We start from the raw sequence: 54,990 nt of genomic DNA on the forward strand, positions 1-54,990 counted from the left end.
CCGAGCAGCAGGTTGCCTGCGCCGTTCTTGATCAGGTTGCCGCTGCCGCCGAGGCTTCCGTTCAGCCCAGGTGTTGCTGCCGGCGAGGGTGAGGTCGCCATTGAGCGTGACCTGGTGTGTGAGAATGACCGAGGCGCTGCTGTCCAGCGTTGCCGGTCGGCGACGGTCAGGGCGCCGAGGCCCAGCGAGGTATTGTTGCCGACCACCAGGGTGCCGGCATTGAGCTGGGTGCCACCCTGGAAGGCATTGGCGCCGCCAGGGTCAGCACGCCGGCGCCATTCTTGGTGAGGCCGCCGCTGCCGGTGACCAGGCCGTTGAGCGCGAGTCGGCGCTGCCGCCGATGCCAAGGTTGCCGGCCAGGTTGACCTGGTTGTCAGGGCCACGGCCGTGCTGGAATCCAGCACGGTATTGGCCGCGGCGTTGAGCAGGCTGGCGCCGAGTGCAGTGTTGCTGCCCACCACCAGCGTGCCGCTGTTGAGGTTGGTCAGCCGGCGTAGTTGTTGCTGCGCTGAGGGTCAGGGTGCTGGCGCCGTTCTTGTTCAAGCCGCCGGTGCCGCTGATGTTGCCGGTCAGGGTCAGCGGGTTGCTGCCACTCAGGTTCAACTGGCCATTGACGCTCAGGGCGTTGCCGAGCGTCATCGGGCCGGCGGTATCCAGGGTGGTACCGGCGGCGGTGCTCAGGGTGCCGCTGCCAGGGCGCTGCCGTTGCCCACCGCCAAGGTACCGGCGGCCAGCACTGTGCCGCCGCCGTAGGTATTGACGCCATTCAGGGTCAGGGTGCCGCTGCCGGTCTTGTTCAGGCTGCCGGTGCCGTCGATGACACCATCGAGGGTCAGCGCGTTGCTGCCGACCGGCAGGTTCAGGACGGAGTTCAGGTGGACATTGTTGGCCAGCGCCAGCGCAGTGGTGCCCACCAGGGTGGACACGCCGCCGACGGTGATATCGCCACTGCCGATGGCGCCGGCGTTGCTCAGGGCCAGGGTACCGCCGAGCAGCGTGGTGCCGTTGTAGGTGTTGGTGCCGGTGAGGGTCAGGTTGGTCGGGCCGACCTTGACCAGGCTGCCGGTGCCATCGATCAGCCCGCTTAGGGTCAGGTCGGCAGTCCCACCGACGTTGACTGCGCCGTTGAGGGTGATGGCCGTACCGAGGTTGAGCGCGGTGTTGGCGTCCAGGGTACTGCCGGCATTGGCCAGCAGCCTGCCCGATCCCAGCGCGCCGGCATTACCGACGACCAGGCGCCCGCGTTGAGCTGGGTATCGCCGCTGTAGGTGTTGACTGCGTTGAGGATCAGGTCGGCCGTGCCGTTCTTGATCAGGCCGGCGCCAGCGACACCGTCGATCACACCATTCAGGCCCAGGGCCGAGGTACCGCCGATGGTCAGGTTGCCGGCGAGATCCACGCGGTTGAGGATGGAAACGGCCGTGCTGGCATCCAGGGTGGTGTTGGCCGCGGCGGTCAGCCGGCTATTGGGTTGCCCAGCGCAGTACTGGAGCCGAGATCAGGGTACCGGCGTTGAGCCGGGTACCGCCGACGTAGGTGCTGGCGCCGCCGAGGGTCAGGGCCGCCGAGCCGTTCTTGGTCAGCCCGCCATTACCGGAGATGCTGCCGTTGATGGCCAGGTCGTTGCTGCCGGCGAGGTTCAGGTTGCCCAGCAACTGCACGGCGTTGTTGATGATGCGCGAGGCATCGCTGTCCAGCGTGGTGTTGGCCGAAGTCCGCAGGCTGCCGATACCGATGGCGGCGTCGTTGGCGATCACCAGCCTGCCGTTGGTCAGTTGCACGACACCGTTGTAGCTGGCGTTGGCACCTGCCAGCGTGAGGTCGCCAGCGCCGCTCTTGATCAGCGAACCGGTGCCGCTGAGCACGCCGCCAAGGGTGGTGGCGGTGCTGTTGGTCAGGGTCAGGTTGCGGGTCGCCAGGTTGATGTTATTGGCGAGCGAGAGCCCGCTGGCATCCAGGCTGGAGTTGGCGCTCAGGGTCAGTTGGCCGGTGCCCAGGCCAGTGGCGTTCTGCAGGATGAGAGTGCCGCCACCCAGCGTCGAGTTGCCGGTGAAATCGTTGGCACCGCTCAGGGTCAGGGTATTGGTCCCGGCCTTGTTCAGCCCGCCGGTACCGGAAATCTTGCCCGCCAGGGTCAGGTCGTTGCTGCCGGTCAGGGTCAGGTTGCCGTTGAGCTGGATCAGGTTGGTCAGGGTCTGGGCGGTACTGGTGTCCAGCGCCCCGTACCGCCGACGCCGGCAGTGATGGTACCGCCGCCGGTGGCCCCGGCGGTGCCGAGGATCAGCTTGCCGGCATTGATGTTGAGGCCGCCACCGAAGTTGTTGGCGCCGCTCAGGGTCAGGTCGGCGGTGCCGGTCTTGGTCAGCGAACCGGTGCCGTTGATCGCCCCGCCCAGGGTCAGGGCAGCGCCACTGTTCACCGTCAGGTTGGCGCCGTTGAGCAAGATGGCATTGTTCACGGACAACGCGCTCGAGTTCGCCAGGGTGCTGGCGCCGGTCACGTTCAGGCCCTGGGTTCCAAGCGCCGCGGCATTGCCGAGGGTCAGGGTGCCGGCGGCCAGGGTGGTGCCGCCGCTGAAGTCGTTGGCGCCGCTGAGGGTCAGGTTGCCGGTGCCGGTCTTGGTCAGGCGCCAGCACCGGTGAGCACGCCGGACAGGACCAGGCCATTGGCGCTGTTGCTGACCAGCAGGCCATTGGTACGAGGGTGATGCCGTTGCTCACCGTCGCACCCGCTACCGCAGCACCGAGACCGCCGCCGTTGGCGGTAATGGTTGCGCCGGTAAGGGCCGCGCTGTCCACATTGAGCAGGCCGCCGTTGAGCGTGACCGCCGGGTTGACGGTGCCGCCCGCGAACAGCTGGTTGGTCAGGGACCAAGTACCGCTGGTGATATTCAGGTTGCTGAAATTGACGAACTTGCTGCCGTCGATGGTGCCAGAGCCCGTCAGCCCGACGCCGCCACCGATGGTGTTATGCAGATTGAGCGTGTTGCCGTTGTTGGCGGTACCGCCGTCGACGATACCCGCCGCCACGTAGGCGAGGCCAAGTCCACCGAGCACGCCCAGATTGACACCGACGCCCGCCCCGCCGCTCATCACGGAACCGGTGATGGCGTTGAAGGTGTTGGCGCCGGCGCCGGCACCCAGGTTGATACTGCCGGTGACCGTACCGGCGTTGGTGAAGGTGTTGCCTGCGGCCGAAGCCTGCATCGCCACGCGGCCGGTGATAAGGCCGGACGCATTGTTGGTCAGCACGTTCCTGGCCCCGCCGCGCAGCGCGATCACGGCCATGTCTTCCGGCAGTACAGCGGCGCTGAGCAGCGCAGTGCCGCTGATCAGGCCGGTGTTATTCACCGTGGTGGTGCCACCCGCGCCGTTCTGCACCACCAGGCCGATCCCGCCGAGGCCCAGCAGGTTCGCCCCGAGCAGGCTGGACGTGCCCATGATCTGGCCGGTGGAGAGGTTGTTTACCAGCACCGTGCTGCCAGCGGCATTGCTGAGGTTAAGACCGGAAGCCAGGGAAACCAGGCCCGGCAGCAGCGAAGGGTCGATACGCCCGGCGTTGTTCACGGTGGTGCCGGTACCAGTGAGCGACACCGCGTTGACTGCGTCGATAACGCCAGGATAGATCTGCGCGCCGTTCTGCACGTTGACCGTCAGGCCGCTGGTCGAAGTGACCAGGCCCACGGTGATGCCAGTACAGGAAATCGTGGAACCGACTGTCGTACACAGGGCCTGTGCCTGTGGACTGAAGAATCCGGAAACCATCCCGGCTGCCGCCATGCTGACGGCCAGCGGCAAGGGTGCAAAACGAGCGGTAAAGGTTTTCTTGGCGAATCTTCTGTCCACGTGCGACTCCTTCGTGGATCAGGCAAATCCGTCTCTGAATGCGTGCTAGAGCTTTGAGGAACTACACACACTGCATGTCGAAAAGCCTGACCTTGGCGAATACAGGTTCCATATGGGGAGAGATTTGTAGCCAAAAAATTGGATCCACGCCGGACAATTCGTACACGCGCTTAGTATTAATTCTTTAGTGATAACCCCTATGAACATGGGTGAAACCGAGGTGTCATGCGGGTTTGAGCCGACGAACGGTCAAGGGTGAATGAAATTTCCTTCAGGCTTGTCGACTTATGAAATTATTTCTAAATGTTTCAAAACTTGCTTTTGATAAGCTTTCGAATGGCAAAACATTCGAACGGATGATCCGATAGCTTCCGCCTCGGCGATCGATCCAGGCTGATTGACGACCCGCTACCCTTCTGAGTATCGTCCCGCCTCCCTCCTTCCCGGCACCACTGTTGTGCACCGCCCAGGCGTTGATTCGCGAAGCGGTCATCCATCTCGCCGGCACTTAATGGCCGCCGCTTAATGGCGAGCCTGGTTTTTCACATCAAGTGCACGAGGATGCTTTCATGCTCATTCGTCAGGCCACCAACGCCGACCACCCACTGCTGCTCGACCTCTGGCTGCGCTCCGTTCGCGCCACCCACCACTTCCTGCAACCGTCCGACATAGAAGCGCTGCTACCGCAGCTGCGTGACACCTACCTGCCTGCTGTCGAGTTATGGGTAGCGGTGGATGACCTGGACCTACCAACAGGCTTTATCGGCCTGAATGAAAGCCATGTGGAAATGCTCTTCATCGAACCGGACCTGCGCGGCCAGGGGATTGGCCGCGCGCTGCTGGACCACGCCCGCCATTCGCGCAGCGGGCTGAGTGTCGATGTCAACGAACAGAACCCCGAGGCGGCGGGCTTTTATCTGCACTACGGATTCGTGCAGACCGGCCGCTCGCCGCTGGATGGCGAGGGGCGGCCGTTTCCGTTGTTGCATATGAGGTTGGAGGGCTGAGGCCGGGGGTTGCTCCCGGGTTGTTATGCCCTTGTAGATCAGGAAGGCCCGCTTGGATGCGGGCCTTTTTAGCGTTTGGTACCTGTTTCATCCTGCCCGAGCAGAAAATTAATCTGTCTCGTTTGCCCCTCGCCCGTCGCGAAGCCCCATGCCCACATCATCGATAAGTGCCTTCACCTGCTCGCCCAGATAATGGGCTGCCCAGACCGGAGCGCCGCCTTCGTCATCCACGCCACCGATTAGGGTCAAGCGGTTGATGCAGTCCATCAGCACGGACGCCTGAGCCAGCGCCTCAGTGCTCGGTACTCCAGGATTCACACGGAACAAGGGCTCACTGACGGCAGTGCAGTTACTGAACGTAGCGATGCCAGCGGTGGTGTTTACCGGGCTGAAATTCATTCGGGAATTCATGACGAGCATCGACCTCTTCCATGGTGAATGCCCGAGCCTACCAAAAACCCGTTTTGGGATAAACCTGTTTCAGGTTTATTAGGTAGGTCGGCTTATCAACCGGCACACCACGATGAAGACGATTCACACCGCTGCTTATCAACGCTTCCTTCTCCTGCTGGTCAAGGCACGGAAGGAGGCCGGACTCACACAACAGGAGCTGTCGGAGCGGCTGGGAAGGCCTCAATCGTACGTTTCCAAGTTCGAGCGGGGAGAACGGAGACTGGATGTGATCGAGTTTCTGGAGATCGCGAGGAGCCTGGGGGTGATCCACACAAGATGCTTGAAGAGATTGGCTCGGTGCTGGATTGAGGCGGTCGGTAAAAATGATCTTTCATAGGCTTGAGTGCAGCCCACCCCGTGGCAATCCGTCTAGCTCTGTCTAGTACAGGTCAAACATTTCCGGCACCACCGGCAATGTGAGACGGCGCCTGGCCCAGCTTTACCGACACGACTTGGCGCATGAACTTAAGCACCCAGACGATACTGGTTCTGTCTCATACCTGTCTGACATTTCGTAAAGTCATGCCCAAGTACTTGGAATTATCAGATTGGGTTTGGCTGCCGTCCGAAGTGCTTTTCTCGGTGACAATTTGGGCACAAAGCAAGGGCGTTCTCTACAGTATCGTGCCCCCATCAGCTAAGCGCCTGATGTGATGAACCTCCAGGTAGAGACTGCCATTCGGACGCTGAAATGGAGCGGGCAAACGACACCTTTCACAAACACCCTTGGCACGAAGCAGTACCTCAGCAACGACATCGGGATTGCGGCGAAACGTTTTTACAATCTGGTGCCTTACCTGAGGCACAGGATTGGCGTGGTCAAGGCGTTTGGCTCGGTCAGAAGCAGAATCAGCAATTGCATCGGCCACCTGTTGGGCAAAAATCTCGTCTTCATCCGTAGTTTTCACCACTGGCGATAGCCTCAGAAGCAACTCGTCATAGAGGCTGCGAAGTGATGATTGCTTGGCTTGCGTATTGGAGGAAACAGAATCAAGGTACTCAATATGGCCACCCAACGACTGCAGGGCGGGAAGTAGAGCTGCGGGACCGACATCATCTGTCAGTCGAGTCACCATGTACCTCAGCGCTTCCACCTGAGGCGTCAACTTTAGGGTTCTCCCCCTCCGCAGCCCATCATATGCCCGAAGGTAGGCATTAACGGTCTTTGTTTTTAAACCGTACTCGTTCTCTAACGTTCTTTGCGCCTCAGTGTATGTGATCCTACGGTCCCAGACATCAGCACCTAGGCGGTAAGCCGCCTGGTACATTTGTTCAGTTACAACCATCCTCACCATATCGGCTCTCCTTGAGAAAAGGGGTCAGATCTTATTCGCAGGCGGTCATGCAGACACCGGGCTGGGGCTAGCCGGTGAGGTGCTTGGTTTTCACGCTCATTCGCGGCGAAATAGTAATCACAGTGCCGTTCGGGACTGCCATTCGGGACAGATTTATTTTTCACCGCTTACAGATACTTGATCCTTTTCGGCATTGCCTTGCGACTCTGCTTCTCCCCCGGCCCCATCAACGGCACCGCATGGGAATACCAGTGCCGGCGAATGCCGTTTTCCGAAATAGGCGCTTCGTCCCACGGCCCGAGCCCGACGCAGAGAAACTCGAACAACACCGTGCTGGGGTGCCCGAAATCACGCCCGAGCTGCTGGCCCAGGCCGCTGTAATAGGCGTGAATCAGCTCATGGGCCAGGCCAATGGCAGGCGGACGGCTGAGATTGAGCGGATTGCTGGCATAGGGATTCCAGCCGATCACGGATTCGGCACCATTGGCGGACGGTGAAACATCGCGCAGCGCTGCGAGGGTCGCGACCAGCGCATGGTTCTGCGCCCGTGGCGACAGGCGTGCCGGCAGTGGATTGCCAGCGATCCAGCCGGCCACTTCATGGAGCGTGATGCCGATGTTGTAGCCCCCGGCGTCAAGCGAGCGGCCCAGGGTCTGGTCATTGAAGTAGCCCTCGTTGGAACTGGTCCAGCGCAGGTAACGACGGTCGGCCAGCAGCCCCCATTGGTTGGCGTACTGGCGGGCCTTTTCAAGCCGGGCGAAGAACCCCGTGCCGGCGCCCGGCACCGCATCCAGCAGAAGCTCGGGAGAGCTGTTGATCATATGGGTCAGCCAGCTCGCCTGGGCATAGTGCGGCACATTGATGCGATTGAGCGCCGCCTGGGTGACGCCGCCGATCATGCTCGCCGGGGTCAGCTCCTCGGCCACCAGGTTCATCGCCCCACCGCCTCGCGTCGCCACCGTGTTCCCTCCCTGCGACGGCAGGATCGACACCACGCTGGCTGCCGACAACGGCAGCAGGATCTGCCGACCGGCCGGGGTCGCATGGATGTAGCGCAGCGCATCACCGACCAGGCCGCGGAACGTCGCGGGAAAGGTCATGAACTGTGCCACGCCAGTCACCGGATGGTTGCCGATGTAGTTGTCATCCCCCGTCACCACCGCAATCCCCGGCGGCCCCTGATGCCAGGACTGATCGGTTTCACGCCAGTATTCGACTGTCTGCACCATGGTTGCATCCTTGCTGGTGGGGGCATGGGGATGGCGAAATAACATCGCATCCGGACCACCGATGGTTGTAGACGGCGCGGGCCCGGCAGTCAATCAGGGAAAGGGCCGGCACACCTTCTAGAGCCGAGGAAGAAGATGTCCGTAACCGGCAGCGCGAGTGAAGTCGCTCAGGCGCCAAAGACTCCCGTTCGCCCCCATGTGCCATCGACGATGTCCACCAATTGAATCGACGTCATCAGCATCCGCTGATCATCCTCTCCTCTGCATCGCTCAATAGCCTGGTGCAGGCCCGATACGTAATCCGCGCGCATCTGCTCGTCCAGAACTCCGGCTGGCACCTTGACCAGGACGATGCAAGGAATGGCCTGAGCGTGCACGTTCAGGCCACCACATAACCAGCTGGCCGCCTGCACCTCCTCGATAAGCACCCAACACAGGCTACGCTGCCGTGGATCGTTGCCTATACGCTCGTGCGCAATGGCCGCCTCGCTGACACGCTTCAACAGGTTTTCACGTTGCGGCGCGCTGAAAGCACCGGTAGGCACCTTGATAAGGATATTGGGCATGGCTGAAACCTTGGCGATGAATTGGACTTTATTTGGCCCGTCATTCGCGTCTGGCAAAAGTGTCCGATCCGTCCTTTTTCGAGCATAATCCGACAATGCATGATTTCACGATTGTGGTCGTACCCGGCGCATTCGCCTCTAGCGTGACCTCCACGCTGGACATCCTCGCCACCGCAGCAACCATCGCTGAACAACGCGGCCTCGCCACACCGCGCTGGCGGATCTGCGGCCCTCAGCCTGGGCACGTGACACTGGGCCATGGCCTGGCGCTGCAGGTGGAACCGATAGAGCAGAGTGCCGAAGACAACTCCTGCTGGGTCATACCGGGCATAGGCATCAGTAATGTCGAGCACCTTGAAGAGCGCCTCGCGGAACCCTGGTCAGCGCCCTTCCTGACTGCGTTGGCCAATCACGTCCGGAACGGCAAGGAAGTTGCCGCATCCTGCTCGGCCGTCTTTCTACTCCACGCAGCAGGGCTACTTGACGGGAGGCGGGTTACAACTTCCTGGTGGCTGGCTCCGCACCTGCAGGCCCTTGCTCCAGGCTGCCGCGTAGACCCGGACTTCATGGTGCTGGCCGATCCCCCGCTAACCACAGCGGGCGCCGCCTTCGCGCAAACCGACCTGATACTGCACCTGCTGCGCCGGCGCCTCACACCTGACATCGCTGACAGGGTAGGCAAGGCACTCCTGCTGGACCGCCGGCAACTGCAGTCGCCTTTCATCATCCCCGCCGTGCTGGTGCAAGGTAATGCCCTGGTATCGCGCCTGACCGCCCAGATCGAAGACTCGCTGCCGGAGCTTACCGGCGTGAGGGCGCTGGCCGAGAGCGTCGGCATGTCGGAACGAACCTTGTCGCGCCACGTGCACAAAGCGACGGGGCACTCGACCCGACAGCTCATCCAGCGGGTGCAGCTCAACAAGGCAAGAGCGCTACTGGAATCCGGCCAATATTCTGTCGAGGAAATTGCGACACGGGTGGGATATAGGGACCCAACGGCGCTTAGGCGTTTGATGCGTCGTCTGTTGGATGTGACTCCGCGGCAATTGCGTCTTGGTTGATTGGCTTGCAGGGGAGCTGGTTTTTCCGACTGATGTTGGTCGGTGGAAAAGGGACTCGGAATAGGGACGGATTTATTTCTCTTTGCTCCATCCAACCACTAGTTTTAACTTTGCCCCCTCCTGACGGAGGAGAGAATAAATCTGCCCCCTTTTCCCTGCCACTGGCGTTCGCGCCACCGAGCTGGCCTTGCTAGAAGCCGCAGAAGCGCTGTATCTAAATGGGGCCACTTCAAAGGAGCTTAAACATGACGAAGTCATTCGAGCAGAGAGTCCAGGACGAGCTAGACAAGAAACCTCTGGGAAAGCGAGAAACCAATGTTCGGTTGACACTCCAAGAGGTCGAAACCCTGCTAGCTCTGTGTGAAGATGTGCCAATCGACGTAAGTCAATATGAGCTCTGGTGGCATATGAACAACCTGGAAGTAAAGCTGATTGATGCCAAAAGCCGAATTCAAGGGACGTCTATGGAGACGCGATTGATAACAAGGCAAAGGAAGAAAGGAAGAACTAGGCAGGCATTTGGCCAGAAAGGGGACGGCCAGAAAGGGCGCAGAAAGGGGACAGATCTATTTTTGCCTAAGCCCCTCCAGCCCCTAAAACCAAAAAAGGCCTGCATTCACTGCAAGCCTTGATTTTTCTGGTGCGGAGACAGGAATCGTATCAACACGAAAGAGGCTGAATTCAATGGGTATCGTTCTTCAGGCTATGACTCATTATCTCTAAAATTATCCTCAGCCTGTTTCTAGGCTCCCGGCCGCCGTGAAAAAACCTGACAGGATGATGAAATGCGCTGAGGCATTCTGCCATCCATTCGCTAAGGTCAGCTTCAGGCTCTTCTAGAGGATTGCAGTTATCGACATTAAGCTGCCTTTACCAAAAGGGAGCAATCGGGCATGAGCGGCCATCAAGACGCGCAGCACTGCGAAATTTCGCTTAACTGTTGTACCTTGGACCAATCCTTGAGCAGGGCTCTGAAGGATTACGAGGACGGGATGGCGGTTAGTCGGAATGACATGCGCCGACTAACCTACACCATGAGAGCTGCACGAGAGTTCTCAACCAGGGTTCGCAGGCAACTCGAATACATGCTCAGCGCCGAACCAGGCTGTGATCTGAGCTAGCGCTGCCGGGCTTAGCAGTTGAGTAAAAAGCAAAGCTAAACGGACTTTGGGACGAGAACACGCGACGTAGAAGAGGTTACGATTGCTTTCGAATTTCTCACGCCTGTTCGCCGGTGGCCCCGGCTGAAACCACTCAAGCATTTCAGCGAAATTATATTGGTTCCAGCCTCGGCCCAGCACAACGATCACGTTTTCGAACTCAGCTCCCTTTACCCCGTGTTTTGTCGCGAACGGCGTATGCCCATCGATGAATTGGTCCAGCGCTATCAGCTCCGAGTAAGGAACTTCCCTTAGCTTTCGAAGCTGAGTAATCCTGCGCGGCTCGTCCTCACCTGGTTCTACACCGGCGTCCTGTAACCCTTGCTCATTTCGTAGCACCGCATTGGGGAGTTGCATCTGCGGTACGGCCATGATGTGGTCAATCACCTCGCCGATGGTACCGGTCAACCTCAGTTCGAGAAGCGCCTCCATTGCCTCAGTCCAAGCGACTTTGTCGCTGTGCCTTTGAATCGTTGGCCGATCGCTTGCCAGGTGCCCAAACATGGCGCCGTATCTACGCTGTTGATATGCGACACATGCTGGCTCAAGCTGATCTGCCAGATACTTGATATGGGGATCTTCCTTCTTCAGCCAGGGATCGTTGAACTGTCCAAAAATCGGAGGGATCGAGGAGTACCCCTGCTCACGAGCAATGCCTCTGTGGTTCAAAATCAGAATCTTGGTCTTCTGGGGAGAGAGGTCCCATCCTTCGACGTTTAGCTGAACTTTCAAGCATTCGAAGTAAGCACGAGCCGCTTCAGGGCTGGTGTCGCCAGTCCAGTGTCCACCCCCGGCTCCCGTGCGCCGTGCTCCAGGCCAGCGATTGGTATGGAACACCCGGGCTTCACCGATCAAGTCCGGATCTCTTACCTCTTGTTGCAAGCCTGGTCGCATCTGATTCAACACATCGACAATCCGCGATGCCGAGCGAAAATTCGCATTTTTTTCGATCGGCTGGAGTGCCTCATGCTCTACCAGGCCGCAGCCCTCATCGTAAATTTTTTGCCAATGGTCACCAAACAGGCCAATCATCGGCCCCTCACCGCGATCTAGAAACCACGATTTCAGTGCACCGACAAAATGCTCATCCGTGTCCTGATACTCGTCGACAAACAGGATCGGATATCGGGACGTCAATACGGCCCTAAACTTCGGAGACGGAAGCGCCTGAACCATCAAGGTCAGAACATCTTCGTGCCGAATCGAGACTTCGTCCTCCGATACGCGTGGAATACCCATTTCGTAATGGATGCGCCTGTTGCCTACGCCTCCCACCGTTTCAAAGCGATCTTGCCAAAAAGCTTCTGCGCCAAGGAATGCTCTCAGTGATGATTGAAAGTCTCTGAGCAATGACCAGCAGAAACCATGCACAGTCTCGGCTTGAATTGCAGGGTGCGCCTGGAAGCGAGAGATGATCTCGTCTTTTGCCACATTGGTGTAAGTGATACACGCGACTTGCTGACGCTCCCGGATCAAAGCTGGACCTCGGTGCTCAATCAATCGACTCAGTGCCTTCTCCAGCGAATAGGTCTTACCAGCTCCAGCACCTGCTTCCAGGCGAAAGCTTTGACCTTCGTCCAAACAAGCGAACATGCGCTCCAGAGCTTCTCGCCCTGCTCTGTCCGCGGGGCTTTCCTGAATGTCAGGCATCGCCTTGCCCTCCTTCAGCGGCCACTGCTTCGCCAACAACCTCAACCACTGCGGCCATGGTCCGAGCAGCCATTTGGGTATCAACGACCGGCGCCCCGACTGCGAGCCAACGCAATCCTTCAGCGATGTATCTAGGCACGTTCCAGTTCGTATCATCGATCGCGTATTTCAACGCAAAAGCTGACTTTTTCTGGTCCGCCGCATGCTCGTAAGCTAGGGATGCCACATCGCCCTGCCCCAGCTGAAATCGATCAAGGTTCGCCAGGATGAACGCGTCCTCAAAGCTTCTGCCTGAAGGCCCGGGTTCGTTCCCCTCCGGAATTTGGTAGGCGATGCGCCTCAATCCTCTGGTCTTCTCTGCTGACGTTTTCGCCAGCAGTTGGGCAGGAGTGACTTCGGCCTCAAACCAGTCTTTGAGGCAGGCATTGCTCGTGTACAGCCCCTCCGCAACAGGACAGGCGTTTCGTTTTCTCTCTGCGTTCGGCTTAACGGAGTCAATGTCAGTCACGATCAGCGTACGCAGTTCCAGGAAATTAAGAAGGTCATGGAACCGATGTGCGTATGCGCCGCCAACCTCCATAACCGTCAAATACTGACTTGCCAGCTGAGGCTCACCGACCGCAGCTGCATCAGTTTTGGCGATCATGGTTGGCAGCAGCAATCGTTCTGATGTTCCCTCGATCAAGATGGCTTTGTCCGCAAAGAAAAGGTCGCAGCGAGTGAGCGTCAGGTACTGATACAGAAAATCTCTGTCCGGTGCTGGAGCCCCGCCCATACCCCACCTCAAGTCCTTGACCTTGGACTGCCGAATTCCGTGTTCATCGGTCATAGAGAGAAAGTAACGCATGGTTTCGAAGCGCGCTTCGTTGGCCATGTGCGGAGAGTGGGTAGAAATTACAAACTGCACTGGCCAAGGACGGCTGTCATTCAGTTGCTGCTCGAACGCGCCCTTGATCAGGTGCAATTGTCGGATGAAGACCTCCTGCATTTGCGGATGCAAATGGGCCTCAGGCTCCTCAATGAAGATTAGGTGTACGCTTGCTGCTGCGGGCGTAGCTTGGAACTCCCTGAAGAATTTCAGTAATTGCAGAAGTATGTACACCAGGTTACGGACGCCGAGTCCGTTGTAGCTTTCCGGGAGGGTCAGGCCGTTTACCCCCCTGTATCTGACCTGCGTGTGGTCTTTAAGCAGGCGCTCGACATCGAAAGTGGTCACGGTGGTGAGGCCTGGGTCATCTAAGCCTGGATAGCCGAAAAGCTCGAACGTAGGGAGCAGCGAGGTCAATCCGGCGTTGAAACCGTCATGCAGCTCCTTTTGAATCTTCTCCACTGCGCCATGGAGCTGTTCGGCTGTGGTTCGCTTCTCGGGATCTGTGGGGTCGGTCAATGCCGATTGGAACAGTACCTCCACCACCTTCCCAAGAACATCGCGCTCTCGGTGTGTATCGTCATCTAGGCCCCGTTGCGCATTGATGAATCCGCCACGGATCAACGTAGTGAGTGCTTTAAGGTCGAGGTCCTTGCGGTTCGTAGGATCGTTGGGGTCGACCGCTTCCAGGCGAGGCTCGTAGGCCGCGGCCAGGCGTTTCTTTATCAGGCTGAAAAAGCCAGGACGTTGATCCCCCTGCTCCGCGTTGGGAGCAATGATTTCCGCGAAAAGCGACTCAAGGGCTGTCGCCCGTGGTCCATAGGTCAAGACGATGCGCGCACAAGAACAATCTGGATCTAGGTCTACGATACATTCGCTGAGCGGCCCCAGATCTGGGGCATCAATGTCATAGGAAATGTCCAGTGTGACCCTAACAACGGGAAGCATGGCGGCAACATCGGAGCGGGCTATCTCGCCGTGAAATGCATTGAAGGCCGTCCAAAACTCTTCGTGACTTCCCAGGGAGAAATCCTCAAGCCTGAAAGAGGGAGCCCTGTCTGAAAGGAGCCGACGAAACACCTCAGCGATGGAGGTTTTGCCACAGTTGTTGCGTCCGACAATCAGCGTCGTGCCGTCTTCTAGGCCAAGGCTGACATTCTGAAGCAGTCTGAAATTTTGAATCTCAACGCGCTCGATCCGCATGATGTCCCTACCGTGAAATCGTATGGCCATCACTGTAGATGCTGAATTGGAGCAGTCAATGTCAGGACAATTCTCCTCAACGCACTCGCTGTCCGCGACCAATAGGTTTGGATGGGAAGCAGCCATTCACGAATGACCGCTTCCGGCCCAGGCGGTGTGAAAATCTTCGTCGCGATCAGGCTGGTTAGAAAACAACCCGAATTTCGCGCTTCTACGCGAATTGTGGGTAGCCTGAATAGCTAAGCTTTGACAGATTTCACGAAAGCTCGCGTTCGAGCAGAAAATGCTCCGAACACATGAATGTAATTGCAGCAACTAAATCGCTTAGATAGACTCGACCTCAATCTAACTACCAATGGTGTCACATGAAAACCTACAGCTACATACCCTACTACCAAGGGCCAACCCCGACTAATCCAATGCGAGACGAACTCTCCACCGATGAGCAAGAGCAGAAGCTTGAGGCATTCTACGCAGACATAGCAACTCACTTTGAGGATATAGGCTGCACAGTTAAAAGGAACAGCGTTGGCTTGATTAGCATTACAACAGATATGCCTGAGAAGGACTGCCATGATATTGTTAAAGGGCTACTAATTAGCCTAGACCTGCGTGCTGATAAACTTTAAGGAACCCAATAGATGACTCGTGTGGCAGTGGAGGCTACCACCAAAAAGCACCATAAAACCAAGAATTGGGCACCTATCGCTGCCATTGCATTAATGATTTGCACAACGGCAGTAGCAGCACCTTGGCTCTGGCAATTCTCTGCATCCGGGTTAAGCACAAGCCCTGCTGATTGGGGCGTGTTTGGCGACTACTTCGGGGGGTACTGTCAACTTTAATATCCGTTCTTGGATTCATCGGCATCATAGCCACTATAAAAACTCAATCAGATACCATTTCTACTCAGCTTTCTGGAATCGCTCAGGAAAAGGAAATTCGAGACGATGAGGTTTATAGCAAACAATCGCTTGAATGCCTTAACGAAGCCTTGGATAAGCTTAAGAGCCCCTTAGATGGCAAACTCTATAGAAGCCGTCTTGCATGGCTGGAATCTGCCCGCCTAATAGTCACTGCACAGGATCTTGCTGGCCGCATCAAAAGCGATAGCATGCAGCATACCTATAAGGCAGCAGAGAAGGTGATTCGCTCTAAATTTAGCACTATGCTCAACCCTGACAACAGCCCTGAGACAATGCAGCCCAGTTACTTCTACCACATGGATTGGGATCGCTGGATCACAGGGCAACGACAAGAACCAATACACGAAACTTCAGCCTATGTAATCTATAAATTTGCTAGCTGGCAAAGCGATACAGTTGATGAGCTTGACTCTGTGGAGAAGGTAGATTTCAAAAATATCAGTGAGCGATACTTTGGCGCCCGTCACTTCCTTGAAAATGGCAAGGATCAAAAATAGCGGACGAAAAAAGGGGACAGATTTTTTGCCATCCCCTAAAACAAAAAAGGCCTGCATTCACTGCAAGCCCTGATTTTTCTGGTGCCGGAGACAGGAATCGAACCTGCGACCTTCGCGTTACGAGTTAGATGCTCTTATGTTTTACCAATCTTCATCACCCCTACAGACCTATGCAGAATGGGCCTTTCAGCTTAGTCTTGGCTTAACGAACCATCACCCAGATGGACCATTTTTGATAGCCCGTGCTAGCCCAGCGCTAGCCAAGCGATTCAGGTTGAAGCCACGATGAAGCTGAAGTTCACCAAGACCGCACTGATGGCCATCGAGCCGCCGGCTATTAACCGCTTGAATGTCTACGATACCGAGATCCCCAAGCTGGTACTTCGCATTACCGCAGCAGGCAGCCGTACCTTTTATGTGATCAAGCGGGTTGCTGGCGCCATGGAGTGGGTCAAACTCGGATCCTTCCCCGAGATGACGGTCGAGCAGGCCCGCACCAATGCACAGAAGGTGCTCAGCGAATTCGCCACCGGGGCCAATCCAGCAGCCGTCCGTCGAGCGATCCGAGAGGAGCCCACTTTCCTCGACGTGTTCCAGCAGTACCTGTCTGAAAAGAAAAAGCGCGACGGCTCCCCGCTTAGTGAACGCACCAAACGCGACTATACGGATGTGGTGAACATGTATCTGGCGCCAATCCATAGCAGCAAGCTGTCGCAGATAACACGGTCCGAAATAAAGACGATTCACTCTAGGACGACGAAGAAAAGCCCCGCTCAAGCTGATCGCGCGATCATCGTCGTCTCGTCGGTCTACAACTTTGCTGCTGACCTCGAAATGTTCACCGGCAGCAATCCTGCAAGCCGCATCCAGAAAAACCCTGCACCCTCTCGGGACCGGTTCGCTCTGGCACCCGAACTCCCCTATCTGATGGAAGCCATCGCGGAATCGGATCTCTGTGACTTCTTCTTATTGTCATTGCTGACTGGGGCGCGCCGCTCGAACGTGCAAGAAATGGCATGGCGCGACCTCGATATGGATGCGGCCGTCTGGCGCCTTGGCATGACGAAAAACGGTACTCCCCAGAATGTCACCCTTTCACCAGAAGCCGTAACCACACTCAGAAACCGGCAGCGCCAAACGAAAGGATCCAGCTTTGTGTTCCCAGGCTCCGGTAAGACGGGTCACCTGGTAGAGCCCAAGAAGGCATGGGCGACGGTACTGCGACGCGCCAGCATGCGCCGTCTACTGGACCTCCTGGAGCAGAATGAGAAACTGAGCTCCGATGAACGCCAATTCGCCGATGCGCTGCTTCTGAGCGCATCCGCAAAAGCAGATAAGCAATATCGGGCTCTGGCGAATGAACTGGGTATTGATCCTGCTCTTTACGACATGGCAGATCTACGCATTCACGATCTGCGTCGCACCCTCGGGAGCTGGCAAGCCAAAACGGGGGCATCACTCGCGATCATCGGCAAGAGCCTTAACCACAAGACGCACCAGGCAACACAGATTTATGCACGGCTAGATTTAGACCCTGTACGTCAGTCGGTCAATACAGCAACGCAGGCGATGCTTGAAGCGGCAGGCAGGAAAAGACCCGCCGATGTGGTGAGCCTTCCTCGAAAAACCAGCACAATCTGACAAGGCAAGCATTCTGTGAACCAAGATATTGTTGAGCCTCAACACAGACTCAAGCGTCAAGTAGCTTGCGTGGGACTCTTGCAGGGTGAGTTCCTAAACTTCGTATGGGCGGAAGCTCCCGCGACATATGATGAACTCAACGCGCGATTTGTACGGCTGCTTTCTGAACTGGACAGCGCCGGTGGGCTGCCCCCAATTCTCGTCATGCAGCTTTTCGACGCTCTTGAGCAAAAGGCATTCGCTGAAATACGTAAACCAACGGCTCTGGCCGAGACAACACGTCCCGACGACCTCGCTGCAAAACTTCCCAAGCGTTATATAAAAGTCGCCAAGGCTGTTCGAAAACACGCTTACAAAGAAATGCAATCCAACCAAGCGAAGAGCGCAAGCAGAAGACCTCGGCCCGCAGGAAAACATCCTGATCGAGACAGGGTGATCAACCTATTGCGAGAGAGGCTCGCAAACGGGCAATTTGTGCCAGGTCGAAAACTGGAGATCGCCAAATTCGTGAGAGAAATCTACGACAGCTACCCTCGCCTAGGCCGCCACGAGACGATCAGAAACTGGGTAAAGAATCATTTGAAAACACACACCTAACGCCCTGCCCGTGAGGAAATACAGCTTCATTTTCCCGACTATAGCCCTGACCGGTCATGACACGCAGGGCTTCACGTAGCCCTGCCTAGCTTAATTTCGTACAGGGCTCCATCATGAAACACCCAAACACTGATCAGATCGAGACGATCAAGGCCGAGATTGCGGCGCAGCTTGGTCATGACCCCAAAAATCCGCCTGTTCATGTAGACGACAAGCAAGCAGCCCAAGTCTTGGGGGCTAAGACAAGCACCCTCTCTGTCTGGCGTTCAACCGGGCGTTACAACCTTCCCTTCCTCAAAGTTGGCCGTTTGGTGCGCTATCGGGTGAGCGATCTGGCCATCTTCCTGGCTCGCCGCACTGCTGACCATACGGGACAACCGCTCTAGCTAGTCCTTGCACAACCGACCTGACTATCTCGTATGGATGCGCACCTATCCAAAGGTGCGCTGATCACAGCGCTAAATCCGGTGCATATAGTAACGATATGGGAACAATGCTTATTCGCCTGCTCGAACGCGGACACGAGGTCTGCATCGAATCAAGCCGGCTAATCATCCGATCAGCAAATAATCAGCCAGTACCCGAGTCATTTTTAGAAAAGCACTCAGGGATGTTCCAGGAAATTCTCGACCGTATAAAACCCAAAGTATATGAGTATTATGAATACTCAGTCGCTGCCTACGATGGGCGCTACCCAGGCATCACACTCCAATTTCGCCCCATTTTTGAAGGAGAATACAGCTTCGCAATTTTCAATGTGGAACTAACTCGCGAACGAGACACGAAGGCTGGCCGCCGAGGCGGGAAACTACCGCCAGGCCAATTTCGAATAAAAAGTGAGCGCTGTGGCTTCTATCAATTCTGGCTGCACTCGGGAGCAGTGTTTCCGCGACGCCTATCCGCGTTTCACGACTATATGGGGCGACTCAAAGGAATCCTATTCACTGCCGAATGCTCACGCAAAGAGCCGAAGCGCCTGGATGCGAAAACCATACGCCCCTTGTCCATTTCGGCGGAGACTGTACGAGAAGCATTTTTGCCGGACATGGTTCAGACAAACGCCGGACAAACTCCAGACAAACGCCGGACAATTTTGCCGGACAAGGTCTCTACTCAGAGCCACGTAAACCGTGGCCTCCAGCCGAAATCAACTACGGGTACGTCGAAATACGGTAAAGCAGTAAACAGGGAGGCCGGTATAGGCACTCCACTGAGTCCCTCGATCCAGCGCATAAAAGACCAGAGCAACGATGAATGGACAGCACGCTTTTGCAGCCCTGCGGACCATCATCAGGGCATGGTTAGCTGATAAGACATAGCTGCGAAGATTCTCAAGAGCGCCAAGGCTGGCTGGCGCTCCAAACCTATTGCAGCAACCTTATGCTTCCCTCAACCAACTTGGATCCGACCTACGGACTCGATGCAATTTAATTGCAGTCCCACATGAGCGTTTCTATAGCCAGCAACTGAGTTGAAGTGATGCAGCCACCAGCGTCATGGATGCGCTGAAGCCATTCGGTACCAGTCAAGTTCTCGCCGCGCCTGACGAGCCCCCCAAATTGAATTACGGCCTGCTGGAGTGAATCCAGCATCTCGGGATAGTACGGGCCTCCATCAAATCTCACACTCAGCCACCCAAGCCATGAGCGCTTAATCCCAAGTTCGCTGTATGCACGGGTATTCATGACAGTCACCCCGCCACCGCGATCAAGCAGGACGCTCTCTGCGCTCCTTCCATGGATGCTCTCTCTGATCGTTTATCAGCCGCCTAGGCGAGCCCAGATGTAGCCACGACACATCACAAATGGGTCGTAAATACCGTGGTCATATAGGCATCATAACGGGACGATTCTTTCCATGGCAAGAATCTCCGCAACCCTCGACAACGACGGCAGTCTGAAAAAGCTCGGTGCAGCAATTCGGGCCCGTCGCCTGGCGCTCGCGCTATCTCAGGAAGCACTAGCCGATGCGGCAGGCGTGGACCGTTCCCATATGGGGAAGATCGAGAGGGGGAAAGGAATGTCACCTTCCTGAATATCTTGCGCATCGCCGTTGCAGTCGAATGCAAACCGTCCGAGCTGTTGGTCGATGCAAGCCTCTAGCGTCACCTGGTAGCTGCCAAGTTCACCGGTGGCCGGTGAATCATCCTGCGGCTGATAACAAACCAGTTGCCTGCCCTACCAACGCCCGAGCCAGGTAACGATCCAACACTTCTAGCGGCTTCCATTCGGGCTGAACCAAACACCCGCATCAGACACGACGCACATCGCGCATTGCTCATCTATGAGGTCGATTAAATGGAAAGAATCACCTGGTTTGCAGCAGATAATCCCGAGAAGAAACGCGTCCCTGAATGGCGCCGCTCGTGCGGTTTCAGCTACAAGGGGACGATTTTCGTGCCCGCCGCCATGGCTGGAGACGAGACAGAATTCAATGTGATGCTATGCGCTCAGGGTGGCCGGCAACCTCTTGCGATACACCTTGATCATTACTTCGTCTGCAGCACCTGGCTCAAGCAGGAATTTCCCAAGCACCTCGAACTGATAGAGATCATCGAGAACCGTGTCCATCAAGCCATTGCGGAAATGGCCCAACAGAAAGCGAAATTTGAAGCGCTCTAAATTCGCCCGCCGCAAGCATGAACCCGCGCTTCAGAGATTGCTAGAAAACGCGCGAGATCATCGGGACAAAGGCCGTCGCCCCAGATCAAATCTAGTACCCTACGTCATGACAGGCATCGGGCTTGAACCCGACCTAGGGAAACGTCCCGATGTGCTGGAAACCCAGTCGCCCTCATAGCCCGACACTGCCTTCATTCGGCAAAGCAATGTCGGCATACGCCGAGTGATACCCCGGACGCTTCAGAACCGTCAGCAGCACGTCATAGAGCTGCTGACCAACCCTACTGCGGCGTTGGCACTCGGCGACATAGACCGTCATACCCACCGCCCTGCGGTACGCCGCATGTGCCGGTGCTGACTGGCATAGGCATATACCGACTACCCACCCTTCCCGTACGGCTACCAGATAGGGGAAGGCTTGCAGCGTCGTGGCGACCCGCTCACGCATTTGCTCCACACTTCGATTGGCCGGATGGAGCGCGATGAGCAGTTGGATGACCTGGATCGCTTCTGTATTCTGCTCTAGCGACACGAATCTCCATTCCGCTAGACATGGGCGGCACCACCCTGCTCAGATATTCCATTGCCTCATTTAAACTTTTGCGCGCGGTACGGGTGACGCCGATCAGCGTCGCCAAAGCCTGGCCGGTCCCGTCGCCTTGCTGACCTACCAGAGGCGCAGTTCGCGCATAGAGCGCGTCCCGTCAACCTCAACCCTGCGGTTCTCATCCAGCACACCCAACGCCCACAAGTGATCTAAGCCGGCCGTCGCGGAGCCGACGTGGTGCAGGAATTCCAATATTCGTCACTCACTATTACACCGCAGATAGAGCAGCCGGTCAGGCTGAGTGCTCGGAACATCTCGGCTAGCAGTTGCTGTTCGGCTTCGGCGCTGAGCCGGTTCACGGTGAAGTCAATGAAGATCCGGCTGGCCCATCCTGTCGCGACGACAGGAGAACGCTCAATCCCGAAGTGCAGCTTTCCTCCAGGGCGAGGTCGCTATCGATGTCGCGCGGCACCGCGCCTTGGAGCGTCTTGCCCCCAGCTAGGCGGGACAGTTCGGGCACCGTCAAGAGTCGAACGGGACGCGAATTGGCGACCAGCGTTCTGCTTTTGCGAAGGGAGCGCGGTCGTGGTGTGCAATGAGCAGCTCCCCACGGAACGCATAGTCGAACATGACCGCTGCCGACCCAAAGCTGCCGGTCGGATCAGTAAACGTGATTAAATGGTAAGTGTCTCACCCACCATAAAACGCGCGCTCAACGTCCAAGGCTCGCCAAGAATGGCTCTGCCCATCGCGGTCAACCCAGTGCGCCGCTGTTCCCAGCTCGTTCAGAGCTTTAGCTTTTGCTAGCAGTAAGGCGCAATATTTTTCGTAATGCTGAAAGTTTTGCAACACAGTGCTTACATATTTTCCGCTCAATTTAAAACCAAATTCTGGATTTTTCTCAGCGATCACGGAGTCAATAACTCCGCATGTGCTGGGAGATACGAATGCCAGGATTTTGGATGCGAACGCGAATTTCAGCTGTGGTAAGGCGCATAACACACGTATCGCCTCTCCATATCGAGCGGAATCAACGAGTGTGATTGCTTCGCGTATCAATCGAGCGGCTTGACCGGGTGGTAGGTCAACAAGGCCGCGTCGTCTGCTCTTCACGCCCTTGCGGATGATGTTCGAACCGTAGATTGCTGCCTGGACTTTGGATAAAGCACGATTACGGTTCGTTGTACCCTTGGAGGTTGAGTAATGCCCCCAGTACAGCACGCTGAGATAGCCGAGCACGGATTGCTCGTCCCGCGTGGAACGCAACAATTGGTGATGATATGCGTCCAGCTCTGACGAGGTATCGAACTCTATATGGTTGTGCTGGCCGAGGGTACCGGTTAGCGCAACAAAAGGGTAGGAATATGCTTCACGGTGTTCTTTGAACTTCATCAGAGCCCCCTCGAAATAGAGGAGGCACTATGCCATATAGGGCTCTGGTGCGATATCGGCAGGCGCACCCTAGTTATGCGACTGCCTTCGCTCAGATCCTCAGCAAGCCGGTCAACGAAGGTTTATAGAGTGGCTGCTTTTGGGTCGTTAGCGGTCGCTTGGCGTTGCCCGCTTCTGGCCAATTTCGTGAAGGGCTGCTTCCGACCCAAACCGCTTTTCTCGGAGGAGAACTACCGGCCACAAGCCGCTGCTCTCGACGGAGGGTAGCTAAACGACCTGATTCTGATAGGTACTTTATACTCTCGGGGTCAGAACGGGAGGACAGCATGGACGACTTGCGGCAGAAAATAGAGGCGGGTGAGCCACTTATGCAGCAGGCTGCTGAGGCGTTGCGACGGTACCACGTAGCCAAGGCTGCGGAGAGCCCGCCCGATGAGATTGAACGCCTGAAAATGCTGGCGGAATCGCTGTTCCAGGCCGCCTCGGAGTACCAGCTTAACGCACTTTCAGGGCCATTAAGGCCGCTTCAATAAGCTTATGTTCCTCAGGCGGAAATCTCCTACAGTCGTCTGGCACTCTCAGTATGCAGAAACGCTCTGTGTTAACGAATGCACGTTCAGCAAATTGCTGAGCACGGGGTAGGTGAGGGTTTTGCATAGGCGCAAGAACTCCCGCATAGCGGCCTGACCAGCGTAATCTTTTAAACCTACCTCACTGCACCAAGCAGCCAGCACCCGCGCAATAGTGTACTGTATGAATGTGGCAATGGGATGGCGTAGCCATTTAACACACGTCTGCTCTCGTTGATCACACGAAATTATTTGTTGAACCTTTGCATCCATATGGCTATCCCAGCAACAGAGAGCGTCGAAATTTGCCGGGGAAAAATCTCCCCTATGCTTACTCGACTCCGTCGAGCCATCCATAAGAGTGCGGGCAGCCCAGCCTAACGCCTCTGCATCTAGCCCTTCATACGCGGCAAGAATCCTTTGATCCTAGGCGAGTCAAAGGCCGAAGCCTCATCTAATGCTTCAGTTTGCTGCGATCGCGATGATCGCGCATGAGCAGTCTTATGCCAGGCTCAAAGTGTTTCTACACCCGTGAAATGCGATATCGCGGCTACGACGCGACCTTCAAGCTCAACTGGCCATCCGTGGGCAGTCCCTGGAGAGCCGAACAGCGTGTTGTCATTCAAAGCAAAGATTTTGGATTCATTCTGATTCAGCCTGTGGAAGAAGGTGTCACCCTCAACACGTTGCTAGAGGTATTCGAAGCGCGTGTTATTGCGATCGTGGATGAGCGCCATCTGGGGAGTGTATAGACCGGACACATGGTTAGTCCCCTTTCTCTAGATGCCTTCGAGAGGCTGCTATGGGTCGTGAGCTACCAATCGTGATGAGCTTTTTTCGCCGTTCAGGATGTGTGAGGCGGGGCATATCCAACAAATGACAGGGCACCTCAATGCAAACGGCTGGTCAGCATCGATGAAAAACACTGGCCACCGCCGGCTTCAGCGCGGTGCTTAACCGTAACATCCGGCCAAACATTCACTAGGCCCTCCAGAGGTGCGCATGCTTGCGCGCTTGCGCCGTCTGTCCTTCCTTCTGTCAGGCCCTGGAAACAATGGTGAATGTGCTGACACCAATAGGGAAAATGGTGGGAGAAATTTATGCGTGGGCTGGTGTTGGTGGTGGAGGATGACGACATCCTCCGATGGCTGATGACTGAAGTGTTAACGCACTTGGGGCATGGCGTCGTCGAGTGCGCAAGCGCCGATGACGCAATGCACAAACTGCAAGAGGCCCCACCGTTGGCGTTGGTGATTACCGATGTGCGCATGCCCGGTAACTATGACGGGCTGGATCTGGCCAAAGCGGTCTGGGCGTTGCGCCCAGAGCTTCCGGTCATTATCGTTTCAGGCAATACAGTGCTCGAGCCTGGTTTTCTTCCGGCCAATGCACGGTTCATTACCAAACCGTGCACCCTGGATGCATTGAGCGACGCCATCAATGCACTCCTAGGCTAATGAAGCACAGAGCTCGAGGTGGAACCCTTACAACTTGAATCGCACGCGGATGGTACTTTTTTCAGACTGCCTGTCGATCGAAATAGCCGCAGCCCCATATCCGCAGTAATTCTTGACCAGGCGCATACCCAAGCCGGTACCGGTCGGCTTAGGATAGGTGTCCGGGAAACCATCCCCTTCATCTGAAACGCTGATCAGCGCATGATCGCCGGCATCCTTCACCTCGACTTCAATGGTCCCTTTCCCGTACTTCAGTGCGTTGGTGATCAACTCCGACACCACCAGGCCTAACGGCGCCATTCGTTCCGGAGGAAGCACTAATGGGTCGGCATCCAGCTCGATTTTTCGGTCAGCCAGTGCTCGGCCCAAGTCGCCCAGCAACGCCTTGAGGTAGTCAGATGCCAAAATGGCGTGCTCATGCGAGGCGTTGTATAGGCGCTCATGCACGGTGGCGATGGTGACGACCCGGCCAGCCGCTGTTTGAAGCTGAATCCTGACAGCCTCATCGGGAGTCAGGTTGGCTTGTAGGAGCAGCAAGGTATTGACCAGATGGAGGCTGTTCTTGACCCGGTGATGGACCTCCTCGACGTCCATGTTACTTCTGCTGAGTTGGGTATTTTGCGCTTCGATCAGCGATAGCAACTGGACTTCGTGATGCCGACGCTCAGTGATATCCCGGGAGACCGCAATCACTTTTTCTACAACGCCTTCAGGACCCATGATAGGAGCGACAGTCACATCCCACCATTTGGGCTCAGCGAGTGCTGTAGGACAGAGGGCCTCGAAACGTGTGGACTCGCCACGCACGACCTTTTCCAATGCATCAAGTACTAGTGATTTGGACTCTTGAGGCCACAGATGCCACCAGGATTTGCCTTTGACCTGAGCCAGGTCGCCGATCTGCATCAAACACAGGCCGGCGTCGTTCATGAATTCGATTTCCCCCTCGGTTGAAAGAACCTTTACACAGTCGGGACTGGCGTTGAGCATGCTTTCCGAATAAGGGTTTGGAGCGGGAACGTCAGCGTCGGAGGCCAGTCTTTCCAAGGTCATCGAGATAACATTGGATATGCCTTCCAGAAAGACCAGGTCGCTTTCGATGAAGTCATCACCGTCACTACTGTCAGCTTCCAATACCCCAAAAGGAACCGAGATGCCCCGGATAGGCACGTTGATCGCGCGCTCTATGCCGTATCTCTTCAGCAGCTCTGGAGTCCGAAAACGCTCTTCCTGCCCGAGATGGTTAGAAAGCACTGGACGGTAGGTCGATATCGCATAGCCGGCCGGGCTTGCGACATCGCCACCTACAACCGCGCTACCGATGTCCTCCTCATCCCAGCCAACCCCGTAAGCAAGGAGGAAATCATTGGTGTCCTCAATCGGAGTGAGGACCTTGGCAAAGCGCGTTTGCATCCCCTCTGCCACCACCGTACATGCCTGATTAATCAACGGATCAAGGCTGTTCGATTTCAGCGAGTGAACACCAAACTCGACAACCAATTCATGCTGCCTCTTGAGTCGGGCATGAGTCTTTCGTAGCGCAGCCCGGATCGTCTCATCAGGAGTCGAGTGTTCCATAAACGCTGTTCCACAACGGCAATGGGGGTTGCTATCGTCGCACCGGCGCACTACAGAAACAATCGCATCGATGATGGAGCTTCAGCGGCACCTGGGCAGTTCTCCAGCATAATTCAGCCGCAGAGCGAATGTCCTGGTCCTGGACCGCGCGATGGCTGAAAATTGCGGTCAACCGGATCTGCGAGAGTCAAGCGCTCCCGACGGTGACGAGGAGCGCGGAAAAATCGATGAACAACGCTAGCGTGGAGCGTTTGATTGATTAGGGAGGCAGAATGAATTTATCTGGAGCAAACGATGTCGTAATGACATCACGCACCAAGCCGCCTTGAAGACGGCGACAGGATGTCAACTCCGATCTGGTGCATGTTACGCGAGCCAGATGATGAAACACACGATTTCCCCTCCACCGCTTCCCCCCGTGATGCTTGTAGAAGACGAACCTGCATTAAGAGCAATCCTTACCTTTATGCTCGAGGATCTCGGAGCTGTGGTGACCAGCTTTGCAACCGCGGCTGAAGGACTCGCCGTTCTAAGTACTCAGGAATGGGCGTTGGTCGTGACGGACGTTAGAACACCAGGGCCTGTTAATGGGCTTGCTCTTGCAACCACAGTCCGGGCAAGCCTTCCTGCGGCTGGGGTCATAGTAATGAGCGGGTTCTATGAAGAGATGGGAAGACCACTGCCGATGGGAGTGTCTTTCCTGCCCAAACCGTGGCCTTCAGAGTCGTTTGACCAGATGGTAATGCCCGTGCTCGTACAGTTCAGCAAGCGGATTTACCCAGAGTAGGTGGTTACCGGCTCAGGGCTTGGCCGATGGCGTCAATGAGTTGTTCAAGAGCCCAAGGTTTGAAAAGGAAGATGGTCCGAGGATCGAGCCCATCTGTGTCCAGGTTGAAGCCGGACGTGAAGATACAGGGCAAATCGGGCCACTTCTGCTGGATCATGGAGAGGAACTCCATACCTTTGATGCTACCAGGCAGCCCGTGGTCGGCGATGGCCAGAGAGAAGCTACCGTGCTGTTCCAATAACTCGATGAGCGCGTCATCGGCGTTATCGAAAGTTGCGCAGTCAGCTCCCAACTCCCGAATGATATCGGACATCAATGTCCTCAACGTCTGATCATCTTCTAGAACAAGAACCTTCATTCCGATCAAAGACAGTCCTTTTGTCCCGAATTCCATAAGGCCTCTCGCCTGCAAAAAGGAGATTTTTTCATGATTCTGAATGGTAATTGACGGTAGCGAATAGCCACCGCGCTGTCTGTTCGCGCGCCGTCATATTTCTAAGCAAAACACCAAAGATAGATGATGGGGAAGAAGGGTGTCTTCGGTGCGGGGATACTAGTCTCCAGGTCCAGAGATATTCTGAGCGAAGCGGCATGAAATTCTACTCGGCACTATGGGTACGCTGAAGGTAGGGTCGGAACTCTCGCAGAAAAATTTCGAGGGTTTTAGGCCCGATCCCGTCCAGGCTGAGAAGCCAAGTTTCAAATCGACCGGTGTCGGATGCTGTGACGACAGTTGCAAGCTTGGCTTGGAGCTCTGCCTCAAGGCGTAGCCCTAAAGCGTGCAGCCGGCGGGCTGTTGATTCGTCATAACGTGCATAGCCCGCCTGGCCCAGCAACTTTACGAGGATCTGGTGCGAGCAACCGGCCAGCTTGCTCGGTGTATCCAAACCATGTCTGTTGACCAGGTGCGATAGGCCTCCACTGCAGTGCTGGACCGAATCCTCTTTCCAATCAGAAAGCTGGCCAGCAGCCACTTGTACACACCGACTTCATAAGCCTCTGAAATGTCGATGCCCAAAGTGGCAGCGGTAACCGTGATCACCCCTTGGTGCGCTTCGGGTCTGCGGCACGTGGATACGTCCGTTCTTCCTCGATTGTTCCGTCGGCCTTGTGGATCTTCACCGAGGCGGTTTTCCCGTCGAAGAACTCGGAAAGATGTCCGACCAATTCAGCCTTCGTAGCAGCGCGCTTGGAAGCACGTTCAGCACCGGATTTCTTCAGTTCCCAACCATCGGCGGTCGGGCTCACGTGATAATTTTCCACGCCTTATCCTCCTATTGGATTGATTCGCCATCGTCCTGGATGTCTTCCTCAGCTTCAGCTGCATCCGTGGCGTCGGCATCGTTCAACGGCGGGGACGTCGGCTTCTCCGGATCATTGATGAAAGGGACGTTGCTCAGCCCTTGCTCTTCAGAACGTTCTGTTTTTGGCTGCATGGTGCACCTCCTTTACCATGGTTGGAGCGCTTCGCCGCGTCTACGTTCAGTTCGATCAGCACTGCACCTTTTCCGATCCCATGCTGCTTGTTAGAGGTTATCAATCGGCTGGCCCCCAAAGCAGGGTTACCCAGTGATTCAGCGGCCGTGTCGCCCCGCCGGGGCGCTTGTCGAAGCCCTCCTCAGAGAGCGGCTGACTGAGCTCATCGTAAACCCGATGAAGAGTTGGGTTTTCCCGTCCGTCCCAAGCGTACCTGTACATCGATCAAACGCCCGCTATCCAATTTCTCACTGTGAGTTCGGTGATGAAGATTAGGATCCGCCCACTTTAGAGGCGTATGCGATGGGTCAGGCTATAGTAGTGCCGCGCTGGGCTGCACTACCCGAATTGCCCCTAATTTCCAGGACGCCTTCACTCCTTTTGGCCGATTGCTGCCCCGAACAAGGGACCGCTATGGGTCGTTTGCTGCCGTGGTGAAGGGCCGCTACCGACCCAAAGCTGCTGTTGGCTAAAGGCTGCTTACGACCCATAGCGGACATTCCGAGCATAGCGCTTAGATCGAGCGTTGGTTCACACGAGCAGATAGCTGCTCGGCGTTTTCCTTGCGCTCCGAATAGCGATCCACGAGGAATTCCTGGCAGTCACGCAGCAGGACGGTGAACTTCACCAGTTCCTCCATGACATCCACTACGCGGTCGTAGTACGGCGATGGCTTCATGCGTCCGGCGTCGTCGAACTCCAGGTAAGCCTTGGGTACCGAGGACTGGTTCGGGATGGTGAACATCCGCATCCAGCGGCCAAGCACACGCAACTGGTTGACCACGTTGAACGACTGCGAGCCGCCACATACCTGCATGACCGCCAGCGTCTTGCCTTGTGTAGGACGAAGCGCACCCAGCGCCAAAGGTACCCAGTCTATCTGCGCCTTGAAAACCGCAGACATCGCGCCATGGCGCTCTGGCGAGCACCAGACCTGGCCTTCCGACCACTGCACCAGATCACGCAGTTCCTGCACCTTCGGGTGCTCGACCGGTACATCGTCAGGCAGTGGCAGGCCTGATGGATTGAACACCCGCGTCTCGGCACCGAAGTGCTCCAGCAGGCGTGCGGCTTCTTCCACCAGCAAGCGACTGAAGGAGCGCTCGCGGGTCGATCCATACAGCAGCAGGATGCGCGGCTTGTGCTCGCTGAAACGGGTTGCCGCTGGCGGCACATCGAACAGCGCGAGGTCGAGATTAGGCAATTGCTCGGACATGTTTCCTCCTGCTCAAAGCGTACCGATGCGATCCAGCTCATGTTTGAGCTGATCACGGTCGAGGTGATCGAAAGGCAGTGCGAAGAAGGCCTGGCAGCGAGCCTCAATACGGGCCAACGTGGCGCGGAATGCTGCGTCGATCGACGCCTCGTCAGCCACGACATCGGACGGATCCTCCAGCCCCCAGTGCGACTTCAGTGCAGGGCCGAAATACACCGGGCAAGCTTCACCGGCAGCCTTGTCACACACGGTGATGACGATATCAGGAGGGCAGTCCTCGAACGCGTCATTGCCCTTGCTGCTCAGCCCATCGGTCGAGATGCCGGCATGCTGCAAGGTGGTCAGGCTGCGAGGCAACACTTGGCCCTTCGGAAAACTGCCGGAACTGACGGCTTCAAATCCGTGAGGCGCCAAGTGATTGAACATGGCCTCGGAAAGGATGCTGCGGCAGCTGTTGGCCGTGCACATGAACAGGACTCGCATGGGGGCTCCTCCGCTTCGTGGCGGATGTCAGAGGCTCAGGCGCAATGCCAGGGCCGAAAGGGTGATCAACAGAACCGGCAACGTCAGAAGGATGCCGACCTTGAAGTAGTAACCCCAGGTGATGCGCATGCCCTTGCGCTCTAGGACGTGCAGCCAAAGCAGCGTAGCGAGGCTGCCGATGGGGGTGATTTTCGGGCCGAGGTCGCAGCCGATGACGTTGGCGTAGATCATCGCCTCACGTACCAGCCCTTGCGCCTCGCTGGCCTGGATCGACAAAGCACCGACCAGCACGCTAGGCATGTTGTTCATGACCGAGGACAGCAATGCAGCAATCAACCCGGTGCCAATGGCGGCACTCCACAGCCCTTGCTGCGCAAGGCGATCCAGCAGGTGGGTGAGCATGTCGGTGAAGCCGGCATTCTTTAGCCCGTAGACCACCAGGTACATGCAGAGAGAGAAGATCACCACCTGCCAGGGCGCTTCGCGCAGTACCCGACGGGTCGAAATGCGATGCCCGTGAGCGGCGACGGCAAAGAGGATCGCCGCACAGGCTGCGGCTACCGCACTGATCGGGATACCCAGTGGTTCCAGGGCGAACAAGCCGATCAACAACACCAGCAGCACCCAGCCACCGACGTTGAAGGTCGCGCGGTCATGAATCGCCTCGCTTGGCGTCTTCAAGGCCGCGACCGTGTACTGTCTCGGGATATCACGGCGGAAGAACAGGAACAGCACCAGCAGGGTTGCGGCCACGCTGGCGAAATTCACCGGCACCATCACCGAGGCATATTCGCTGAAGCCAAGCCTGAAGTAGTCGGCTGAGACGATATTCACCAGGTTGGAGACTACCAGCGGCAGGCTCGCTGTGTCGGCGATGAAGCCGGCAGCCATGACGAAGGCCAGCGTCGCGGCGGGAGAAAAACGCAGCGCGAGCAGCATCGACATGACGATAGGTGTGAGGATCAGAGCCGCACCGTCATTGGCGAACAGCGCTGATACAGCAGCACCGAGCAGCACGCAGAAGGCGAACAGCCGGTAGCCGCTGCCGTTTGCCCAGCGCGCCACGTGGAGCGCGGCCCACTCAAAGAAACCGGCCTCGTCCAGCAGCAGGCTGATGATAATGACGGCGATGAAAGTGGCGGTGGCGTTCCAGACAATGGCCCACACAGTCGGGATGTCGTGCAGCGAAACGGCACCCGCCGCCAGGGCGATGAGGGCACCGAGCGCAGCACTCCAGCCAACGCCGAGCCCCTTCGGTTGCCAGATGACCAGGATGAGGGTGAAGACAAAGACGGCAATGGCGATCAGCATGAGGATCTCGCTCGGTGATGATCAGCAGCAGGCAGCGTCACGAACGGGGCGGCCGTCCATGTTCTTGAGCCGAAGAGAGTTGTCTGCCAACCACTGTGAGTTAGCCTTCAAGGTCACCTGCAACATTTCATGCACCCAAGCGGGCAGGTCCGGATTCAGGCGGTAATACACCCATTGCCCCTGGCGACGATCCAACAGCATGCCATTGCTGCGCAACTGCGCGAGGTGGCGGCTTATCTTGGGCTGGCTGTCGTTCAGCGCGCACATCAGTTCGCAGACACATAGCTCACCGAGGCTAGCGATCAGCAGGGTGGCGCGAGTACGGGTCTCATCGGATAGGCTCTTGAACACATCGGGCGGGGTAATCATGGCTGCACCAATACATATGGAAAGTCGAATATACGAATTTCCATATATCATGCAAGCACATTTGGCCTGAACGTCTGCTATGGGTCGAAAGCAGCCTTTGGCATCAACACTTACTGAAGGGGTCTAATTGGCCCTCCAAGCGCCCGAAGTTGATATTCCGAGACGGCTTGGAACAACGAGTCTGCTAGCATTTTAAGGCGCTCGATTTCATCGGGCGGGCTCTCTGCGGCTTTGGCTTCGTGGTACCGTCGCAGTGCCTCAATGGCTTGCTGCATCAGCGGCTCACTCGCCTCTATCTTGTCTCTTAAGTCGTCCATGCTGCCCTCCCTTTGTGACCTACGCAGTATAGGACGCCTAGCAGTTCAGGCCGTTAGCTGCTCGCCGCCAAGGGCAGCACTGGGTCATTAGCGACCGCTGCTCTGGCTAACCATCCTTATCCTCCCACACGTGGAGGATTTGCCATGAACATCATCTCAACCTGCGGTCGTCAGCCCTGGAACAAAGGAAAATTGGTCGGGCAGAAAGCTCCGCTCCGACTGAGAGATATCTGGGCTATACGAGTAAGGCTTCAAGTTGGAGGGAGAACCCGTGACCTAGCTCTCTTCGATCTGGCCATAGACAGCAAGCTCAGAGCCTGCGACTTAACCAAGCTCCGTGTACGCGACGTTGCTCATGGCGAACAGGTGTCCTCACGAGCGATGGTGATGCAGCAGAAAACGCACCGGCCAGTCCAGTTCGAGATTACTGAACAAACACGGTCCGCTATCGCGGCTTGGATACATCAGGCCCAGCTACGCAGCGAGGACTGCCTTTTCCCTAGCCGACTGCATACATCAGACCATCTATCCACTCGGCAGTACGCTCGCATCGTCAAAGGCTGGGTGAAGGCCGTTGGCCTTGAACCAGCCGTGTATGGCACTCATACGATGAGACGTACGAAGGCATCACTGATCTATCGCAGGACGAAGAACCTGCGGGCCGTTCAACTGCTGCTCGGCCATACGAAGCTGGAGAGCACCGTTCGATATTTGGGGATTGAGGTCGATGACGCTCTGGAGATGGCAGAACAGACCGAGGTTTGATCATGCATAGCGGCGGTCTAGGTCAGACCGTCGCTAATCGACCCTTTGCAGCCGTTCGAGGTGTGCGAAACGAGGGGCGATTCATTCCGCTTCAAGAATCACATATTTACCAACCAAAGCCAGATCACATAAATAACCTATATGGATACACGTTACCCGGCAGATCCGGGACATTTGCAATTGTTCTTGCAAGTCTCTGAGAATAACGAATGCTGACCGGAACAGGATCATAAAGAGCATCGTTATTCCAATCCATCTTTGTCAAAGCCAAGGCCTCGTGGGCAATAATTTCAAGGGGACCTTTTCCAGCATGTCTAGTTAGCTGAATCGGCTTAGGGATACTTTTTTTGCCTTGGTAGTAATCCCCATTTGTAGAGACTTCCGGAGCATTGCCTGCAACCCAGACAAGCGCCGAGTTTCCTGACCGAATAACCATAGTCCCACGGGGAACTGGGTAATTAGCAGGCTTGCTCAGGACATCAGCCCGATCAGAAGATATCAGCCATACGCCTCTCCAGCACGACGCTGTACCTACCTCAATACACTCAATTTCTGGTACCCCAGCCAACGCATCAAATGCACCGTCGATTTCCTCTGATCTGAACGCCGTAGTCTTGTGTATGACCAGTCGCTTCGGCAGATTACCGCCGTTTCGCCCTTGGTATAGACGCAAGCTACGAGCAAGCACGGAACGCATGTCATCACGGCTTAGAAACGGATTCCGACGCGCCTCGCCAATATCCTCTACAGGGTCCCGTGCTTCGAAAGCCACAAATTGCATCCCGCCACCGTCCATGTCGAAGACTTGGGAACAGCAGGTGACATAGTGGGCTTCACGCTGATCACCGCGCAGCGCGTAAGCAAGGCCGATATATGCAGTATCAGCAGGTATTCCCTTCAACGGGGCCAGCTTCCAAGGCGTACCCGATGCCTTCACGTAAAGGGCGATTGCAAGCCGCCAAGCAAGAGATGCCTTGTGCTGGAAGGTGAAAGCACGGTCGTTAATCACCTGGGTGGGAATGTTGTACTTAGCCCCCAATCCTTTTAAAGCATCGTGCGCGTCAAAATTCCTACTACGACTGGCCGGAGCCCAAACATCTGGAAGATGTACCAGTACGACGTCAAAGTCGTTTCTTACCATCTCCAGCCGGCGAAGGGCGGCGTCCATTGCTAAGAAGAGCCTGGCTTGCGGGTCACCCTCTCCCGGCAACTGATCCATGGAGTTCGGCCATTTGATGTGCGCTCCCTTGGGGCAGATTCTAACCCCACCCGAAATAGCGCTTCAAAACCGGGATATGGAGGAACGTACTCAGAGCGATCACTAGGTCGGTAAGAGCCTCGTAGAGACGCCATAAGCTCGCTACGGCGCTTGAACGCGCTTTCTGGGCCTACCGTTGCAATACGTATCCGTGAACTGTATCCAGCAAAAGAGCCCTCAGAAAACGGACCGAAATTGAGAAGTCCTCTAAGCGGGTGCACATCTACTTGATCCAGGTTCGAGGGCGAAAATGACAGCAGCGGTTCCGTAAGAAGCGTGAATGGAGAAAGTTTCGATGCCTGAGCAGAACTACCCATCATTTAGTCCTATCGAAGTACGAGTCATGATGGCCTAGTCGGCTCCAGCCAGTAATTTGGGAGATGGTAAATTCGGCATCAACTCCAGTGCCTTCGCTCAGTCCGAATGCTTGGACCTTCCCATCCTCGCCCGACGCAAGGAGCTTTGCCCAGGCATCGATAATCGCTGCCCAGTGCCGATTGTACTTTTGGGCCCAGCGCTCCCTCCGCCAGTCGCCTGCCGGATCTCCAACACGGTGTTCAGATGACCCACCCATTATGCGGCGCTCATCGTCGGCCTGCTGCCCTCCCGTCTGGGAAGTAAGCTGATCCTTGGGAATATTCACAAAAGTGAATGGCTCAAAGCCACACCACCAGCGCTGTTCAATCAGTTCAAGCTTGAGGAGAACGCCTTCTTGGTATGGAAAGCCCAGCTTTGGCACATATCCCGCCAATGCGCCCCCATAGGCCGTCCGCAATAACGCAAGGTCCTGATCTCGTCGGCGAGTCCTTTCAGGATCCTCGCCCTCCTGACCACGCTTGACGACTAGTGAATGACCAGATCGTCTAAATTGGGGATTCAGCGGCCGATGCCGCGACAGAGCCTGAACCAGAGCGTCGTACAGAAGCCCACGCGCCCAGCTATCTTTCTCTACATCTAGATCAGCAGTTCCCGCTAACTGGGCCCCAAAAGGGGCTAGCGCAGCGATTAGCTCGTTATCCCTTCCAAACGCAACCAGTTCCCGACCACTGAAGGCTACGACTGCACGACACCGATGCTCCTTCAACAACGCTCTCACTTCCGAGATGCTGGCGGGTCTCGCCAAACCGATCCGGCGTGCTGCTGGAGGCAATGACTCGACTAGCAACGCTGAGTACCTCAAGACCGGAAAAGTCCTAACCTCACTAGTTGCCAGGTTCACAGGTACCAGTCGCTGAGCGGTCTGGCCCTGCATAACGTGATCAGTAAGCATCTGAGGCAAATCAATTTGTTTGATCACCTCACCAGCCAATTCGTCAAAGGTCTTGCATTCGACTATTGCAACATCGACCCCAGCAATTACGGCATTCTCCAGAAATCGGGTGACTGAGGGTAAAAGCCGTGAAGCTGAGGATGTCACCCAATAAAGCCCATTGGGGAATGGAGCGGTTTCCCGCAAAACAGAATCCAGAGCTTCCATGATTGAGGCATCACGACCACTGTATCCGACGACAACCATCCCAAAGCGCTTACTCGCTTCGACAAGCACGTGCCTCATATGCTCGTCTTGCTTTTCCAGCTCAGACCCAGTGTTCTTGATAGCAATGGACTGGTAATCACCGTGTAGCTTGGCCACCAGCGGCCAATCAGATTCATTCAGGCATCGCATCGCTCGCTGACTGGAGTCAATAGACGCTACGGTAGGCCTAGCCTGCTCCCGCGCAGGCAAAAGCGCATTGGCTGAAACAGCAGACTCTTCAATCAGCGGGTCGAAGTTTGTGGTGAAAACACAATCCGCTTTACGCGCTGCTAGCAGCCCTCCAAGAACACGATGGCCGAAACATGGGGTGCCTTTGGAGATCGCATCATCTATGTACTGCCTGCGATGCCTGGCTTGTGGGTATACCGCCTCGAACGCTGCTGCATACTCATTCGGATCACCGTCAGGCGGCAGAATCGACGTTCTGCTGAAAAAATCATCAATGCGATCAATCCAAACAGGATCACCAGTGTCGATCTCCCGTTTCGAAAGGTTGTTTTCACGGCAAAAGATCTGGGCTTTGAAATCCCTGATCATTGCGTAACCCGTGGGAATCCCTGAAGCAGCTGATGCGCCTGCCCCTAGAAACCAAGCTACCAGATTGGGCCTCAACGCCAACGCAGTTGCGAAATGACTTGCCGAAATCGTCTGGATTGATTGCGTCACGAAGGTCGCTCGTTGAAAAAACTCATCCGTGTGCAGAGCGTTAATGCCCTATTGCGATTTCAACATATACAGAGCGGTGGAAAACGCTCTTCGCTATAACCGATAGGGGGAGCGTAGAAGGTCTCGTCAGAGTGGGCAAATCTATACCGCAGCCAGCGGGCTAATAGGGAGAGAAAGTCACTTGCAGCCGGAAAGGGGCGCACCCAATCGTCAGCTTGGTAGAGAACGCGAGAAGAAAAAGGGGCAGAAATTGCAATGTTTCCACAGCGATGGAATCCCGTTTCCTGCTAGCCCCATGCTAGCCCGCCGTGAAAACAAAAAAGGCCTGCATCGCTGCAAGCCTCGATTTTACTGGTGCCGGAGACAGGAATCGAACCTGCGACCTTCGCGTTACGAGTGCGCTGCTCTACCGACTGAGCTACACCGGCGGTGGCAGCAACGCTACCACTGCCGCGCGGGTTACGCAATTCACTGTTTCATAACGACTATTGAGCCGTGCTGGTACACCCCTTCGGCGCGAGATCTTCGCTGGCGTCGGTGCTGCAGGCCCAGCCGCTGGCGGAGCGGGTCAGGGTGAGGACCTTGCCTTGCACCGGGGCCGGGGCGTCGAGCAGGGCGCAGGTGATGCTGCCGGTGCCGGCGGAGGCGGTTCCCGCGGCGGTGATGGTGCAGTGGGCGGTGCGCTCCTGGCCGCCGAGCTGGGTCGGGCCGGTGATGTCCTGGGCCTGGCTGAGGCGCACTTCGAAGGCGGTCTTCAGGGCGCTGATCTCGGCAAGGCCGGCCGTGGCCTTGGTTCGCGCCTGGTGGTCGGTGTAGAACGGCAAGGCAATGGTCATCAGCAGGCCAATGATGGCGATCACGATCATCAGCTCGATCAATGTAATACCGCGTTGCATCCTCATGGGCATGCTTCCCCTCTCGAATTCCAGGTCATTTCGGCCGGGCAGGCCGGCAAGCGCGCCAGTAGGCCCGAACCGACATCTTTTGTCACCTCGCTGAACAGGGCCGCCCGGCGTGGCTCGTCTACTCTAGTGCGGGCCGGGTAACGCTGCCGGCTGGAGCTGTAACGGAAATTGTGTTTGGCCAATTGCGACAAGGACGTGGCATCACATGAAAACCAGAACCTATAGCTGGCAGGGCGTCGACCGTAACGGCGCCCGGGTCAGCGGCCGCAGTGACGGGCAGAGCCCGGCGCTGGTCAAGGCCATGTTGCGCAAACGCGGTATCCATACCACCCGCATCCGCCATTCGCGACGCCTCGCGGCCCTGCGCTGGTCGCGGCAACTCGATGCCGCACAACTGACCCAGCTCAGCCGCCATCTCGCCACGCTGTTCCAGGCGGGAATTCCCTTGCTGCATGGCCTGGACATCATCGCCGACGGCAGCCGCCACCCACGCATGATCAAGCTGCTGGCCGAGCTGAAGCGCGACATCAGCGCGGGCAACAGCCTGGCCGAATCGCTGCGCAAGCATCCGCGCTATTTCGATGCCCTGTATTGCAACCTGGTGGCGGTGGGCGAAGCGTCGGGACGCCTGGATGTCCTGCTGGACCAGCTGGCGACCTACCAGGAAAAGCGCGCCGCCCTGCGCTCGCGCATGCGCAAGGCGATGCTCTATCCGCTGCTGGTGTTGATGGTCGGACTGGGCGTTGCCAGCCTGCTGCTGTTGCAGGTGGTGCCGCAATTCGAGGTGCTGTTCGCCGGGATGGGCTCGGAGCTTCCACCCTTTACCCGGATGGTCATCGGCCTCGCCGACTGGCTGTCCGCCCACATCCTGGCCCTGAGCCTGGCGTTGGTGCTGGCAGCCGTCGGTGTGCGCCAGCTCTTTCGTCACCACCAGGCCTTTCACCTGCGGGTGCTGGGCCTGGCTCACCGCCTGCCGCTGGTGGGCAGGCTGTTGCAGCATGCGGCAATGGCGCGTTTCGCCCGCACCCTGCACACCTGCCTTGCCGCAGGCATACCGCTGACCGACGCGCTGGTACCCGTGGCGAAGGCCAGTGGCAATGCACTCTATGAACGGGCGATCCGCCGCCTGCGCCAGGACCTCGGCAATGGCCTGGCGCTCAGCACGGCGATGCGCGCCAGCCCGCTGTTTCCCCATCTTTGCGTGCAGATGTGCAGTATCGGCGAGACATCCGGCACCCTCGACGATATGCTCGATCGCATCGCCAATCACCATGAGCAGTCCATCGATCAACTGATGGAAAACCTCACCAGCCTGCTCGAACCGGTGATCGTGCTGGTCCTCGGTCTTCTGATCGGCAGCCTGGTGATAGCCATGTACCTGCCGATCTTCCAGTTGGGTAGCGTGATCTGACCATGAGCCTGTGGGACCTGTTCGCCAGCCATCCGACCATCTATCTCGGCAGCGCTGTTCTGCTGGGGTTGATCGTTGGCAGCTTCCTCAATGTGCTGGTATATCGCCTGCCCTTGATGATGGAGCGGCGCTGGCAGGACGAAGCCCGAGAAGTCCTGGGGTTGCCGGCGGCCCCGGCCAGGCAGCGCCTCGATCTGTTTCTCCCGCCTTCCCATTGTCCGCATTGCCAGCATCGGATCCGCCCCTGGGAAAACCTTCCGCTTCTCGGCTATCTGTTGCTGCGCGGGCGCTGCTCTGCCTGCAACAGCCGCATCAGTTGCCGTTACCCGCTGGTGGAGCTGGCCAGTGCCGTGCTGACCCTGTTCGCTGCCTGGCACTTCGGGGTCAGCGCCCATGCGGCAGCGTTCATGCTGTTGAGCTGGGGCCTGCTGGCCCTGAGCCTGATCGATATCGAGCACCAGTTGCTGCACGACGTGCTGGTGCTGCCACTGCTGTGGCTGGGCTTGATCGTCAATGCGTTCGGTCTGTTCGTGCCGCTGGACCAGGCGCTATGGGGGCGGTTGCCGGGTACCTGGTCCTGTGGTCGGTGTATTGGCTGTTTCGCCTGGTCACCGGCAAGGACGGCTTGGGCTACGGGGACTTCAAGCTGCTGGCGGCCCTCGGGGCCTGGGGCGGCTGGCAGATCCTGCCTTTTACCCTGCTGTTGAGCTCGGTGACAGGGGCGCTGATCGGCCTGATCCTGCTTCGCACCCGGGGCCAGCAGGCCGGCACGCCTATACCCTTCGGTCCCTATCTGGCGCTCGCGGGGTGGATCGCGCTGCTCTGGGGTGGTCAAATACCCGCTTCCTATCTGCATTTCGCTGGATCCTGATGACAACGCCCGCTTTCACCCCCTGGATTCTCGGCCTCACCGGAGGCATCGGCAGCGGCAAGAGTGCGGCCGCGCAACGTTTCGTCGAGCTGGGCGTGCACCTGGTGGACGCCGACCAGGCCGCGCGCTGGGTGGTCGAGCCCGGACGCCCGGCCCTGGCCAGCATCGTCGAACGCTTCGGTCCCGGCATGTTGCTGGAAGATGGCCAGCTCGACCGCGCCGCCCTGCGCCAGGTGATCTTCGCCGACCCGGAGCAGCGTCGCTGGGTCGAGGCCCTGCTGCATCCGCTGATCGGCCAGGAGATTTTCAGCTACCTGGCCAAGGCCGAGTCGCCATATGCGGTATTCGTTTCACCCTTGATGATCGAGTCGGGCCAATACAAGCGCACCGACCGCCTGCTGGTGATCGATGCGCCGCAAGACCTGCAGATCGAACGCACCCTGCTGCGCGACCAGACCAGCCCCGAGCAGGTCCAGGCCATCCTCAAGGCCCAGGCCAATCGCGAGGAACGCCTGCGCCACGCCGACGACATCCTGGTCAATGACCGCGATATCGCCTGGCTGCACGCGGAGGTCGACCGACTGCACACTTTCTACCTGACTTTACGAGGAGGCCGTGAATGAGCCAGCCCATCACCGTTGATTGCCCGACCTGTGGCGCACCCGTCGAATGGAGCAGCGCCAGCACCTACCGGCCATTCTGCTCGGATCGCTGCAAGTTGATCGACCTGGGCGCCTGGGCTGCCGAAGAGCACAAGATTCCGGTGGCACCGGATGCCGAGGATGAGCTGTTTTCCGGCGAACTCATGCCGCGCGACCACCATTAAGGTTCGTCGTCCTTCCACGGGGCCTGCAGATAGCGGGTCCTGTTGAAGGTCTCCAGCCATTCCGGGCGGAACACCACCAGCGCACTGATCACCATGCCGTTGATAAAGGCTTCGGGGAACATGATCAGCCACAGGTAGCCGATAAAGTCCTCCAGCCATACCGGCATCGCGAAACGCCCGTCCAGCCACAGCACACCCAGACTCGCCAGCAGGCACAGCAGTGCCGACAACGCCGCGGCGAAGAATCCCGAACAGAAGATATACACGAACAGGTTGCGCGGCTGCGCCCGCTCGACAAGGATCGCGCAGCATTCGGTGACCAGTACCGGAACCCCGATCAGCAGCACACCGTTGACGCCCATGGCGGCAAGGTCCTGGCGGCCCAGGGCGATAAGCCCAAGTTGGGCGAGGAAAGCGCCGAGCACCGCCAGTGGCCAGTCCAGCAGAAGGGTGACGGCGGTCATGCCGATAAAGTGGTAGGACACACCAGTATCGAAATCGCGGCGTACCAGCCACAGGGCGAACAGCGCGAACACCGTGCCGAACAGCAGATGCTGGCGCCGGCTGTCGGTGAACAGCTCGACCCAGCGCGTGCGCGCCACCGCCCACAGGAGCAAGGGCACGAAGGCCAGCCAGCCCAGGGTCAGGCTCAGGTCCGATAGCAGATGCGCAGAGATCACGGCAGGCAGCCCTTGTTCACGGGGAATCCTCGAAGTCTACACCCGCCCCGCCCTCCTGCCCTGCGCTGGGGCAGGCAAACCCGACCAGAATCAGCCACTTGCTCCGCGCAAGCGGGCAATTGGGCGCTAAGCTTGTTGCCATGGACGACTCAGACTACCTGCGCCTGCTCACCCTCCAGGCCGAACAAGCCAATGCGTTCCTGTCCAATGCCCGCAAATGGGAACGCGAGCGTTGGGTCTGCCAGCGCCTGCTGCAAGGCTTGAACATTCCCTACCGTAGCGAGGACTTCACCCCCGCCGGGCAAGAGCCGCCGGATGTTTTGTTCCGCGATGCCGCGTTCGAGGTGTTTTTCGTCCTGGATGAGGGGCGTCGCTTGAACGACGAATGGCGCGAGGAGTTGCAGCGGCGGCGCAGTGCGTTTTCCCTGGCGCAATTGGTGCGCCGCGAAGCCCGGCCACGACGGATCGGCGCACCGGAGCTGTTGCAGCGCCTGGCGCCGACCTTGCGCAAGAAGGCGCACAACTACCGCGAGCGCGGGCTGGACCTGGGCGAGCTGGATATCATCGCCTTCACCGCCCTGAAGCGGGAAACACTGGACCTGAACAGCCACTTTCCGGCGCCGACCGAGTATTTGCGCCAGGGGTGGCGGTCGTTGTCGCTGGTCGGGCCGACCTTTGCCCGGGTGATCTTCGCCCATCCGGATGCGCCGGATTTCCTGCGCAGCAATCTGGGGCGCAGCATTGTTTTCGATGTGGGTATCAGCCTTTAGGCCCCCATCGCTGCGGTGCGGCGGTCCGACAAGCCCACAGTATCCGCGGCGCCGCTAATCCCTGTGGGAGCTGGCTTGCCAGCGATGAGGCCCTGAAGATCACCGCAAATCCAGCCTCCTGCAAAAGCAGGATTGGCAGAAACCCGACAGCGGTGATACAAAACGCATCATTCCGCTCCCGAGCAGTTGCCGGCAGGTACGCCAGTGGCAAACGGCTACAGTGAACACTGTAGCTTTCCCACAGTCACAAGCGTCTACCTTGCCGAGGCCACCATGACCAGCCGCCTGACCCCTGAAGACCAGCGACGTGTCGATCAATACCTGCAAGCCCCCATCATCAAGTCGAGCGCAAGCCTTTCCGGCCCTGGCTGCTCCTTGTCCTGGTGGTGGGCGTGACCGTGGGTCTGGGCCTGTTGAGTCGCCTCCTGAGTTTGTTGGTGCTATGAGCTGCCTTGCGCTCGCCCGCTCCGTCCGCCCTGCGCGGACGGTCACTCAGGCCACGAATCCGAATTCCGTAAACCTTATGAGATATCTCCATGACTCACCGTATCGTGATTGTCGGCGGCGGCGCCGGCGGCCTGGAACTGGCGACCCGCCTGGGCAAGACCCTGGGTAAAAAGGCAGCGCCGAGATCACCCTGGTCGACGCCAACCTGACCCACATCTGGAAGCCCCTTCTGCACGAAGTGGCCGCCGGCTCGCTGAACTCCTCGGAAGACGAACTGAACTACGTGGCCCAGGCCAAGTGGAATCACTTCCAGTTCCAGCTCGGGCGCATGAGCGGTCTTGATCGCGCCAGCCAGCAGATCCAGCTCGCCGCCACCCTCGACGAAGAGGGTCGCGAGTTGCTGCCTGCACGTACCCTGGGCTACGACACCCTGGTGATCGCCGTTGGCAGCAATACCAACGACTTCGGCACCCTGGGCGCGGCGCAGCATTGCCTGTTCCTCGATACCCGCAAGCAGGCCGAGCGGTTCCACCAGCAGTTGCTCAACCATTACCTGCGCGCCCATGCCGGTGACCAGGCCAAGGAAAAGATCAGCGTCGCCATCGTCGGCGCCGGTGCCACCGGTGTCGAACTGGCCGCCGAACTGCACCACGCTGCCCATGAACTGGCGGCCTACGGTCTGGACCGGATCAAGCCGGAAGACATGCACATCACCCTCATCGAGGCCGGCCCGCGGGTACTGCCTGCGCTGCCGGAACGCATCAGCGTGCCAGTGCACCAGACCCTGGAAAAACTCGGCGTGAAGGTGATGACCAACGCCGCCGTCAGCGAAGTCAATGCCGACAGCCTGAAGACCGCCAACGGCGACGTGATCGAAGCCGGCCTGAAAGTCTGGGCGGCGGGGATTCGCGCTCCTGCCTTCCTCAAGGATATCGACGGGCTGGAAACCAACCGGATCAACCAGCTGGTGGTGCGCCCCACCCTGCAAACCACCCTGGACGACAATATCTTCGCCTTCGGCGACTGCGCGGCCTGCCCGCAGCCCGGCAGCGACCGCAATGTGCCGCCACGGGCGCAGGCAGCGCATCAGCAGGCCTCGCTGCTGGCGAAAAGCCTGAAGGCTCGCCTGGAAGGCAAACCGCTGGCGACCTACGCCTACCGTGACTACGGCTCGCTGGTATCGCTGTCGCGGTTCTCGGCAGTGGGCAACCTGATGGGTAACCTGACCGGCAGCGTCATGCTCGAAGGCTGGCTGGCGCGGATGTTCTACGTATCGCTGTATCGCATGCACCAGATGGCGCTGTACGGCACGTTCCGCACCTTGATGCTGATGCTCGGCAGCCGGATCGGGCGGGGGACCGAGCCGCGGTTGAAGCTGCACTGATGGCGGTGAGTCATTCAGCCTTTGAGTGACTGACAGGGCCTCATCGCTGCGGTGCGGCGTCCCGACAAGCCAGCTCCCACAGGTTGCGCGTGCGCCACGGACTTTGTGCGATGAGGCCGGAAAGGACAAAGAAAAACCGGGCCCATCAGGGCCCGGTTTTTTTAATGCCCGCTGTGGGCATCGCCGGATTTGCCATCCAGAGAAATCCGTACGTTCTGCATCATGCCCTGGTCCTCGTGGTCGAGGATGTGGCAGTGCAGGACGAACTCGCCGATGTAGCGCTCGTAGCGGGTGTTGACGTAGACGGTGTAGTAGTCGAGCTTGTTCGGATCAGCCTTGTTCTTTACCCCGGGCTTGACGAACAGGGTGTCTTTCCAGACGCCCTTGAGGCCCGCGTACTGCGTATCGCCATCCACGTCCACGGCGCCCGGCTCGCTGAGGTCGGTCTTGCCGTCCGGGCCGATGATCTTCTCGATCTGGAACGGGTTCACGTGGATATGGAACGGATGCCCGGCCAACGCCGACTGCAACTGCCATTGCTGGGCGTTGCCCAGCTTCAGCTCACGGTCAACCACACCCGGCTGGTAGGCCTTGGCGGTTTCCGCTGTTTCGCCGATGGCGAATTGGGTCACCTTTTCCTTGTTCTGGAAGATGTTGAACACCAGTTTCTGCACTTCAGGCTGCAACTCGCTTTGCTCGACGGTACGATGCGGCACGAAGCTGTTGAGCTGAAGGCCGTCCTTCAGGTCCGCGACCACCTTGCTGCGCACCGGGCCTTCAGGCATGTTCTTCTGCGCCGCCGCGATCAAGGTGTTCTTGATGTGCTCCTTGCCATCACTGACCGCCTTGCCTTCGACCTTTACATAACCCAGCAATTGAGGCGTGTTGTTTTCCTGGGAGACGCTGCCCGCCTGTGGCGAAGATTCGTCGATCAGGCAGTATCCGCCGTCGCTCGGGAAGGACACCAGCAGGTCGTGGCGATAGCCTGGCTGCAGCGTCACGGTCTCCTTGCCCTGGGCCTTGGCGTAGGTCAGGCCATCGGCGGCAATCACCTCGTACGGCACGGTCTCGCCGGTGCAGCTCTGGTCGATGAAGGCCTTGGCAGCGTCGATGGCGTCGCTCTGCGGCGTCTCGAGCGTGCTCAACTGCTTGTTATCCTTCAGCTTGACGATTTTCAGGGTGATGGTGTCGCGGATGCCGGCATGCACCAGGCGCCAGCGCTGGACTTCACCGGTCCGCGCCGTGAATACCGGTTGCACCAGGCCGTTGATGCTGGTGTAGCGGCCGGAGCGCTGCCACTCTTTCGGGCTGAACTGGTCATAGGACTTGACCACGCCGATCTCGCCCTCCTTGCAACTCCAGTCGACCACTTCGATTTCCTGGCCCTTTTCCACGATCTTTTTCTTCTTGACCGGGCCCTCGCCCTTGTCACCGACGCAGGCATAGGGAATCTGCTGCATCACCAGCAGCCGCTCAGGGAATTCCTGCCCCTTGATCGGCTTGAGCAGTGTGTCGATGTCACCGTTACGTACGATGGCGCCGCTCTTGTCGGCCTTTGGCAAGCGATCGCCACGAATCACCAGGGCGCCAGCCATGCCGCTGCCCACCTGCAAAGCCGTGGAGCCGTGCAGATGCGGGTGATACCAGAAGGTACCGGCCGGATGGTCTGACGGGATGTTGTATTCGTATTGGAATTTTTGCTCGGGATTGATCTTGAGCAGCACGTTATCGCTATTGCCCGCCGGACTGACCCACAGGCCATGGGAGTGCAGGTTGGTGCCGTTGAAACAGTGAGGATTGTTCATTTTCGCCGGATCGGTGGCCGTGCAGGTCTCATCCGGTGGAAGACGGTTATCCAGGTTGATACGCACCGTGTCACCCGGTGTGACGTCGATCGTCGGCGCGACGAACGGCACCTGCGGGTCGACATCGGTACCGGTGTAGCTGCGCAGGTACACCGGCACGTAGGTTCTGGTACCCGGGTTATAGATGGTGTTGTGGGTGTACTGGATCACCAGGTCCAGCAATCGCTCGCGACCGGCGTGGGGTTGCGGAGCGGCATTGACCGGCTGCTCCGCGCTCATCAGCAGCGTGCCACGGGCCGCCTCCAGGGTCGGCGCGGCCTGTTCGAGGGAGGGAGGGTTATTGAAAGCACGTTCCTGCGCAGCCTGGGCCGTCGCTGCGGCGCACATCAACGCCAATGCGCTCAGGGCGAGGTGCCTGTGTCGGTGAAGTCCTGTCATGCCAATGCTCCTGCATAGTCGAAATAAGGCGAACCTGGCAGGCTCCCCGCCTGCCAGGATTGGCCATGGCGCAGGGAAAGGCACGGAAAGGAGTCCGTGAAAGAAATGGCTAAGTGCTATCCCTGCGCAGCCAACCCTAGTGAAGGTCGGTGCAGAAGCGCAACAGGAAGGGGCAGGAAAAGGTCATTGCAAAAACGAAAAAGGGCACCCTTGCGAGGTGCCCTTTTTCTGAAGATGGTCGGGGTAAGGGGATTCGAACTCCTGACATCCTGCTCCCAAAGCAGGCGCGCTACCGGACTGCGCTATACCCCGGTAAAAAAAAGGCACCGATGAAGGCGCCTTTTTTACGACTGGGCGCTAATGGCGTTCCAGTCTTTTAAGATTCGAACCCAGCGAACCGGATTCGAAAATGGTGGGTCGTGTAGGATTCGAACCTACGACCAATTGGTTAAAAGCCAACTGCTCTACCAACTGAGCTAACGACCCAAAAATGGTCGGGGTAAGGGGATTCGAACTCCTGACATCCTGCTCCCAAAGCAGGCGCGCTACCGGACTGCGCTATACCCCGGCTTGAAATTTGGCTCCGCGACCTGGACTCGAACCAGGGACCCAATGATTAACAGTCATTTGCTCTACCGACTGAGCTATCGCGGAACATCAATTTCATCTACTGCAATTTCGAACGCTGTATCACTACCGCTTCGAACCCATCGACCTTGTGCATCGCTGCGTTCATGTCTCTGAGGCGCGTCATTCTACAACCTTCAAAACCTTTGTCAACCCCCAATTTGCATTCAACTTACTGATTTGCAACTTGTTTTCAGATTTCCAAAACTGCCTGGAAACCGGGATGACTTACAGCGGGGCGCACTTTACAAGCACTCGAAAGAAAATGCAAAGAAAAAAGGCCCCGAATTTCGGGGCCTTCATCCAAGCTGCGGAAAATCAGGCGAAAACGATCTCCTCGCCTTCCACTTTCGCCGTGATCGCAGTGCCCGGCAGGAAGCGGCCCGCCAGGATCAACTGCGCCAGCGGGTTCTCGATCCAGCGCTGGATCGCCCGTTTCAGCGGCCGAGCGCCATAGACCGGGTCGTAGCCGACGGCGATCAGCTTGTCCAGGGCTTCCGGGCTCAGCTCCAGGCTCAGCTCGCGCTCGGCCAGTCGGCTGCGCAGGCGTCCGAGCTGGATTTGCGTAATGCCGGCAATCTGGTCGCGGCCCAGAGGCTCGAAGACCACCACTTCGTCAATCCGGTTGATGAACTCCGGCCGGAAGTGCGCGCCCACGGCATCCATCACCGCAGCACGCTGCGCCTCACGGTCGCCCACCAGATCCTGGATCTGCGCCGAACCGAGGTTGGAGGTCATGACGATCACGGTGTTGCGGAAGTCCACCGTGCGTCCGTGGCTGTCAGTCAGGCGACCGTCTTCCAGCACCTGAAGAAGCACGTTGAACACATCCGGGTGAGCCTTCTCCACCTCGTCCAGCAGCACCACCGAATACGGTTTGCGCCGCACGGCCTCGGTCAGGTAACCACCCTCTTCATAACCCACATAGCCTGGCGGGGCGCCGATCAAACGAGCCACGGAGTGTTTTTCCATGAACTCGGACATGTCGATGCGCACCATGGCCTCCTCGGTATCGAAGAGAAACTCGGCCAAGGCCTTGCACAGTTCGGTCTTGCCGACACCGGTCGGGCCGAGGAAGAGGAACGAGCCACTCGGACGGTTCGGGTCGGACAGCCCGGCGCGGGAGCGCCGCACCGCATTGGCGACTGCCACCACCGCCTCTTCCTGGCCGATTACCCGCTCGTGCAGAAGGCTTTCCATCTTCAGCAGTTTTTCCCGCTCGCCTTCAAGCATCTTCGACACCGGGATACCGGTCCACTTCGAGACGACTTCGGCGATTTCCTCCTCGGTCACCTTGTTGCGCAGCAGCTGGTTATCGGCCTTGCCGTGCTGGTCGACCATCTGCAGGCTGCGCTCCAGATCGGGAATGACCCCGTACTGCAACTCGGCCATGCGGCTCAGATCGCCCTTGCGCCGGGCTGCTTCCAGCTCCTGGCGGGATTGCTCGATCTTCTGCTGGATCTGCGCCGAACCTTGCACCTCGGCCTTCTCGGACGTCCACACCTCTTCCAGATCGGCGTATTCGCGCTCTAGGCGGGCGATTTCCTCGGTCAGTTTCTCCAGGCGCTTGAGCGCAGCTTCGTCGTCTTCCTTCTTCAACGCCTGGGATTCCACCTTGAGCTGAATCAGGCGGCGCTCCAGACGGTCCAGCACTTCCGGCTTGGAGTCGATTTCCATGCGAATACGGCTGGCGGCTTCGTCGATCAGGTCGATGGCCTTGTCCGGCAACTGCCGGTCGGTGATGTAGCGATGGCTGAGTTTGGCCGCAGCAATGATGGCACCGTCGGTGATCGCCACCTTGTGGTGCACTTCATAGCGCTCCTTGAGGCCACGAAGGATGGCGATGGTGTCTTCCTCGCTCGGCTCTTCCACCAGCACTTTCTGGAAACGCCGCTCCAGCGCCGCGTCCTTCTCGATGTACTGGCGGTATTCGTTCAGCGTGGTGGCGCCGACGCAATGCAGCTCGCCACGGGCCAGGGCCGGCTTGAGCATGTTGCCGGCATCCATGGAGCCTTCGCCCTTGCCGGCGCCGACCATGGTATGCAGTTCGTCGATGAACAGGATGATCTGGCCTTCCTGCTTGGACAGCTCGTTGAGCAACGCTTTCAGGCGCTCCTCGAACTCGCCGCGGAACTTGGCGCCCGCGATCAGTGCGCCCATGTCCAGGGACAGCAGGCGCTTGCCCTTGAGGCCATCCGGTACTTCGCCATTGATGATGCGCTGGGCCAGGCCCTCGGCGATGGCGGTTTTACCCACGCCGGGCTCGCCGATCAATACCGGGTTGTTCTTGGTACGCCGCTGCAGGACCTGGATCGTACGGCGGATCTCGTCGTCACGGCCGATCACCGGATCGAGCTTGCCGTCCTCGGCACGCTTGGTCAGGTCGACGGTGTACTTGTCCAGGGCCTGGCGCGACTCTTCGGCGTTAGGGTCATTCACCGCCTCGCCACCGCGCAGGTTGCTGATGGCATTCTCCAGGGCCTTCTTGCTCACGCCCTGGCTCAGCAGCAACTTGCCGAGCTTGCTGTTCTCGTCCATGGCGGCGAGCAGCACCAGCTCGCTGGAGATGAACTGGTCACCCTTCTGCTGGGCCAGGCGATCGGCCTGGTTGAGCAGGCGCGCCAGGTCCTGCGACATGTTCACGTCGCCAGTGGGGTTCTGGATCTTCGGCAACTGGTCGAGTTCCTTGCTCAACGCAGCCCGCAAGCCATTGACGTCGAAACCGACCTGCATCAGCAGCGGTTTGATCGAACCGCCCTGCTGGTCGATCAGGGCCTGCAACAGGTGGACGGGCTCGATGGCAGGATGGTCCATGCCAACGGCCAGGGATTGGGAATCGGATAACGCCAGCTGTAACTTGCTGGTCAAACGGTCTATACGCATGAGTTACCTTCCTATAAAGGGCAGGCCGGAGCGATGGACACACCTGATGAAGAAAAGCCTGCCTGAGATACCCTCTAGATAGGGATCATTCTGGAAGATTCAAGCGTAGACGGGTTGACGCAGGTCAGCGTGATTCGAGCCAGACCAGGGAGGCGAAGCGACCGGTGGTGGAAGCACGGCGATAGGAGAAGAAGCGTGGGTCGCTCACGGTGCAGTAACCGCCACCATGAACGGCAGTGACGCCGCGCGCCGCAAGACGGATGCGCGCCAGCTGGTAGATATCGGCCATGAACTTGCCCGGCTGCGCGCCTGCAACGAAGGCTGCATCCGCATCGGGATGGGTTGCGATGAACGCCTCGCGAACCTCGGCACCCACTTCGAAGGCTTGCGGACCGATGGCCGGGCCGAGCCACACCAGCACATCGGCAGGATCGGTAGCGAGGGTGTCGAGCGTGGCTTCCAGCACACCACCTGCCAGGCCGCGCCAGCCGGCATGGGCTGCGGCCACCCGGGTACCGGCGCGATCGCAGAACAGGGCGGGAAGGCAATCGGCGGTCATCACGGCGCAGGCGATGCCGGGCGTGTCGGTCCAGCTGGCATCCGCCTCGTCGATCACCTGCGGGTTGGCATAGGCGACGGCAAGGCCGTGTACCTGCTTGAGCCAGGCCGGTCGGGCGGCACATTCATCGGTGAGACGGCGACGATTTTCGGCCACCGCGCCTGGCGCATCGCCGACATGGTCACCCAGGTTGAAGGTGTCATAGGGAGCAAGACTGACCCCACCCGCGCGCGTGGTCACGCACGCACGGACTCCGGCTGGCGCAGGCCAGTCCGGAATCAGCAGGCTTGGGGCCAGGTCGCTCATCCGATGAAGGCCTCGCGATCCTGCTTGAGCAACGACAGCAGCCAGACGAAATCATCCGGCAGCGGAGACTCCCACTTCATGCGCTTGCCGGTCTCCGGATGCTCCAGTTCGAGGAAGCGCGCGTGCAGGGCCTGGCGCGGGAAGGTCTTGACCGCCTCGACCATGGTCGGGCTGGCGGCCGGCGGAATGCGGAAGCGCCCGCCGTAGACGGGGTCGCCAACCAGCGGAAAGTTGACGTGGGCCATGTGCACGCGGATCTGGTGGGTACGACCGGTTTCCAGCTTGACCCGCACGTGGGTGTGGGAGCGGAAGCGCTCGAGCACGCGATAGTGGCTGACCGCCGGCTTGCCGCCCTCGGTCACCGCCATGCGCTGGCGCTGGCCGCCGTGGCGGCCGATCGGCGCGTTGATCTTGCCACCGGCGGTGACCACGCCAACCACGATGCATTCATAGATGCGGCTGACCGTGCGGCTCTGCAACTGGGTGACCAGGCTGGTCTGCGCTTCCAGTGTCTTGGCCACCACCATCAGACCGGTGGTGTCCTTGTCGAGGCGGTGCACGATACCCGCGCGCGGCACGTTGATGATCCCCGGCACATGGTGCAGCAAGGCGTTGAGCAGGGTGCCGTCGGCATGGCCCGCAGCCGGGTGGACCACCAGGCCAGCAGGCTTGTTGATCACCAGGATCTGGTCGTCTTCGTAGACGATGTCCAGCTCGATATCCTGGGCCACCCACTCGCCCTGGGCTTCCTGTTCGGCCTGCAGCGCCAGCACGGAACCGCCGTGCACGATGTCACGGGGCCGCATGACGTTGCCGTCGACGGTCAGCAGGCCGTCCTTGATCCAGGCGGACAGACGCGAGCGCGAATGCTCGGCGAACAATTGGGCGGCGACCTGGTCGAGGCGTTGCCCGCCCATTTCGGACGGTACCTCTGCGCTAAGTTGAATGATCTCGGACATGCTCTGACAAGGCGACGGCACAGCCTTTGGTTTCGGCTGCGCGCTTGTGGTTAAATACGGCGTCTTTTGCCCCGGGTGTGCTCCACGGGGTGCTCATCATAACAGGACGGCCGTGCCCAAGACAGCGGCCGTCATAGGGACGCAAGCCGCCATGCAAGTGAAACACCTGCTGCTGATCGCCATCCTCGGACTCACCGCTGCTTGTTCTTCGAAGGAAGTCGTCGACGAAAACCTGAGCGAAGCCGAGCTGTACCAGCAGGCGCAGGCCGACCTGGACAACCACAGCTATACCAGCGCCACTTCCAAGCTGAAGGCCCTGGAGTCCCGCTATCCGTTCGGTCGCTACGCCGACCAGGCGCAGCTGGAGCTGATCTACGCGAACTACAAGAACGCCGAGCCGGAAGCAGCCAAGTCCGCGGCCGAGCGCTTCATCCGCCTGCACCCGCAGCACCCGAACGTCGATTACGCCTACTACCTGAAGGGCCTCACCTCGTTCGACCAGGACCGCGGCCTGCTGGCGCGCTTCCTGCCGCTGGACATGACCAAGCGCGACCCGGGTGCCGCCCGCGACTCCTACAACGAGTTCGCCCAGCTCACCAGCCGCTTCCCGAACAGCCGCTACGCGCCGGACGCCAAGCAGCGCATGATCTACCTGCGCAACCTGCTGGCGTCCTATGAAATCCACGTTGCCGACTACTACCTGACCCGCCAGGCCTATGTCGCCGCCGCCAACCGTGGCCGCTACGTGGTCGAGAACTTCCAGGAAACCCCATCGGTCGGCGACGGCCTGGCAGTGATGACCGAAGCCTACCAGCGCCTGCACCTGGACGACCTGGCCGCCACCAGCCTGGAAACCCTGAAGCTGAACTACCCTGACCATCCGAGCCTGGTCGATGGCCAGTTCGTTCCGCGTCAGGAAGAGGCCGACAACCGCTCCTGGCTGTCCAAGGCCACCCTGGGCCTGATCAACACTGCCACGCCGTTGCCACCGGGCGAAACCCGCGCCAACCAGGACGTGATCAAGCAGTACGAAGACGCCAAGGAAGCCATTCCGGAGGAATTGCTGCCGAAGGAAGGCGACGCCGTGGAGGAAGAGAATCATGAAGCCGAAGGCAACAATGACGACCGCTCCTGGTTCAGCTACATGACGTTCGGCGTGTTTGACTGATCGCAACCGAATACAAAAAAGGGAAGCTTGGGCTTCCCTTTTTTATTGGCCGCGACTGACGGCTCTTCTACACTGCCGCATCTTCACTGAATAAGCTGGACATCATGGTTCGCCTACTTTTCTGGATTGCCCTGATCGCCGCCGCCTTCTGGCTTTGGCGCAAATTCAAGGCCGGCAACGCCTCCTCGTCGAAGCCACAGCAGGACGCCACGCTCAAGATGGTGCGTTGCGCCCATTGCGGCGTGCACCTGCCCAACGACCGCGCGCTGCACCGTGGCAACGAGTGGTATTGCAGCACTGCACACCTCGAACAAGGCCCTAGCGAAAAGCGCTGAGGCCTGAGTAAAGAGGTCAGATCGCCTGCAAGCGTCCTTGCGGCGCGTAGGGTGCCGGATCGATGATCGGCTCGCGTCCGGCCAGCAGGTCGCTGAACAACTGGCATGAAGCTGGGGCCAGCACCAGGCCATTGCGGTAATGCCCGCAGTTCAGCCACAGCCCTTCGCAGCCAGGGACCCGGCCGATGTAGGGCACACCCTCCGGCGAGCCCGGACGCAACCCGGCCCAATGACCTGCCAGCTCGGCGCCAGCCAATGCCGGAACCAGCTCGATGGCAGAGGCCCGTAGACTGTCCAGGGCTTCGTCGGTCGGGGTTTTATCGTAGCCGGCATGCTCCAGCGTGCTACCCACCAGGATATGCCCGTCTCGCCGCGGAATCGCGTAGCGTCCTTTGGCCAGGACCATGCTCGGCAGGAAATCCTCCGCGCACTTGAACAGGATCATCTGTCCTTTCACCGGTACCACTGGCAACTCGAAGCCCAAGGGCCGCAACAGGTCGCCGCTCCAGGCGCCAGCAGTCAGCACCACCTCATCGGCGGCGATGACACCTTCGACCGTTTCCACGCCAGCGATACGCTCACCTTCGCGGATGAAACCGGTCACCGGGCAATGTTCTTTCAGGATCACGTTCGGCAGTTTCTGCAACGCCGCCTTGAGCGACTTGAGCAAGCGGGGATTGCGCACATTGGCGACCCCGGCCATGTAGACGGCGCTGGCGAAACCGGGCCCAAGGACTGGCACGGCCGAATAGGCTTCGGCTACCGCCACCTTGCTCAACGGCCGCCCTTCCCTTCTGGCCCAGGCCAGCGCTTCGGCCTCGTCGTTCAGGTCCAGCCAATACAGACCGGTCACATGGACCTGTGGATCGATGCCGGTGGCAGCATGCAGGCGATCGCCGAGCTGTGGATAGAAATCCTGCGACCAATGCGCCAGGGCCGTGACCGCCGGGCTGTAGCGCCACGGGTAGAGCGGCGACACGATACCGCCGCCGGCCCAGGACGACTCGCCGCCCAGCCCGCCTTTGTCGCAGACGACGACCTGATCGACTTCCGCGGCCAGGTTGAATGCCGTCAGCAGGCCGATCACACCGCCACCCACAATCACTACTTGCTTGCTCATCTGTAGATCCAGTACCCGAAATGAACCGCGACGCCACACTGGCGCCATGAATGCCTTCAACCACCCCAGCAGCCGTTGCCAGCATCTGCGTCGCTACCGGGATTGCCGCGCACGCCACGATGATCCAGCTCGAAGTCACCACACACATCGAAGGCCATCGCACCATCCGGGCGCCGGGTGGCGCTCAGCAGGAAGCTGTCGGCTTCGCGCCGGGCATTCAGGCGGTAGTGGGCGTTTCCGTCCGGCAGCGGGACAATCGACGCCTCGGTATCGAGGTAACGGCCGGTACGGGAATGATGCTGCTCCAGGTGCTGCGCGCTTTCGTACAGGATTGCGCTTATTTCCGTGCGCGCGGCCTTGCGAACCATCTCGCTGTAGCCGGGGTAGGCAATGCCCGCCAGCATGCCGACCAGCGCGACGACAATCAACACCTCGATCAGGCTCAGGCCGTTCTGCATGCGCTGCATCAAGACTCTCCCGGTAGCTGGCGCCAGAGGATGCGGCGGGCGGGGCCGTGATCGGGCGAGAGTGGCCAGGCCACGACGCTTTCCAGGGTGATCCGGGCCTGGCGTTCTTCGGCGCTGGCGGTAATACGGAACAGGGTGACGGGTAGACCTGCCGGCACGCCAACGGCCTTGCTGGTTTGACCAAGGTTCTGGATGAGGTAGCGGCCCGTACCGACCTGCTGCCAGCCGGATGGGGGTGTTCCGCCGAGGCGGGCTTCGGCGGTGGACAGAAGATCCTCTGCGGTCTCGAAGGCCTGAATCGAAGCCAGCAGGTTGCTGGCAATACGGGTTTGCTGGGTGCTGGCCTGGATGGCGAAACAGCCGAGGATGCCCAACAGGACCAATAGAATCATGACCAGTGCCAGTACTGCGCCTCGTTGCATTTTTCTTGCCTGGCGCGGACCTGTGGGAGCTGGCTTGCCAGCGATAGCGGTGGTGAATTCACTATTGCTATCGCTGCGGTTCGGCGGTCCGACAAGCCAGCTCCCACAGGGTTCGCGTCGCTTTTGATTACTGGGCATTACGCAGGACCACGGTGAGTTCGTAAGTCTGCGGGCGCACCCGCTGTCCGGGATCCTCCAACGTCAGGCTGAGCAGCATCCGATCCTCATCCCGACGAACACCGAATCGCCCGATATTGTCG

Annotated in this window: 55 protein-coding genes, 5 tRNA genes and 8 pseudogenes (1 of these 68 only partly in view); 26 read left to right on the forward strand and 42 right to left on the reverse strand. The window is 58.5% G+C overall.

What is annotated here, in order from left to right:
* Positions 1-261: 261 nt before the first annotated feature.
* From CSV86_RS29450 to CSV86_RS32550, 6 genes and pseudogenes are all read right to left on the reverse strand, one after another.
* Positions 262-639: a hypothetical protein gene (locus CSV86_RS29450; RefSeq protein ID WP_170395299.1), complete on the reverse strand. Its 378-nt coding sequence runs from the start codon at positions 637-639 to the stop codon at positions 262-264.
* 38 nt (positions 640-677) lie between these two features.
* Positions 678-926 (reverse strand): autotransporter-associated beta strand repeat-containing protein, encoded by a 249-nt coding sequence (locus CSV86_RS29455; RefSeq protein WP_170395302.1) that lies wholly within the window; start codon positions 924-926, stop codon positions 678-680.
* Positions 927-983: 57 nt separating this feature from the next.
* Positions 984-1,193, reverse strand: a pseudogene (locus CSV86_RS33140) (hypothetical protein); the annotation flags it as partial.
* The gene (locus tag CSV86_RS29460; protein WP_170395305.1) at positions 1,091-1,399 is read right to left on the reverse strand and encodes an autotransporter-associated beta strand repeat-containing protein; all 309 of its coding nucleotides are present in this window, start codon (positions 1,397-1,399) and stop codon (positions 1,091-1,093) included. The gene CSV86_RS29460 and the pseudogene CSV86_RS33140, both read right to left, overlap by 103 nt.
* A 64-nt stretch (positions 1,400-1,463) precedes the next feature.
* Positions 1,464-2,216, reverse strand: coding sequence for an autotransporter-associated beta strand repeat-containing protein (locus CSV86_RS32545; RefSeq protein ID WP_240160687.1), 753 nt, complete (start codon positions 2,214-2,216; stop codon positions 1,464-1,466).
* A complete protein-coding gene (locus CSV86_RS32550) occupies positions 2,189-2,626 on the reverse strand; it encodes an autotransporter-associated beta strand repeat-containing protein (RefSeq protein ID WP_311985912.1) in 438 nt (145 codons plus the stop codon). Before CSV86_RS32550 ends, CSV86_RS32545 begins: the two co-directional genes overlap by 28 nt.
* 1,788 nt (positions 2,627-4,414) lie before the next feature.
* On the opposite strand from CSV86_RS32550, the gene CSV86_RS29470 reads away from it, so the two are divergent.
* A complete protein-coding gene (locus CSV86_RS29470; RefSeq protein WP_009402711.1) occupies positions 4,415-4,852 on the forward strand; it encodes an acetyltransferase in 438 nt (145 codons plus the stop codon).
* A 108-nt stretch (positions 4,853-4,960) separates the two neighbouring features.
* On the opposite strand, the gene CSV86_RS29475 is transcribed toward CSV86_RS29470, so the two are convergent.
* Entirely contained in the window at positions 4,961-5,272 is a 312-nt protein-coding gene (locus CSV86_RS29475) for a DUF3077 domain-containing protein (protein ID WP_009402714.1), read from the reverse strand.
* Between the two features lie 103 nt (positions 5,273-5,375).
* Here CSV86_RS29475 and CSV86_RS29480 point away from each other — a divergent pair, with 103 nt between their 5' ends.
* On the forward strand, positions 5,376-5,642 hold the full coding sequence (locus CSV86_RS29480) for a helix-turn-helix domain-containing protein (protein WP_170395311.1): 267 nt from the start codon (positions 5,376-5,378) through the stop codon (positions 5,640-5,642).
* Between the two features lie 206 nt (positions 5,643-5,848).
* On the opposite strand, the pseudogene CSV86_RS33720 reads toward CSV86_RS29480, so the two are convergent.
* The 4 genes and pseudogenes from CSV86_RS33720 to CSV86_RS29495 form a co-directional block, all read right to left on the reverse strand.
* Positions 5,849-5,908, reverse strand: a pseudogene (locus tag CSV86_RS33720) (hypothetical protein); the annotation flags it as partial.
* A gap of 11 nt (positions 5,909-5,919) precedes the next feature.
* Positions 5,920-6,381, reverse strand: coding sequence for an HNH endonuclease signature motif containing protein (locus CSV86_RS29485; protein ID WP_240160672.1), 462 nt, complete (start codon positions 6,379-6,381; stop codon positions 5,920-5,922).
* 386 nt (positions 6,382-6,767) lie between these two features.
* Entirely contained in the window at positions 6,768-7,829 is a 1,062-nt protein-coding gene (locus CSV86_RS29490) for a type III secretion system effector protein (protein ID WP_009402721.1), read from the reverse strand.
* A gap of 117 nt (positions 7,830-7,946) precedes the next feature.
* Positions 7,947-8,395: pseudogene (locus CSV86_RS29495) on the reverse strand (tautomerase family protein).
* Between the two features lie 95 nt (positions 8,396-8,490).
* Here CSV86_RS29495 and CSV86_RS29500 point away from each other — a divergent pair.
* Both CSV86_RS29500 and CSV86_RS29505 read left to right on the forward strand, forming a co-directional pair.
* Positions 8,491-9,456, forward strand: a complete 966-nt coding sequence (locus tag CSV86_RS29500) for a GlxA family transcriptional regulator (RefSeq protein WP_009402723.1) — start codon at positions 8,491-8,493, stop codon at positions 9,454-9,456.
* A 245-nt stretch (positions 9,457-9,701) separates the two neighbouring features.
* The gene (locus tag CSV86_RS29505; protein WP_170395314.1) at positions 9,702-10,088 is read left to right on the forward strand and encodes a hypothetical protein; all 387 of its coding nucleotides are present in this window, start codon (positions 9,702-9,704) and stop codon (positions 10,086-10,088) included.
* Between the two features lie 423 nt (positions 10,089-10,511).
* Here CSV86_RS29505 and CSV86_RS29510 read toward each other — a convergent pair whose 3' ends face one another.
* Together CSV86_RS29510 and CSV86_RS29515 are read right to left on the reverse strand one after the other, a co-directional pair.
* Positions 10,512-12,266 (reverse strand): UvrD-helicase domain-containing protein, encoded by a 1,755-nt coding sequence (locus tag CSV86_RS29510; protein WP_009402725.1) that lies wholly within the window; start codon positions 12,264-12,266, stop codon positions 10,512-10,514.
* Positions 12,259-14,337, reverse strand: a complete 2,079-nt coding sequence (locus CSV86_RS29515) for an ATP-dependent nuclease (protein ID WP_037061228.1) — start codon at positions 14,335-14,337, stop codon at positions 12,259-12,261. The genes CSV86_RS29510 and CSV86_RS29515 overlap by 8 nt, the downstream gene beginning before the upstream one ends.
* Positions 14,338-14,702: 365 nt before the next feature.
* On the opposite strand from CSV86_RS29515, the gene CSV86_RS29520 reads away from it, so the two are divergent.
* The 8 genes and pseudogenes from CSV86_RS29520 (at position 14,703) to CSV86_RS29555 (ending at position 20,619) form a co-directional block, all read left to right on the forward strand.
* The gene (locus tag CSV86_RS29520) at positions 14,703-14,966 is read left to right on the forward strand and encodes a hypothetical protein (protein ID WP_009402727.1); all 264 of its coding nucleotides are present in this window, start codon (positions 14,703-14,705) and stop codon (positions 14,964-14,966) included.
* A 170-nt stretch (positions 14,967-15,136) separates the two neighbouring features.
* Entirely contained in the window at positions 15,137-15,760 is a 624-nt protein-coding gene (locus CSV86_RS29525) for a hypothetical protein (protein ID WP_158487727.1), read from the forward strand.
* A gap of 285 nt (positions 15,761-16,045) precedes the next feature.
* Complete coding sequence (locus CSV86_RS29530; RefSeq protein WP_009402730.1) at positions 16,046-17,401, forward strand: tyrosine-type recombinase/integrase; 1,356 nt, start codon at positions 16,046-16,048, stop codon at positions 17,399-17,401.
* Between the two features lie 15 nt (positions 17,402-17,416).
* On the forward strand, positions 17,417-17,998 hold the full coding sequence (locus CSV86_RS29535; protein ID WP_158487728.1) for a hypothetical protein: 582 nt from the start codon (positions 17,417-17,419) through the stop codon (positions 17,996-17,998).
* A 113-nt stretch (positions 17,999-18,111) separates the two neighbouring features.
* Positions 18,112-18,384 (forward strand): helix-turn-helix domain-containing protein, encoded by a 273-nt coding sequence (locus CSV86_RS29540; RefSeq protein ID WP_080604783.1) that lies wholly within the window; start codon positions 18,112-18,114, stop codon positions 18,382-18,384.
* Positions 18,385-18,491: 107 nt separating this feature from the next.
* Entirely contained in the window at positions 18,492-19,307 is an 816-nt protein-coding gene (locus CSV86_RS29545; protein ID WP_158487729.1) for a hypothetical protein, read from the forward strand.
* 548 nt (positions 19,308-19,855) lie between these two features.
* Positions 19,856-20,100, forward strand: a pseudogene (locus tag CSV86_RS29550) (helix-turn-helix domain-containing protein).
* Positions 20,101-20,295: 195 nt separating this feature from the next.
* Positions 20,296-20,619: a hypothetical protein gene (locus tag CSV86_RS29555; protein ID WP_009402739.1), complete on the forward strand. Its 324-nt coding sequence runs from the start codon at positions 20,296-20,298 to the stop codon at positions 20,617-20,619.
* Between the two features lie 172 nt (positions 20,620-20,791).
* Here the strand turns inward: CSV86_RS29555 and CSV86_RS32560 are convergent, their stop codons facing one another.
* Together CSV86_RS32560 and CSV86_RS29565 are read right to left on the reverse strand one after the other, a co-directional pair.
* Positions 20,792-21,151: a GNAT family N-acetyltransferase gene (locus CSV86_RS32560; protein WP_009402741.1), complete on the reverse strand. Its 360-nt coding sequence runs from the start codon at positions 21,149-21,151 to the stop codon at positions 20,792-20,794.
* Positions 21,152-21,856: 705 nt separating this feature from the next.
* The gene (locus tag CSV86_RS29565) at positions 21,857-22,558 is read right to left on the reverse strand and encodes a hypothetical protein (protein WP_158487730.1); all 702 of its coding nucleotides are present in this window, start codon (positions 22,556-22,558) and stop codon (positions 21,857-21,859) included.
* Between the two features lie 326 nt (positions 22,559-22,884).
* Between CSV86_RS29565 and CSV86_RS29570 the strand changes: the two genes are divergently transcribed.
* From CSV86_RS29570 to CSV86_RS29580, 3 genes are all read left to right on the forward strand, one after another.
* Positions 22,885-23,091, forward strand: coding sequence for a hypothetical protein (locus CSV86_RS29570; RefSeq protein WP_009402743.1), 207 nt, complete (start codon positions 22,885-22,887; stop codon positions 23,089-23,091).
* Positions 23,092-23,618: 527 nt separating this feature from the next.
* Positions 23,619-23,879 (forward strand): hypothetical protein, encoded by a 261-nt coding sequence (locus CSV86_RS29575; protein ID WP_240160682.1) that lies wholly within the window; start codon positions 23,619-23,621, stop codon positions 23,877-23,879.
* A 348-nt stretch (positions 23,880-24,227) separates the two neighbouring features.
* Positions 24,228-24,584, forward strand: a complete 357-nt coding sequence (locus tag CSV86_RS29580; protein WP_009402747.1) for a response regulator — start codon at positions 24,228-24,230, stop codon at positions 24,582-24,584.
* 27 nt (positions 24,585-24,611) lie between these two features.
* On the opposite strand, the gene CSV86_RS29585 is transcribed toward CSV86_RS29580, so the two are convergent.
* On the reverse strand, positions 24,612-26,162 hold the full coding sequence (locus tag CSV86_RS29585) for a sensor histidine kinase (protein WP_009402749.1): 1,551 nt from the start codon (positions 26,160-26,162) through the stop codon (positions 24,612-24,614).
* Between the two features lie 382 nt (positions 26,163-26,544).
* Between CSV86_RS29585 and CSV86_RS29590 the strand changes: the two genes are divergently transcribed.
* Positions 26,545-26,949 (forward strand): response regulator, encoded by a 405-nt coding sequence (locus CSV86_RS29590; protein ID WP_080604785.1) that lies wholly within the window; start codon positions 26,545-26,547, stop codon positions 26,947-26,949.
* Between the two features lie 4 nt (positions 26,950-26,953).
* Here the strand turns inward: CSV86_RS29590 and CSV86_RS29595 are convergent, their stop codons facing one another.
* From CSV86_RS29595 to CSV86_RS32570, 9 genes and pseudogenes are all read right to left on the reverse strand, one after another.
* Positions 26,954-27,343, reverse strand: coding sequence for a response regulator (locus CSV86_RS29595; protein WP_009402753.1), 390 nt, complete (start codon positions 27,341-27,343; stop codon positions 26,954-26,956).
* 205 nt (positions 27,344-27,548) lie between these two features.
* A pseudogene (locus tag CSV86_RS32565) lies at positions 27,549-27,991 on the reverse strand (DNA methylase).
* Complete coding sequence (locus CSV86_RS29600) at positions 27,988-28,212, reverse strand: DUF2188 domain-containing protein (RefSeq protein WP_170395317.1); 225 nt, start codon at positions 28,210-28,212, stop codon at positions 27,988-27,990. The pseudogene CSV86_RS32565 and the gene CSV86_RS29600 overlap by 4 nt, the downstream one beginning before the upstream one ends.
* Before the next feature lie 11 nt (positions 28,213-28,223).
* The gene (locus CSV86_RS29605; protein WP_009403455.1) at positions 28,224-28,385 is read right to left on the reverse strand and encodes a hypothetical protein; all 162 of its coding nucleotides are present in this window, start codon (positions 28,383-28,385) and stop codon (positions 28,224-28,226) included.
* 554 nt (positions 28,386-28,939) lie between these two features.
* Positions 28,940-29,641: an arsenical resistance protein ArsH gene (gene arsH, locus CSV86_RS29610; RefSeq protein WP_009403457.1), complete on the reverse strand. Its 702-nt coding sequence runs from the start codon at positions 29,639-29,641 to the stop codon at positions 28,940-28,942.
* A 12-nt stretch (positions 29,642-29,653) separates the two neighbouring features.
* A complete protein-coding gene (locus CSV86_RS29615; protein WP_009403459.1) occupies positions 29,654-30,124 on the reverse strand; it encodes an arsenate reductase ArsC in 471 nt (156 codons plus the stop codon).
* Between the two features lie 27 nt (positions 30,125-30,151).
* Complete coding sequence (locus CSV86_RS29620) at positions 30,152-31,435, reverse strand: arsenic transporter (protein ID WP_009403473.1); 1,284 nt, start codon at positions 31,433-31,435, stop codon at positions 30,152-30,154.
* A 21-nt stretch (positions 31,436-31,456) separates the two neighbouring features.
* Positions 31,457-31,804, reverse strand: coding sequence for a metalloregulator ArsR/SmtB family transcription factor (locus CSV86_RS29625; protein WP_009403476.1), 348 nt, complete (start codon positions 31,802-31,804; stop codon positions 31,457-31,459).
* Between the two features lie 110 nt (positions 31,805-31,914).
* On the reverse strand, positions 31,915-32,121 hold the full coding sequence (locus tag CSV86_RS32570) for a hypothetical protein (RefSeq protein ID WP_009403477.1): 207 nt from the start codon (positions 32,119-32,121) through the stop codon (positions 31,915-31,917).
* A gap of 144 nt (positions 32,122-32,265) precedes the next feature.
* On the opposite strand from CSV86_RS32570, the gene CSV86_RS29630 reads away from it, so the two are divergent.
* Positions 32,266-32,886, forward strand: a complete 621-nt coding sequence (locus CSV86_RS29630) for a tyrosine-type recombinase/integrase (protein WP_009403480.1) — start codon at positions 32,266-32,268, stop codon at positions 32,884-32,886.
* Positions 32,887-33,010: 124 nt separating this feature from the next.
* Here the strand turns inward: CSV86_RS29630 and CSV86_RS29635 are convergent, their stop codons facing one another.
* From CSV86_RS29635 to CSV86_RS29650, 4 genes are all read right to left on the reverse strand, one after another.
* On the reverse strand, positions 33,011-34,105 hold the full coding sequence (locus CSV86_RS29635) for an argonaute/piwi family protein (protein ID WP_240160683.1): 1,095 nt from the start codon (positions 34,103-34,105) through the stop codon (positions 33,011-33,013).
* Between the two features lie 355 nt (positions 34,106-34,460).
* A complete protein-coding gene (locus tag CSV86_RS29640) occupies positions 34,461-36,347 on the reverse strand; it encodes an SIR2 family protein (RefSeq protein ID WP_037061505.1) in 1,887 nt (628 codons plus the stop codon).
* Between the two features lie 352 nt (positions 36,348-36,699).
* Positions 36,700-36,775 (reverse strand) — tRNA-Thr (locus CSV86_RS29645).
* A 57-nt stretch (positions 36,776-36,832) separates the two neighbouring features.
* Positions 36,833-37,249 carry a pilin gene (locus CSV86_RS29650; RefSeq protein ID WP_037061510.1) on the reverse strand — a complete coding sequence of 139 codons (417 nt, stop codon included), beginning with the start codon at positions 37,247-37,249 and terminating at the stop codon, positions 36,833-36,835.
* A gap of 208 nt (positions 37,250-37,457) precedes the next feature.
* On the opposite strand from CSV86_RS29650, the gene CSV86_RS29655 reads away from it, so the two are divergent.
* From CSV86_RS29655 to yacG, 4 genes and pseudogenes are all read left to right on the forward strand, one after another.
* A complete protein-coding gene (locus tag CSV86_RS29655) occupies positions 37,458-38,663 on the forward strand; it encodes a type II secretion system F family protein (protein ID WP_009403490.1) in 1,206 nt (401 codons plus the stop codon).
* A gap of 2 nt (positions 38,664-38,665) precedes the next feature.
* Positions 38,666-39,534: pseudogene (locus tag CSV86_RS29660) on the forward strand (prepilin peptidase).
* Complete coding sequence (coaE, locus tag CSV86_RS29665; RefSeq protein ID WP_009403495.1) at positions 39,534-40,157, forward strand: dephospho-CoA kinase; 624 nt, start codon at positions 39,534-39,536, stop codon at positions 40,155-40,157. The pseudogene CSV86_RS29660 and the gene coaE overlap by 1 nt, the downstream one beginning before the upstream one ends.
* Entirely contained in the window at positions 40,154-40,360 is a 207-nt protein-coding gene (gene yacG, locus CSV86_RS29670) for a DNA gyrase inhibitor YacG (protein WP_009403497.1), read from the forward strand. Before coaE ends, yacG begins: the two co-directional genes overlap by 4 nt.
* Here yacG and CSV86_RS29675 read toward each other — a convergent pair.
* A complete protein-coding gene (locus CSV86_RS29675) occupies positions 40,357-41,040 on the reverse strand; it encodes an energy-coupling factor ABC transporter permease (RefSeq protein ID WP_009403499.1) in 684 nt (227 codons plus the stop codon). The two genes, yacG and CSV86_RS29675, sit on opposite strands and share 4 nt — an antisense overlap.
* A 140-nt stretch (positions 41,041-41,180) precedes the next feature.
* Between CSV86_RS29675 and CSV86_RS29680 the strand changes: the two genes are divergently transcribed.
* The 3 genes and pseudogenes from CSV86_RS29680 (at position 41,181) to CSV86_RS29690 (ending at position 43,641) form a co-directional block, all read left to right on the forward strand.
* Positions 41,181-41,810 carry a DUF1780 domain-containing protein gene (locus tag CSV86_RS29680; protein WP_009403501.1) on the forward strand — a complete coding sequence of 210 codons (630 nt, stop codon included), beginning with the start codon at positions 41,181-41,183 and terminating at the stop codon, positions 41,808-41,810.
* Between the two features lie 273 nt (positions 41,811-42,083).
* A pseudogene (locus CSV86_RS29685) lies at positions 42,084-42,256 on the forward strand (DUF3094 family protein).
* 90 nt (positions 42,257-42,346) lie between these two features.
* Positions 42,347-43,641, forward strand: a pseudogene (locus CSV86_RS29690) (NAD(P)/FAD-dependent oxidoreductase).
* A gap of 161 nt (positions 43,642-43,802) precedes the next feature.
* Here CSV86_RS29690 and CSV86_RS29695 read toward each other — a convergent pair.
* The 8 genes from CSV86_RS29695 to rluD form a co-directional block, all read right to left on the reverse strand.
* Complete coding sequence (locus CSV86_RS29695) at positions 43,803-45,884, reverse strand: multicopper oxidase family protein (RefSeq protein ID WP_037061513.1); 2,082 nt, start codon at positions 45,882-45,884, stop codon at positions 43,803-43,805.
* A gap of 235 nt (positions 45,885-46,119) precedes the next feature.
* Positions 46,120-46,196: transfer RNA gene (locus CSV86_RS29700), tRNA-Pro, on the reverse strand.
* A 98-nt stretch (positions 46,197-46,294) separates the two neighbouring features.
* Positions 46,295-46,370 (reverse strand) — tRNA-Lys (locus tag CSV86_RS29705).
* Between the two features lie 5 nt (positions 46,371-46,375).
* A tRNA-Pro gene (locus CSV86_RS29710) sits at positions 46,376-46,452 on the reverse strand.
* Between the two features lie 10 nt (positions 46,453-46,462).
* Positions 46,463-46,538 (reverse strand) — tRNA-Asn (locus tag CSV86_RS29715).
* A 291-nt stretch (positions 46,539-46,829) separates the two neighbouring features.
* The gene (gene clpB, locus CSV86_RS29720; RefSeq protein WP_009403508.1) at positions 46,830-49,394 is read right to left on the reverse strand and encodes an ATP-dependent chaperone ClpB; all 2,565 of its coding nucleotides are present in this window, start codon (positions 49,392-49,394) and stop codon (positions 46,830-46,832) included.
* A 124-nt stretch (positions 49,395-49,518) separates the two neighbouring features.
* Positions 49,519-50,259 (reverse strand): peptidoglycan editing factor PgeF, encoded by a 741-nt coding sequence (gene pgeF, locus CSV86_RS29725; protein WP_009403510.1) that lies wholly within the window; start codon positions 50,257-50,259, stop codon positions 49,519-49,521.
* A complete protein-coding gene (rluD, locus tag CSV86_RS29730; protein WP_009403512.1) occupies positions 50,256-51,218 on the reverse strand; it encodes a 23S rRNA pseudouridine(1911/1915/1917) synthase RluD in 963 nt (320 codons plus the stop codon). Before rluD ends, pgeF begins: the two co-directional genes overlap by 4 nt.
* Before the next feature lie 151 nt (positions 51,219-51,369).
* Here rluD and CSV86_RS29735 point away from each other — a divergent pair, with 151 nt between their 5' ends.
* The gene (locus tag CSV86_RS29735) at positions 51,370-52,386 is read left to right on the forward strand and encodes an outer membrane protein assembly factor BamD (RefSeq protein ID WP_009403514.1); all 1,017 of its coding nucleotides are present in this window, start codon (positions 51,370-51,372) and stop codon (positions 52,384-52,386) included.
* A gap of 104 nt (positions 52,387-52,490) precedes the next feature.
* Positions 52,491-52,721, forward strand: a complete 231-nt coding sequence (locus CSV86_RS29740) for a PP0621 family protein (RefSeq protein WP_009403516.1) — start codon at positions 52,491-52,493, stop codon at positions 52,719-52,721.
* A 16-nt stretch (positions 52,722-52,737) separates the two neighbouring features.
* Here CSV86_RS29740 and thiO read toward each other — a convergent pair whose 3' ends face one another.
* The 4 genes in view from thiO to CSV86_RS29760 are tightly spaced (at most 56 nt apart) and all read right to left on the reverse strand, a layout consistent with a single transcriptional unit that may run on beyond the window.
* Positions 52,738-53,841: a glycine oxidase ThiO gene (thiO, locus tag CSV86_RS29745; protein ID WP_009403517.1), complete on the reverse strand. Its 1,104-nt coding sequence runs from the start codon at positions 53,839-53,841 to the stop codon at positions 52,738-52,740.
* Positions 53,842-53,897: 56 nt separating this feature from the next.
* Positions 53,898-54,308: a type IV pilin protein gene (locus CSV86_RS29750; protein WP_009403518.1), complete on the reverse strand. Its 411-nt coding sequence runs from the start codon at positions 54,306-54,308 to the stop codon at positions 53,898-53,900.
* Positions 54,308-54,868, reverse strand: coding sequence for a PilX N-terminal domain-containing pilus assembly protein (locus CSV86_RS29755; RefSeq protein ID WP_080604788.1), 561 nt, complete (start codon positions 54,866-54,868; stop codon positions 54,308-54,310). Before CSV86_RS29755 ends, CSV86_RS29750 begins: the two co-directional genes overlap by 1 nt.
* Positions 54,858-54,990: the end of a PilW family protein gene (locus CSV86_RS29760; RefSeq protein WP_240160684.1), read on the reverse strand. It continues 413 nt past the right edge of the window; only the last 133 of its 546 coding nucleotides appear in the window; the start codon falls outside the window, past its right edge — the gene reads right to left on this strand; the stop codon is at positions 54,858-54,860. Before CSV86_RS29760 ends, CSV86_RS29755 begins: the two co-directional genes overlap by 11 nt.

The organism is Pseudomonas bharatica CSV86, from assembly GCF_000319305.2.
Classification (GTDB): domain Bacteria; phylum Pseudomonadota; class Gammaproteobacteria; order Pseudomonadales; family Pseudomonadaceae; genus Aquipseudomonas; species Aquipseudomonas bharatica.

What these genes read in the sequence shown, in the direction of transcription:
- CSV86_RS29450 (WP_170395299.1), bottom strand. Translation starts at nt 639, where the DNA reads ATGACGCTCGGCAACGCCCTGAGCGTCAATGGCCAGTTGAACCTGAGT.
- CSV86_RS29470 (WP_009402711.1), top strand. Translation starts at nt 4,415, where the DNA reads ATGCTCATTCGTCAGGCCACCAACGCCGACCACCCACTGCTGCTCGAC.
- CSV86_RS29475 (WP_009402714.1), bottom strand. Translation starts at nt 5,272, where the DNA reads ATGCTCGTCATGAATTCCCGAATGAATTTCAGCCCGGTAAACACCACC.
- CSV86_RS29480 (WP_170395311.1), top strand. Translation starts at nt 5,376, where the DNA reads ATGAAGACGATTCACACCGCTGCTTATCAACGCTTCCTTCTCCTGCTG.
- CSV86_RS29485 (WP_240160672.1), bottom strand. Translation starts at nt 6,381, where the DNA reads ATGGTGACTCGACTGACAGATGATGTCGGTCCCGCAGCTCTACTTCCC.
- CSV86_RS29490 (WP_009402721.1), bottom strand. Translation starts at nt 7,829, where the DNA reads ATGGTGCAGACAGTCGAATACTGGCGTGAAACCGATCAGTCCTGGCAT.
- CSV86_RS29500 (WP_009402723.1), top strand. Translation starts at nt 8,491, where the DNA reads ATGCATGATTTCACGATTGTGGTCGTACCCGGCGCATTCGCCTCTAGC.
- CSV86_RS29505 (WP_170395314.1), top strand. Translation starts at nt 9,702, where the DNA reads ATGACGAAGTCATTCGAGCAGAGAGTCCAGGACGAGCTAGACAAGAAA.
- CSV86_RS29510 (WP_009402725.1), bottom strand. Translation starts at nt 12,266, where the DNA reads ATGCCTGACATTCAGGAAAGCCCCGCGGACAGAGCAGGGCGAGAAGCT.
- CSV86_RS29515 (WP_037061228.1), bottom strand. Translation starts at nt 14,337, where the DNA reads ATGCGGATCGAGCGCGTTGAGATTCAAAATTTCAGACTGCTTCAGAAT.
- CSV86_RS29520 (WP_009402727.1), top strand. Translation starts at nt 14,703, where the DNA reads ATGAAAACCTACAGCTACATACCCTACTACCAAGGGCCAACCCCGACT.
- CSV86_RS29530 (WP_009402730.1), top strand. Translation starts at nt 16,046, where the DNA reads ATGAAGCTGAAGTTCACCAAGACCGCACTGATGGCCATCGAGCCGCCG.
- CSV86_RS29540 (WP_080604783.1), top strand. Translation starts at nt 18,112, where the DNA reads ATGAAACACCCAAACACTGATCAGATCGAGACGATCAAGGCCGAGATT.
- CSV86_RS29545 (WP_158487729.1), top strand. Translation starts at nt 18,492, where the DNA reads ATGCTTATTCGCCTGCTCGAACGCGGACACGAGGTCTGCATCGAATCA.
- CSV86_RS29555 (WP_009402739.1), top strand. Translation starts at nt 20,296, where the DNA reads ATGGAAAGAATCACCTGGTTTGCAGCAGATAATCCCGAGAAGAAACGC.
- CSV86_RS29565 (WP_158487730.1), bottom strand. Translation starts at nt 22,558, where the DNA reads ATGAAGTTCAAAGAACACCGTGAAGCATATTCCTACCCTTTTGTTGCG.
- CSV86_RS29570 (WP_009402743.1), top strand. Translation starts at nt 22,885, where the DNA reads ATGGACGACTTGCGGCAGAAAATAGAGGCGGGTGAGCCACTTATGCAG.
- CSV86_RS29575 (WP_240160682.1), top strand. Translation starts at nt 23,619, where the DNA reads ATGAGCAGTCTTATGCCAGGCTCAAAGTGTTTCTACACCCGTGAAATG.
- CSV86_RS29580 (WP_009402747.1), top strand. Translation starts at nt 24,228, where the DNA reads ATGCGTGGGCTGGTGTTGGTGGTGGAGGATGACGACATCCTCCGATGG.
- CSV86_RS29585 (WP_009402749.1), bottom strand. Translation starts at nt 26,162, where the DNA reads ATGGAACACTCGACTCCTGATGAGACGATCCGGGCTGCGCTACGAAAG.
- CSV86_RS29590 (WP_080604785.1), top strand. Translation starts at nt 26,545, where the DNA reads ATGAAACACACGATTTCCCCTCCACCGCTTCCCCCCGTGATGCTTGTA.
- CSV86_RS29595 (WP_009402753.1), bottom strand. Translation starts at nt 27,343, where the DNA reads ATGGAATTCGGGACAAAAGGACTGTCTTTGATCGGAATGAAGGTTCTT.
- CSV86_RS29605 (WP_009403455.1), bottom strand. Translation starts at nt 28,385, where the DNA reads ATGCAGCCAAAAACAGAACGTTCTGAAGAGCAAGGGCTGAGCAACGTC.
- arsH (WP_009403457.1), bottom strand. Translation starts at nt 29,641, where the DNA reads ATGTCCGAGCAATTGCCTAATCTCGACCTCGCGCTGTTCGATGTGCCG.
- CSV86_RS29615 (WP_009403459.1), bottom strand. Translation starts at nt 30,124, where the DNA reads ATGCGAGTCCTGTTCATGTGCACGGCCAACAGCTGCCGCAGCATCCTT.
- CSV86_RS29620 (WP_009403473.1), bottom strand. Translation starts at nt 31,435, where the DNA reads ATGCTGATCGCCATTGCCGTCTTTGTCTTCACCCTCATCCTGGTCATC.
- CSV86_RS29625 (WP_009403476.1), bottom strand. Translation starts at nt 31,804, where the DNA reads ATGATTACCCCGCCCGATGTGTTCAAGAGCCTATCCGATGAGACCCGT.
- CSV86_RS32570 (WP_009403477.1), bottom strand. Translation starts at nt 32,121, where the DNA reads ATGGACGACTTAAGAGACAAGATAGAGGCGAGTGAGCCGCTGATGCAG.
- CSV86_RS29630 (WP_009403480.1), top strand. Translation starts at nt 32,266, where the DNA reads ATGAACATCATCTCAACCTGCGGTCGTCAGCCCTGGAACAAAGGAAAA.
- CSV86_RS29635 (WP_240160683.1), bottom strand. Translation starts at nt 34,105, where the DNA reads ATGGATCAGTTGCCGGGAGAGGGTGACCCGCAAGCCAGGCTCTTCTTA.
- CSV86_RS29650 (WP_037061510.1), bottom strand. Translation starts at nt 37,249, where the DNA reads ATGAGGATGCAACGCGGTATTACATTGATCGAGCTGATGATCGTGATC.
- CSV86_RS29655 (WP_009403490.1), top strand. Translation starts at nt 37,458, where the DNA reads ATGAAAACCAGAACCTATAGCTGGCAGGGCGTCGACCGTAACGGCGCC.
- coaE (WP_009403495.1), top strand. Translation starts at nt 39,534, where the DNA reads ATGACAACGCCCGCTTTCACCCCCTGGATTCTCGGCCTCACCGGAGGC.
- yacG (WP_009403497.1), top strand. Translation starts at nt 40,154, where the DNA reads ATGAGCCAGCCCATCACCGTTGATTGCCCGACCTGTGGCGCACCCGTC.
- CSV86_RS29680 (WP_009403501.1), top strand. Translation starts at nt 41,181, where the DNA reads ATGGACGACTCAGACTACCTGCGCCTGCTCACCCTCCAGGCCGAACAA.
- CSV86_RS29695 (WP_037061513.1), bottom strand. Translation starts at nt 45,884, where the DNA reads ATGACAGGACTTCACCGACACAGGCACCTCGCCCTGAGCGCATTGGCG.
- clpB (WP_009403508.1), bottom strand. Translation starts at nt 49,394, where the DNA reads ATGCGTATAGACCGTTTGACCAGCAAGTTACAGCTGGCGTTATCCGAT.
- pgeF (WP_009403510.1), bottom strand. Translation starts at nt 50,259, where the DNA reads ATGAGCGACCTGGCCCCAAGCCTGCTGATTCCGGACTGGCCTGCGCCA.
- rluD (WP_009403512.1), bottom strand. Translation starts at nt 51,218, where the DNA reads ATGTCCGAGATCATTCAACTTAGCGCAGAGGTACCGTCCGAAATGGGC.
- CSV86_RS29735 (WP_009403514.1), top strand. Translation starts at nt 51,370, where the DNA reads ATGCAAGTGAAACACCTGCTGCTGATCGCCATCCTCGGACTCACCGCT.
- CSV86_RS29740 (WP_009403516.1), top strand. Translation starts at nt 52,491, where the DNA reads ATGGTTCGCCTACTTTTCTGGATTGCCCTGATCGCCGCCGCCTTCTGG.
- thiO (WP_009403517.1), bottom strand. Translation starts at nt 53,841, where the DNA reads ATGAGCAAGCAAGTAGTGATTGTGGGTGGCGGTGTGATCGGCCTGCTG.
- CSV86_RS29750 (WP_009403518.1), bottom strand. Translation starts at nt 54,308, where the DNA reads ATGCAGCGCATGCAGAACGGCCTGAGCCTGATCGAGGTGTTGATTGTC.
- CSV86_RS29755 (WP_080604788.1), bottom strand. Translation starts at nt 54,868, where the DNA reads ATGCCCAGTAATCAAAAGCGACGCGAACCCTGTGGGAGCTGGCTTGTC.